This window comes from Cupriavidus sp. FW216-B1, assembly GCF_058789195.1.
This window is the reverse complement of record NZ_JBYTEL010000007.1, coordinates 1-55,874: the sequence shown is the minus strand read 5'-3', so window position 1 is coordinate 55,874 and position 55,874 is coordinate 1. Positions and strand designations below refer to the sequence as shown.

Annotated in this window: 49 protein-coding genes (1 of these 49 running past the window's edge); 15 read left to right on the top strand and 34 right to left on the bottom strand. The window is 69.9% G+C overall.

The features are described 5' to 3' along the window. The 4 genes from AC3WXD_RS16790 to AC3WXD_RS16775 form a co-directional block, all read right to left on the bottom strand. Positions 1 to 1,815, bottom strand: the 5' portion of a protein-coding gene (locus AC3WXD_RS16790; RefSeq protein WP_492324217.1) for an FAD-binding and (Fe-S)-binding domain-containing protein. The gene continues 1,215 nt to the left of window position 1, outside the view; the window shows 1,815 of its 3,030 coding nt (coding positions 1-1,815); it begins with the start codon at positions 1,813 to 1,815; the stop codon falls past the left edge of the window. A 38-nt stretch (positions 1,816 to 1,853) separates the two neighbouring features. Next, positions 1,854 to 2,642: a 2-keto-4-pentenoate hydratase gene (locus tag AC3WXD_RS16785; RefSeq protein ID WP_492324216.1), complete on the bottom strand. Its 789-nt coding sequence runs from the start codon at positions 2,640 to 2,642 to the stop codon at positions 1,854 to 1,856. Between the two features lie 10 nt (positions 2,643 to 2,652). Continuing rightward, complete coding sequence (locus AC3WXD_RS16780) at positions 2,653 to 3,927, bottom strand: MFS transporter (RefSeq protein ID WP_059412330.1); 1,275 nt, start codon at positions 3,925 to 3,927, stop codon at positions 2,653 to 2,655. A 292-nt stretch (positions 3,928 to 4,219) separates the two neighbouring features. Continuing rightward, entirely contained in the window at positions 4,220 to 5,440 is a 1,221-nt protein-coding gene (locus AC3WXD_RS16775; RefSeq protein ID WP_020203952.1) for a pyridoxal-phosphate-dependent aminotransferase family protein, read from the bottom strand. A gap of 171 nt (positions 5,441 to 5,611) precedes the next feature. On the opposite strand from AC3WXD_RS16775, the gene AC3WXD_RS16770 reads away from it, so the two are divergent. Continuing rightward, positions 5,612 to 6,346, top strand: coding sequence for a GntR family transcriptional regulator (locus AC3WXD_RS16770; protein WP_029043811.1), 735 nt, complete (start codon positions 5,612 to 5,614; stop codon positions 6,344 to 6,346). 43 nt (positions 6,347 to 6,389) lie between these two features. Here the strand turns inward: AC3WXD_RS16770 and AC3WXD_RS16765 are convergent, their stop codons facing one another. Continuing rightward, on the bottom strand, positions 6,390 to 7,262 hold the full coding sequence (locus tag AC3WXD_RS16765) for a LysR substrate-binding domain-containing protein (RefSeq protein WP_492324215.1): 873 nt from the start codon (positions 7,260 to 7,262) through the stop codon (positions 6,390 to 6,392). A 128-nt stretch (positions 7,263 to 7,390) separates the two neighbouring features. Between AC3WXD_RS16765 and nfsB the strand changes: the two genes are divergently transcribed. From nfsB to AC3WXD_RS16750, 3 genes are all read left to right on the top strand, one after another. Continuing rightward, positions 7,391 to 8,044 (top strand): oxygen-insensitive NAD(P)H nitroreductase, encoded by a 654-nt coding sequence (gene nfsB, locus AC3WXD_RS16760; protein WP_020203955.1) that lies wholly within the window; start codon positions 7,391 to 7,393, stop codon positions 8,042 to 8,044. Between the two features lie 666 nt (positions 8,045 to 8,710). Next, positions 8,711 to 9,670: a glycosyl hydrolase gene (locus AC3WXD_RS16755; RefSeq protein WP_492324214.1), complete on the top strand. Its 960-nt coding sequence runs from the start codon at positions 8,711 to 8,713 to the stop codon at positions 9,668 to 9,670. Between the two features lie 302 nt (positions 9,671 to 9,972). Beyond that, positions 9,973 to 11,880: a di-heme oxidoreductase family protein gene (locus tag AC3WXD_RS16750; protein WP_492324213.1), complete on the top strand. Its 1,908-nt coding sequence runs from the start codon at positions 9,973 to 9,975 to the stop codon at positions 11,878 to 11,880. Between the two features lie 14 nt (positions 11,881 to 11,894). On the opposite strand, the gene AC3WXD_RS16745 is transcribed toward AC3WXD_RS16750, so the two are convergent. Then, positions 11,895 to 12,170, bottom strand: coding sequence for a DUF3562 domain-containing protein (locus tag AC3WXD_RS16745; RefSeq protein WP_155888135.1), 276 nt, complete (start codon positions 12,168 to 12,170; stop codon positions 11,895 to 11,897). 225 nt (positions 12,171 to 12,395) lie between these two features. Between AC3WXD_RS16745 and AC3WXD_RS16740 the strand changes: the two genes are divergently transcribed. Next, complete coding sequence (locus tag AC3WXD_RS16740; RefSeq protein ID WP_492324212.1) at positions 12,396 to 14,432, top strand: phosphate transport regulator; 2,037 nt, start codon at positions 12,396 to 12,398, stop codon at positions 14,430 to 14,432. Between the two features lie 20 nt (positions 14,433 to 14,452). Further along, positions 14,453 to 16,132 carry a PEP/pyruvate-binding domain-containing protein gene (locus AC3WXD_RS16735; RefSeq protein ID WP_492324211.1) on the top strand — a complete coding sequence of 560 codons (1,680 nt, stop codon included), beginning with the start codon at positions 14,453 to 14,455 and terminating at the stop codon, positions 16,130 to 16,132. A gap of 27 nt (positions 16,133 to 16,159) precedes the next feature. Here AC3WXD_RS16735 and AC3WXD_RS16730 read toward each other — a convergent pair whose 3' ends face one another. Next, positions 16,160 to 16,576: an organic hydroperoxide resistance protein gene (locus tag AC3WXD_RS16730; RefSeq protein WP_492324210.1), complete on the bottom strand. Its 417-nt coding sequence runs from the start codon at positions 16,574 to 16,576 to the stop codon at positions 16,160 to 16,162. 279 nt (positions 16,577 to 16,855) lie between these two features. Here AC3WXD_RS16730 and AC3WXD_RS16725 point away from each other — a divergent pair, with 279 nt between their 5' ends. Further along, the gene (locus AC3WXD_RS16725) at positions 16,856 to 17,599 is read left to right on the top strand and encodes a response regulator (RefSeq protein ID WP_020203962.1); all 744 of its coding nucleotides are present in this window, start codon (positions 16,856 to 16,858) and stop codon (positions 17,597 to 17,599) included. After that, the gene (locus AC3WXD_RS16720; protein WP_492324209.1) at positions 17,596 to 18,909 is read left to right on the top strand and encodes a sensor histidine kinase; all 1,314 of its coding nucleotides are present in this window, start codon (positions 17,596 to 17,598) and stop codon (positions 18,907 to 18,909) included. Before AC3WXD_RS16725 ends, AC3WXD_RS16720 begins: the two co-directional genes overlap by 4 nt. A gap of 11 nt (positions 18,910 to 18,920) precedes the next feature. On the opposite strand, the gene AC3WXD_RS16715 is transcribed toward AC3WXD_RS16720, so the two are convergent. From AC3WXD_RS16715 to AC3WXD_RS16695, 5 genes are all read right to left on the bottom strand, one after another. Then, positions 18,921 to 19,946, bottom strand: coding sequence for an alpha/beta fold hydrolase (locus tag AC3WXD_RS16715; RefSeq protein WP_492324208.1), 1,026 nt, complete (start codon positions 19,944 to 19,946; stop codon positions 18,921 to 18,923). Positions 19,947 to 20,153: 207 nt separating this feature from the next. Then, the gene (locus AC3WXD_RS16710) at positions 20,154 to 20,696 is read right to left on the bottom strand and encodes an aconitase X swivel domain-containing protein (RefSeq protein ID WP_492324207.1); all 543 of its coding nucleotides are present in this window, start codon (positions 20,694 to 20,696) and stop codon (positions 20,154 to 20,156) included. Continuing rightward, entirely contained in the window at positions 20,693 to 21,922 is a 1,230-nt protein-coding gene (locus AC3WXD_RS16705; RefSeq protein WP_492324206.1) for an aconitase X, read from the bottom strand. The genes AC3WXD_RS16710 and AC3WXD_RS16705 overlap by 4 nt, the downstream gene beginning before the upstream one ends. A 59-nt stretch (positions 21,923 to 21,981) precedes the next feature. After that, positions 21,982 to 22,737, bottom strand: coding sequence for a GntR family transcriptional regulator (locus AC3WXD_RS16700; RefSeq protein WP_492324205.1), 756 nt, complete (start codon positions 22,735 to 22,737; stop codon positions 21,982 to 21,984). Continuing rightward, positions 22,730 to 23,722: a tripartite tricarboxylate transporter substrate binding protein gene (locus AC3WXD_RS16695; RefSeq protein ID WP_492324204.1), complete on the bottom strand. Its 993-nt coding sequence runs from the start codon at positions 23,720 to 23,722 to the stop codon at positions 22,730 to 22,732. Before AC3WXD_RS16695 ends, AC3WXD_RS16700 begins: the two co-directional genes overlap by 8 nt. A 285-nt stretch (positions 23,723 to 24,007) precedes the next feature. Between AC3WXD_RS16695 and AC3WXD_RS16690 the strand changes: the two genes are divergently transcribed. Then, entirely contained in the window at positions 24,008 to 25,708 is a 1,701-nt protein-coding gene (locus tag AC3WXD_RS16690) for a carboxylesterase/lipase family protein (RefSeq protein WP_492324203.1), read from the top strand. Positions 25,709 to 25,784: 76 nt separating this feature from the next. Here the strand turns inward: AC3WXD_RS16690 and AC3WXD_RS16685 are convergent, their stop codons facing one another. From AC3WXD_RS16685 to tauA, 3 genes are read right to left on the bottom strand one after another with little or no spacing between them, the layout of a single operon-like run. Continuing rightward, positions 25,785 to 26,681: an ABC transporter permease subunit gene (locus AC3WXD_RS16685; RefSeq protein ID WP_492324202.1), complete on the bottom strand. Its 897-nt coding sequence runs from the start codon at positions 26,679 to 26,681 to the stop codon at positions 25,785 to 25,787. Continuing rightward, on the bottom strand, positions 26,678 to 27,499 hold the full coding sequence (locus AC3WXD_RS16680) for a taurine ABC transporter ATP-binding protein (RefSeq protein ID WP_492324333.1): 822 nt from the start codon (positions 27,497 to 27,499) through the stop codon (positions 26,678 to 26,680). The genes AC3WXD_RS16685 and AC3WXD_RS16680 overlap by 4 nt, the downstream gene beginning before the upstream one ends. A 5-nt stretch (positions 27,500 to 27,504) precedes the next feature. Continuing rightward, on the bottom strand, positions 27,505 to 28,500 hold the full coding sequence (gene tauA / locus AC3WXD_RS16675; protein WP_059412315.1) for a taurine ABC transporter substrate-binding protein: 996 nt from the start codon (positions 28,498 to 28,500) through the stop codon (positions 27,505 to 27,507). Between the two features lie 205 nt (positions 28,501 to 28,705). Here tauA and ssuD point away from each other — a divergent pair, with 205 nt between their 5' ends. Continuing rightward, positions 28,706 to 29,821 (top strand): FMNH2-dependent alkanesulfonate monooxygenase, encoded by a 1,116-nt coding sequence (ssuD, locus tag AC3WXD_RS16670; RefSeq protein WP_492324201.1) that lies wholly within the window; start codon positions 28,706 to 28,708, stop codon positions 29,819 to 29,821. Between the two features lie 104 nt (positions 29,822 to 29,925). Here the strand turns inward: ssuD and AC3WXD_RS16665 are convergent, their stop codons facing one another. Beyond that, positions 29,926 to 31,440 (bottom strand): CoA-acylating methylmalonate-semialdehyde dehydrogenase, encoded by a 1,515-nt coding sequence (locus tag AC3WXD_RS16665; RefSeq protein ID WP_492324200.1) that lies wholly within the window; start codon positions 31,438 to 31,440, stop codon positions 29,926 to 29,928. A gap of 197 nt (positions 31,441 to 31,637) precedes the next feature. On the opposite strand from AC3WXD_RS16665, the gene AC3WXD_RS16660 reads away from it, so the two are divergent. Further along, positions 31,638 to 32,600 carry a LysR family transcriptional regulator gene (locus AC3WXD_RS16660; protein WP_029043815.1) on the top strand — a complete coding sequence of 321 codons (963 nt, stop codon included), beginning with the start codon at positions 31,638 to 31,640 and terminating at the stop codon, positions 32,598 to 32,600. A 57-nt stretch (positions 32,601 to 32,657) separates the two neighbouring features. Here AC3WXD_RS16660 and araD read toward each other — a convergent pair whose 3' ends face one another. The 3 genes from araD to AC3WXD_RS16645 form a co-directional block, all read right to left on the bottom strand. Then, positions 32,658 to 34,385: an L-arabinonate dehydratase gene (gene araD, locus AC3WXD_RS16655; RefSeq protein WP_492324199.1), complete on the bottom strand. Its 1,728-nt coding sequence runs from the start codon at positions 34,383 to 34,385 to the stop codon at positions 32,658 to 32,660. 76 nt (positions 34,386 to 34,461) lie between these two features. After that, entirely contained in the window at positions 34,462 to 35,292 is an 831-nt protein-coding gene (locus tag AC3WXD_RS16650) for an HpcH/HpaI aldolase family protein (protein WP_454733793.1), read from the bottom strand. A gap of 8 nt (positions 35,293 to 35,300) precedes the next feature. After that, positions 35,301 to 36,293 (bottom strand): Bug family tripartite tricarboxylate transporter substrate binding protein, encoded by a 993-nt coding sequence (locus AC3WXD_RS16645; RefSeq protein ID WP_020203978.1) that lies wholly within the window; start codon positions 36,291 to 36,293, stop codon positions 35,301 to 35,303. Positions 36,294 to 36,435: 142 nt separating this feature from the next. Between AC3WXD_RS16645 and AC3WXD_RS16640 the strand changes: the two genes are divergently transcribed. Beyond that, on the top strand, positions 36,436 to 37,467 hold the full coding sequence (locus tag AC3WXD_RS16640) for a LacI family DNA-binding transcriptional regulator (protein ID WP_492324198.1): 1,032 nt from the start codon (positions 36,436 to 36,438) through the stop codon (positions 37,465 to 37,467). A 180-nt stretch (positions 37,468 to 37,647) separates the two neighbouring features. Here the strand turns inward: AC3WXD_RS16640 and flgL are convergent, their stop codons facing one another. The 11 genes from flgL to flgB form a co-directional block, all read right to left on the bottom strand. Then, a complete protein-coding gene (gene flgL, locus AC3WXD_RS16635) occupies positions 37,648 to 38,877 on the bottom strand; it encodes a flagellar hook-associated protein FlgL (RefSeq protein WP_492324197.1) in 1,230 nt (409 codons plus the stop codon). 64 nt (positions 38,878 to 38,941) lie between these two features. Continuing rightward, on the bottom strand, positions 38,942 to 40,861 hold the full coding sequence (flgK, locus tag AC3WXD_RS16630) for a flagellar hook-associated protein FlgK (RefSeq protein ID WP_020203981.1): 1,920 nt from the start codon (positions 40,859 to 40,861) through the stop codon (positions 38,942 to 38,944). A gap of 191 nt (positions 40,862 to 41,052) precedes the next feature. Then, positions 41,053 to 42,105: a flagellar assembly peptidoglycan hydrolase FlgJ gene (flgJ, locus tag AC3WXD_RS16625; RefSeq protein WP_020203982.1), complete on the bottom strand. Its 1,053-nt coding sequence runs from the start codon at positions 42,103 to 42,105 to the stop codon at positions 41,053 to 41,055. A 1-nt stretch (position 42,106) separates the two neighbouring features. Then, complete coding sequence (locus tag AC3WXD_RS16620) at positions 42,107 to 43,255, bottom strand: flagellar basal body P-ring protein FlgI (RefSeq protein WP_059412309.1); 1,149 nt, start codon at positions 43,253 to 43,255, stop codon at positions 42,107 to 42,109. Further along, entirely contained in the window at positions 43,255 to 43,938 is a 684-nt protein-coding gene (flgH, locus tag AC3WXD_RS16615) for a flagellar basal body L-ring protein FlgH (protein ID WP_020203984.1), read from the bottom strand. The genes AC3WXD_RS16620 and flgH overlap by 1 nt, the downstream gene beginning before the upstream one ends. Next, positions 43,935 to 44,720 (bottom strand): flagellar basal-body rod protein FlgG, encoded by a 786-nt coding sequence (gene flgG / locus AC3WXD_RS16610; RefSeq protein WP_020203985.1) that lies wholly within the window; start codon positions 44,718 to 44,720, stop codon positions 43,935 to 43,937. Before flgG ends, flgH begins: the two co-directional genes overlap by 4 nt. 52 nt (positions 44,721 to 44,772) lie before the next feature. After that, the gene (gene flgF / locus AC3WXD_RS16605; RefSeq protein WP_020203986.1) at positions 44,773 to 45,516 is read right to left on the bottom strand and encodes a flagellar basal-body rod protein FlgF; all 744 of its coding nucleotides are present in this window, start codon (positions 45,514 to 45,516) and stop codon (positions 44,773 to 44,775) included. 52 nt (positions 45,517 to 45,568) lie between these two features. Further along, positions 45,569 to 46,834 carry a flagellar hook protein FlgE gene (gene flgE, locus AC3WXD_RS16600; protein WP_020203987.1) on the bottom strand — a complete coding sequence of 422 codons (1,266 nt, stop codon included), beginning with the start codon at positions 46,832 to 46,834 and terminating at the stop codon, positions 45,569 to 45,571. Positions 46,835 to 46,878: 44 nt separating this feature from the next. After that, the gene (gene flgD / locus AC3WXD_RS16595) at positions 46,879 to 47,538 is read right to left on the bottom strand and encodes a flagellar hook assembly protein FlgD (protein WP_020203988.1); all 660 of its coding nucleotides are present in this window, start codon (positions 47,536 to 47,538) and stop codon (positions 46,879 to 46,881) included. Between the two features lie 22 nt (positions 47,539 to 47,560). After that, a complete protein-coding gene (gene flgC / locus AC3WXD_RS16590; protein WP_029043818.1) occupies positions 47,561 to 47,968 on the bottom strand; it encodes a flagellar basal body rod protein FlgC in 408 nt (135 codons plus the stop codon). A gap of 7 nt (positions 47,969 to 47,975) precedes the next feature. After that, entirely contained in the window at positions 47,976 to 48,383 is a 408-nt protein-coding gene (gene flgB / locus AC3WXD_RS16585; RefSeq protein ID WP_020203990.1) for a flagellar basal body rod protein FlgB, read from the bottom strand. Between the two features lie 220 nt (positions 48,384 to 48,603). Here flgB and flgA point away from each other — a divergent pair, with 220 nt between their 5' ends. The 3 genes from flgA (at position 48,604) to AC3WXD_RS16570 (ending at position 50,366) form a co-directional block, all read left to right on the top strand. Then, positions 48,604 to 49,356: a flagellar basal body P-ring formation chaperone FlgA gene (gene flgA, locus AC3WXD_RS16580; protein ID WP_082079556.1), complete on the top strand. Its 753-nt coding sequence runs from the start codon at positions 48,604 to 48,606 to the stop codon at positions 49,354 to 49,356. A 192-nt stretch (positions 49,357 to 49,548) separates the two neighbouring features. After that, positions 49,549 to 49,854, top strand: coding sequence for a flagellar biosynthesis anti-sigma factor FlgM (gene flgM, locus AC3WXD_RS16575; RefSeq protein WP_454733799.1), 306 nt, complete (start codon positions 49,549 to 49,551; stop codon positions 49,852 to 49,854). 50 nt (positions 49,855 to 49,904) lie between these two features. Further along, positions 49,905 to 50,366, top strand: coding sequence for a flagella synthesis protein FlgN (locus AC3WXD_RS16570; RefSeq protein WP_059412307.1), 462 nt, complete (start codon positions 49,905 to 49,907; stop codon positions 50,364 to 50,366). 104 nt (positions 50,367 to 50,470) lie between these two features. On the opposite strand, the gene tssJ is transcribed toward AC3WXD_RS16570, so the two are convergent. From tssJ to tssA, 4 genes are all read right to left on the bottom strand, one after another. After that, complete coding sequence (gene tssJ / locus AC3WXD_RS16565) at positions 50,471 to 51,136, bottom strand: type VI secretion system lipoprotein TssJ (protein WP_492324196.1); 666 nt, start codon at positions 51,134 to 51,136, stop codon at positions 50,471 to 50,473. Between the two features lie 76 nt (positions 51,137 to 51,212). Then, on the bottom strand, positions 51,213 to 52,199 hold the full coding sequence (gene tssG / locus AC3WXD_RS16560) for a type VI secretion system baseplate subunit TssG (protein WP_454734053.1): 987 nt from the start codon (positions 52,197 to 52,199) through the stop codon (positions 51,213 to 51,215). Between the two features lie 74 nt (positions 52,200 to 52,273). Next, positions 52,274 to 54,097 (bottom strand): type VI secretion system baseplate subunit TssF, encoded by a 1,824-nt coding sequence (gene tssF, locus AC3WXD_RS16555; protein WP_492324195.1) that lies wholly within the window; start codon positions 54,095 to 54,097, stop codon positions 52,274 to 52,276. Positions 54,098 to 54,120: 23 nt separating this feature from the next. Then, positions 54,121 to 55,701: a type VI secretion system protein TssA gene (tssA, locus tag AC3WXD_RS16550; protein ID WP_492324194.1), complete on the bottom strand. Its 1,581-nt coding sequence runs from the start codon at positions 55,699 to 55,701 to the stop codon at positions 54,121 to 54,123. Positions 55,702 to 55,874: the final 173 nt, after the last annotated feature.

The following is a 55,874-nucleotide window of genomic DNA, read 5'->3' as shown; positions in this document are numbered from 1 at the left end:
GCGGCAATGGCCGTTGTTGTTGCACATCTCCACCGCGGCCGCCAGCCCGCCGGCGCGGTCGGTGCCGGTGCCGGGCGCGCTCTCGGCGCCGGTGAGCGGGTCGCGCGTGACGTTCCATGCCGACCAGTCGAGCGCGGGCGTGAGCGGCAGCGCCGCGTAGCCGGGCGCGAAGCGGAAGTTCTCGCGCGCGTCCATGCGCGGCGGGCGCACGATCTTGTCCGGGTTGAAGCGGTTGTCCGGGTCGAATAGCGCCTTGATCTCGCCGAACGCGGCGTTGATGCGCGGGCCGTACTGCCACGCCACCCATTCGCCGCGGCACAGGCCGTCGCCGTGCTCGCCGGAGTACGCGCCCTTGTACTCGCGCACCAGCGCCGCGGCTTCCTCGGCGATCTCGCGCATGCGCACCGCGCCGTCGCGGCGCATGTCCAGGATGGGCCGCACGTGCAGCGTGCCCACGCTGGCGTGGGCATACCAGGTGCCTTCGGTCTCGTGCTTGTGGAACACCTCGGTGAGCCGGCGGGTGTATTCGGCCAGGTGTTCCAGCGGCACCGCGCAGTCCTCGATGAAGGAGACCGGCTTGCCGTCGCCCTTCATGCTCATCATGATGTTCAGGCCCGCCTTGCGCACGTCCCACAGCGCCTTCTGCGCGCCCGCTTCCGGCATCTTCACCACCGCGCCGGGCAAACCCAGGTCGCCCATCAGCTCGGCCAGCGCGTCGAGCCGGGCCAGCAGCGCGGCGTGTTCCTCGCCGGCGAACTCGACCAGCAGGATGGCCTGCGGGTCGCCGCTCAGCGCCCGCTCGATGACGGGGCGGAAGGCGGGATTCTCCATCGACAGGTCGATCATGGTGCGGTCGACCAGTTCCACCGCCACCGGCCCGAGCTTGACGATGTGCCGGGTCATGTCCATCGCCTGGTAGAACGTGGGGAAGTTCACCACGCCCAGCACCTTGTGCGCCGGCAGCGGCGCCAGCTTGAGCGTCAACTGGCGGCTGTAGGCCAGCGTGCCCTCGGAGCCGACCAGGATGTGCGACAGGTTGGCGTGGCCGTCGTCGGTGTAGGCGCGCGGGTTCTGGCAATCGAACAGGTCGATGTTGTAGCCCGCCACGCGGCGCAGCACCTTGGGCATGCGCTCGGCGATCTCGCCGCGCTCGCGCGTGGCGATGCGGCGCAGGTCCGCCAGGATGCCCGCCACGCGGCCGCCTTCGGCCGCATGCGCGAGCGAGCCGAAATGGCACTGGCTGCCGTCGGCCAGGATGGCGTCGATGGCCAGCACGTTGTGGACCATGTTGCCGTACTCGATCGAGCGCGAGCCGCACGAGTTGTTGCCAGCCATGCCGCCGATGGTGCACTGCGCCCCGGTGGAGACGTCCACCGGAAACCACAGTCCGTGCGGCTTGAGCCACGCATTGAGGTGGTCCAGCACGATGCCCGGCTCCACCGTGACGGTGCGCGCCGCGGCGTCGAAGTCCACCACGTTGTTGAGCCACTTGCTGTTGTCGATCACCAGCGCCTCGCCCACGGTCTGGCCGCACTGGCTGGTGCCGGCGCCGCGCGCCAGCACCGGCAGTTGTTCCTCGCGCGCGATCTCCAGCGCCGCCAGCAGGTCGGCCTGGTCGCGCGGCACCACCACGCCGAGCGGCGTGATCTGGTAGATCGAGGCATCGGTGGCGTAGCGGCCGCGGCTGGCGCGGTCGAACAGCACGTCGCCGCGCAGCGCCTTGCGCAGCCGCGCCGACAACGGCGAGGCCGCGCCGCGTTGCGGCGGCACGAGGTGGACCGGCTTGACCAGCAGGGAGGAAGGCGTGGGGTTCATGGCGTTTCTTGTCGAGGCTTGTGGAATCCGGCGCCCGGCTAGCCGAGCGTGAGTGCGACCGGCGGCAGCCCGGCGATGGTGCCCAGCGCCACGCCGGCCTGCGCCGGGAAATGCATGCCGGTGTAGGAGCCGGTCGTGACCAGCGTGCCGTGGCCGAGCGTGATGCCGCGCGCGGTGCAGTGGTTCACCAGCCACGGCAGCAGGCGGCGCGGATCGCCGGCGGGATTGGCCGGCGCGCCCGCGACCACGTCCACCCCGGCGCCGCCGAAGGTGAAGGACAGCGCGGGATGCAGGAACGGGTAGCCGGGCTGGTAGCGCACGCAGTCGCCGACCACCAGCGCGCCGTGGTTCTGCAGGTCGGCCAGCTGCGCGAGCTTGTCCACCGCGGGCCACTCGCGGTAGCGGCTGGCCACCACTTCGATGGCGGCGGCCATGTATTCGATGCCGTCCAGCACTTCCTCGTCGGCATAGGGCGCGGCGCGGGGCGCGAAGACCCGCCCGAAGCGGAACGCGATCTCCAGCTCCAGGCCGGGCCGGCGGAAGTTGCCCAACTTCAACGCGGCGGGGCTGGCATGCACGCAGTCGGCCGGCAGCGGCGCGCCCTGGACCGGCCCGGTGGCGGACTTCGCGCCGACCTTCCAGCCGCCGATGCCGGCGCCGCGCTGCCGCAGCACTTCGGCCTGCACGGCGTAGGCCGCGTCGGCGTCCCGCGGCAGCAGCGCGGCCGGCAGATCGGCGAAGTGAAGACCGTCGCCGCCGGCGCGCGCGAGCAGGCGGGCCAGTTCCTGCTGCGGTTGGGGATGAAGTTGTGGATCGGAATGACGCATGGCGGGATGCTCAGGCATGCAGGTGCGTGGGACTGGCCGCGCCGGCGGCATCGGCTTCGAACTTGCTCTCGGGCTGCATGCGGAAGGCCAGCACCACGCCGACGCCCATCAGCAGCATGCTGCCGATGAAGGGCAGTTCCCAGCTGCCGAAGCGGTCGATCAGGTAGCCCGACAGCACCGGCGAGATGATCGCCGCCAGCGCCGAGCCGGTGTTCATCATGCCGCTGGCGGTGCCGGAGTATTCCGGCGCGATGTCCATCGGGATCGCCCACATCGGGCCGATGGTCATCTCGGCGAAGAAGAAGCCGGCGGACAGGCAGGCCATCGAGACATAGAGCTGGTGCGTGAACAGCATGGGCAGCAGCGAGATCATGGTCAGCAGCATGCAGACCGCCACCATCCAGCTGCGCGCGCGCTTCAGGCTGCCGGTGCGCTCGTAGAGCTTGTCGGTCACCACCCCGCCAAGCGTGTCGCCGAGCACGCCGGCGAAGAACACCGCGGAGGCGAACACCGCCGACTTCTTCAGGTCGAGGTCGTAGCTATGCAGGAAGTACTGCGGAATCCAGCTCAGGAACAGCCACAGCGTCCAGCCGTAGCAGAAGTAGACGACCGTCACCGGCGCCATGCGCCGGAACAGGCGGCGCCACGGCACGTTGGGCGACTTGCTGCGCGCCGCCGGCAGGGTCTCGAGCTCGGCCGGCGTGATGCGCGGATGGTCCTTGGGCTGCTCGGTGAAGGTCAGCGCCCACAGCGCCACCCAGACCAGGCTGATCGCGCCGCAGAGGTAGAACGATTCGCGCCAGCCGTAGACCGCCATGATGGCGACCACCGCCGCCGGCGCCACCGCGTTGCCGACGCGCGCGCAGGCATGGGTGATGCCCTGGGCAAAGCCGCGCTTGTCCTTGGGCACCCAGCGCGCCATCGCGGCGGTGGCGGCGGGAAAGGTCGCGCCTTCGCCGAGGCCCAGCAGCAGGCGCGCGGCCAGCAGCGAGACCAGCCCGCCGGCCATGCCGGTGAGCAGCGTGGCGATGGCCCACAGCACGCCGCAGGCGATCAGCGTGCGGCGCGCGCCGAAGCGGTCGCTGACCCAGCCGCCGATGATCTGGAACACGAGGTAGGGATAGGCGAAGGCGGAGAACACCAGGCCGATCTCGGTCTTGTTGAGATGGAACTCCTGGCCGAAGCCGGCCGCGGCGGTGCTGACGTTGACGCGGTCCAGGTAGGTGATGAAATACATGATGCACAACATCACCAGCACGATGCTGGTGGCACGAAAGCGCTTCATTGCTTGTCTCCGGTCTTTTTTTGCCTGCCCGGCGCCCGCCTGGGCCTCGGCTTTGCATCTCTTGTGCGTTTCCTGTGCCGGGCCCGCTCTGTGGCGGGCTTGCGCGCGCGCGGCAGGCGGCGGGGCTGCGATCGGCAACACCGCTCCCTGGCCTCGCCCGCGCGGGTGAAGCCATGCCTGTGCGTACTGCTGTCCGGCTGTTTGCTGCTATGCGCCGCTATTTGCCGCTATTTGCCGCCGAGCGCCGCCACTGCGCGGGAAGGCCGCGGCGGCGCGGCCTTCCCTGTGAAACTCAGGCCGCCGCCTTGAGCGCCGGCTTGTCCTCCAGCGAAACCAAGTAGTCCATCGCCGCGGCCACGCCGCTGGCGGCCACCGGCACGCCCGAGAGCTTCAGCCCCATCTCGCAGCCGGCCAGCGTGGCCATCAGGGTCAGGTCGTTGCAGTCGCCGAGATGGCCGATGCGGAACATCCTGCCGCGCATCTTGCCCAGCGCCTGGCCCAGCGACATGTCGAAGCGTTCGTAGATGCGCTTGCGCACGGCGTCGGCGTCGACGCCCTCGGGCATCATCACGCCGGTCAGCACCGGGCTGTAGACCGCCGGATCGGCGCACTGGATCTCCAGGCCCCAGGCCCGCACCGCGCGGCGGGTGGCCTCGGCCAGCCGCTGGTGGCGCGCGAACACGTGGTCCAGGCCTTCTTCCAGGATCATGTCGAGCGCCTCGGACAGGCCGTAGAGCAGGTTGGTGTTGGGGGTGTACGGCCAGTAGCCGTTCTTGTTGGCCTCGAGGATCTCGTCCCAGCCCCAGAACGCGCGCGGCAGCCGGGCCTGCCTGCCGGCCGCGATGGCCTTGGCCGAGAGCGCGTTGAAGCTGATGCCGGGCGGCAGCATCAGGCCCTTCTGCGAGCCCGACACGGTCACGTCCACGCCCCATTCGTCATGGCGGTAGTCCGCCGAGGCCAGGCCGGAGATGGTGTCCACCAGCAGCAGCGCCGGATGGCCGGCCGCGTCGATGGCGCGGCGCACCGCGGCGATGTCCGAAGTCACGCCGGTGGAGGTCTCGTTGTGCACCACGCACACCGCCTTGATGGCATGGCCGCCGTCGGCGCGCAGGCGCGCCTCGATCATGTCGGCGCGCACCCCGTGGCGCCAGCCCTCGATGCCGGGCAGGCCGATGAATTCCGGCTTCAGGCCGAGCGCCTCGGCCATCTTCTTCCACAGCGTGGCGAAGTGGCCGGTCTCGAACATCAGCACGGCGTCGCCGGGGCTCAGCGTGTTGGTCAGCGCGGCTTCCCAGGCGCCGGTGCCGGAAGCCGGATAGATGATGACCGGCTGCTCCGTCTTGAAGATCTTCTTGATGTCGGCCAGCACCTTGCGGCCCAGCGCGCCGAACTCGGGCCCGCGGTGATCGATGGTCGGGTAGCTCATCGCGCGCAGGATGCGGTCCGGCACCGGGCTCGGCCCCGGGATCTGCAGGAAGTGGCGGCCGGCGGGGTGGAAATCGAGCTTGATCATGGGCAGTGCCTCCTTTGTTTGAATCATGAATTTTGAATTCAAAATACTTTAGCAACGAAACGGCCCCGATCCAAGGACGGAATCGCCGCTGCGGCTCGGTGTTTACCCGCGAGGCGCTTGCGGCCAATGAGATGCAGTAAAATGCGGAAAACGCAAAGGGAAGGACTTTGTATGCAAAATCCACAAAATCCGGGCGACAGCGGCGTGCCCCGTCCCGCCCCGATCCTGCCCAGGGTGGAACGGCAGCGGCTGCACGAGATGGTGGTCGAGCACCTGCGCAAGTTCATCGTGGAAGGCGTGCTGTCGCCGGGCATGAAGCTCAACGAGCGCGAGCTGTGCGAAACCCTGGGCATCTCGCGCACGCCGCTGCGCGAGGCCTTCAAGGTGCTGGCCGCCGAGGGCCTGATCGAGATCTCGCCGCACCGCGGCGCCAGCGTCTCGCGCATGACCGAGGCGGAGATGTGGGAGACCTTCGAGCTGATGAGCGGCCTGGAAGCGTTCTCGGGCGAGCTGGCCTGCGAGCGCATCACGCCGGCGGAGCTGGCCGAGATCAAGGCGCTGCACTACGCGATGCTGGCCTGCCGCGTGCAGAACGACCTGCCCGGCTACTACAGCCGCAACCAGGAGATCCACGACCGCATCAACGAGGCAGCCCGCAATTCGGCGCTGCGGCAGACCTACCAGTCGGTCAACCGCCGCCTGAAGGCACTGCGCTTCCGCTCCAACCACCAGACCGACAAGTGGGACCGCGCCGTGCACGACCACGAGGACATGATCAAGGCGCTGGAAGCGCGCGACGGCAAGCTGCTCGGCGCCATCCTGCGGCGCCACCTGCTGGAAAAGCGCGACGCCGTGATGCAGATCCACCCCGACCCGGTCGGCGACGTGGTGACGCACAACGACTGAAGCCGGGCCTGCCGGCGCGGCGGGCCCCGCGTTCCCGCGCGCGCTACGCCGCGGCGCCCATCGCCCCGGACAGGCTGTCCGTCAGGAACGACATCAGCGGCCGCACCAGCTCGGCCGGCGCGGACTCCTCGCCGAGAATGACGATCTCCGTCATCGGCAGCGTCGGCCAGGCATCGCCCGACGGCAGGATCTGCAGGCCGGGCTGCGCGAACGAACGCCCCAGCACCGTCACGCCGAGACCGCCCGCGACCGCGGCCTGGATGCCCATCAGGCTGGCCGAGGTGCACGAGGAATACCACTCGCGGCGGATCGCGTCGAGCGAGCGGATCATCACCTCGCGGTAAGTGCACGGCGGCAGCAGCAGCACCAGCGGCACCGGCTTGTCCGGGTCCGGCGGGCTGTCCTTGCCGCTCATCCACACCAGCGGCTCGCGCCAGATCACGCGGCCGCGCTGGGCGCTGCCGTCCTTCTTGGCGATCACCACGTCGAGCCGGCCGTCGTCGTAGGCGGCCAGCAGGTCGCAGCTCAGGCCGGTGCGCAGCTCCAGGTGCATGTCCGGGTAGAGCCGCCGGAAACGCGCCAGCAGCGCGGGAAGCTGCATCGGCACGAAATCCTCGGCAATGCCCAGGCGCAGGTTGCCGGCGGCCGGCGGATCGGTCAGCGCGCGCACCGCCACGTCGTTGAGCTCCAGGATGCGGCGCGCCATCACCAGCAGTTGCTCGCCCTCGCGCGTCAGGCTCAGCGCGCGGCTGGTGCGCTGGAACAGCTTGCGCCCGAGCAGCTCCTCCAGGCGCAGGATCTTCTGGCTGACGGCCGACTGCGAGCGGCGCACCACCTCGGCGGCGGCGGTGAAGCCGCCCGTCTCCGCCACCGCGACGAAGGCGCGCAGCAGGTCTATGTCCAGGTCAGGGCGCATGGCATCGAGTCGATTCAGTCGAATTTCAGATTGTTGGGATTAAAAGTATTCGATTGCCTGATGAAAGGCAAGCGCATACCATCCTCGCCGATGCTCCCGAACCACCCTCGAAAACCAGCAAGCACCAGATGAAACTCTCGACCATCGCCCGCACCCGCTACACCACCAAGGCCTTCGACCCGGAGCGCCGCGTCCCGCAGGAAACCATCGACGACCTGCTCACGATGCTGCGCCACAGCCCGTCCTCCGTGAACTCGCAGCCGTGGCACTTCGTGGTGGCCGGCACGCCCGAAGGCAAGGCGCGCGTCGCCAAGGGCCTGCATGGCGGCTTTGCCTACAACGAGCGCAAGGCGCTCGACGCCTCGCACGTGATCGTGCTGTGCGCGCGCACCGGCATCCCCGACGCGCACCTGGAAAACATCCTCGAGCAGGAAGAGCGCGACGGCCGCTTCCCGCTGCCCGACGCCAAGGCCGGCCAGCGCAAGGGCCGGCTCGGCTACGTCAACCTGCACCGCTACGACCAGAAGGACCTGCAGCACTGGATGGAAAAGCAGACCTACCTCGCGCTGGGCACGCTGCTGTTCGGCGCCGCCACGCTGGGCGTGGACGCCACGCCGATGGAAGGCTTCGATTTCCGCCTGCTCGACGAAGAGCTCGGCCTGCGCGAGAAGGGCTTCACCAGCGTCGTGCTGGTCGCGCTCGGCTACCGCAGCGACAAGGACTTCAACGCCAAGCTGCCGAAGTCGCGGCTGCCCGCGCAGACCGTGCTGTCGTTCATCTGAGCGCCGCGTACCCCGATCGAACGACGCCGTGCCGCCGCGCGCCTGCGTTGCGGCCGGCGCTGCGCCGGCATGCGGGCGGCGGCATCCGCTTACGCCATGCCTTATATCAGTCTTTAATTATTTTTTGATTCGTTCGGCGAAATTCCCGCCAGCCTTTCCCCTGCAGAAATAGCCTCATTGAAAAGGCGCCTCTTTAATTCGCGCCGCCGCTTTTCCCGCCGCCGCTGCTTTGTCTTGCTTTGTATTGATTGTTAATACAGGTGCATTGCAATACCACCACCGCCGCGGACCGCGGCAATCCGCCGAAAACCAGACCGGACGCGCTTTCCGGCGCTTTGGCATCCAGCGCATGCCCGCTGCCACCGGGCCGGAATGCGGCATTGCCGCGTGGACCGGCGTCGCATGGAAACGACGCCAAGCGGAAATTCACCGCCGATCGATGCCATGCGGTTCAATTTTTCCGCACATTGCGACGATAATCCCCCTGCCGAATTTCCCTGATCATGGCCCGTCTTTCCCAATGCGGGAATGACCGGTTCTTTACCGCTTGCGCATCGCCCGGCATTCCGGATTTCCGGAATCCGTCTTTCCGGGTTTCCGGAAACCGCAATCCATCAAGACACAAGGCCGGCGCGCGTGCGCCGGCATGCAACCCACGGTGACGACATGACCTTGCCGAAAGGCCTGTTTCTCGCGCTGGCGCTTTCCGCTGCCCTGCTGGGGTGCGGCGGCGGCGGCGAAGACGCGCCCGCCGCAGCTCCAGCCGCCGGCGTGCCCGCCGCGCCCGGATCGCCCGCCCCCAACGCGCCCACCGCTCCCGCCACGCCGGACCCGTCCGCGCCGGCCGTGCCGAAGAGCGCGAAGCGCGGCATTGCCTACGACCTCGCGTCGCCGGCCGATCTCGCCGCGCTGTCGCCCGGCGTGAGCTGGTGGTACAACTGGAGCCCGCGGCGCAATGCCGGCGTGCCGGCGGACTATCGCGCGCGCTACGCGATGGACTTCCTGCCGATGATGTGGAACGGCACCGAGGACACCGCCGAGGTGGAGGCCTTCCTCGCGGCCAATCCCGGCGTGCGCTACCTGCTGGTGATGAACGAGCCCAACCTCGCCGACCAGTCCAATCTCACGCCGCTGCAGGCGGCGCAGCGCTGGCCGGTGTTCGAGGGCATCGCCGCGCGCACCGGCGTGCAGATCGTCGGCCCCGCCATGAACTGGGGCACGATGCCCGGTTATGCCGACCCGGTCGCGTGGCTCGACGCGTTCTACGATGCCTACCGCGCCGCCAACGGCGGCCGCGACCCGCGCATCGACTACCTGGCCTTCCACTGGTACGACTACGGCCTCGCCGGCCAGCTCGACCGGCTCGCGAAATACGGCAAGGCGTTCTGGGTCACGGAGTTCGCCAACTGGCACAGCCAGGCCGACGGCGCGCAGATCGATTCGGTGGCCAAACAGAAGGCGCAGATGGCGGACATGGTGGCCATCTGCGAAGACCGCGCCGACGTGTTCCGCTATGCGTGGTTCACCGGCCGCGAGGACAACGACACCCACTTCACCAGCCTGCTCGGCGCCGATGGCCAGCTCTCCGAGCTCGGCTCGTTCTACGTATCGCTGCCGTTCCACTGACCGCGCCGGCGCATGCCGCCGCACCACCGAGCCACCGAGCCAGACAACCATGCCAATCCACGCCCCCTCCCGCCGGTCCGGCCACGCCGGCACCGGCCTCGCGCCGCGCGCGGCGGCACCGTTCGCCGCCGTGCTGGCACTGGCCGCGCTGGCCGCCTGCGGCGGGGGGGGGGGGGGCGGGGGGCGCGCCGGCCGCCGCCGCGCCCGCCGACACCGCCGCCTACGCGCCGCTGTTCGCGCCCGGCACGCCGGTCAACGAGCAGATCCAGTACCGCGAGGCGGACGGCACGCTGGTCACGCTGATGGGCTCGCGCCCGACCGAGCGCCACGCGCGCGAGCGCGGCGAGGCCTGGGACGCGCCCGACGCCGGCCCCGGCCGCTACCTCACCTTCCCCACCTTCTATTTCCAGAACCGCACCTTCGGCCTGGAGATCCGCGACGGCGTGCCCGCCGGCCGCCAGCGCATCGAGATCTACCTGCACGTCAACCAGGGCGTCTTCGACGGCACCACCTTCAGCCTGTTCCGCAACGTGCTCGACCCGACCGTGCGCGACTACGGCTGGGCGCTCAACTACGGCTTCAACAACCCGAAGGAAGGCGGCCAGCCCATCTGCCGCGAGGGCCAGCCGCGCGAAGACTGCATGATCGTGGTGGACTCCAACTGGCGCACCGACCCGCACAGCGCGCTGAAGATCGGCGACCCGATCGAGCTGGCGCCGGCGCCGCGGCTCAAGCGCGACCCGGTGGTGGATGGCGGCGGCAGCCGCTACTACTCGTTCGAGCAGCTCTACGTGGTCGGCGTGGGCATGCGGCCGTGGTACGGCATCGCGCCCAATCTCGACTCCGCGCCGCTGCCGGCCGAGACGCTGCTCGGCGGCGACGCCAGCATCTCGTACAACTACTCCGAGGAGCCGATGCGGGTGTTCCAGCAGATGGCCAACAATATCGGCATCGTCAACACCCAGCGCTTCGTCGAGGGGCGCCGGCTGTTCCACACCTCGTTCGCCGACGGCAAGCACTCCGAGCACGACGCCGACAACCCGGTGTTTGCCGAGCACATCGGCCAGCTCGGCCCGCGCTACAACCAGCCGCGCTGCATCGAGTGCCACACGCAGAACGGCCGCAGCCTGGCGCCGGCCATCGGCGCGCGGCTGGACACCATGTCGATGCTCGTCGCCGCCGGCGGCAAGGCCGACCCGACCTACGGCCTGAACGTGCAGCAGCACGCGCAGGACCCGGGCGCGCCCGACTACGGCGTCAGCGTGGCATCCTACGAGACCACCGCGCGCACCCTGTCCGGCGGCGAGACGGTGGCGCTGGTCAAGCCGTCCTATGCGTTCAAGGGGCCGGTGCCGGCGCAGTTCTCGGCGCGCCAGGCGCCGCAGGTCATCGGCATGGGGCTGCTCGAGGCGGTGGCGGAGCCCACCATCCTGGCGCTGGCCGACCCGGACGACAGGAACGGCGACGGCGTGCGCGGCATCCCCAACTGGGTCGCCGATCCCGAGACCGGCAAGACCCATCTCGGCCGCTTCGGCTGGAAGGCGACCAAGGCCAGCATACGGCAGCAGGTCGGCGACGCGCTGATCAAGGACATGGGCGTGACCTCGCCGGTGTTCCCCTCGCGCGGCTGCCAGCGCGAGGCCGCCGACTGCCGCGCCGCCGCGGCCACCTCGGTCTCCGAGACCGACCTGCAGCGCCTCACGCACTACCTCTCGCTGATCGGCGTGCCGGCCCAGCGCAGCCTGCGCAGCGGCTTCCCGGACGGCGTGCGGGTGTCGCCCGAGCACGACGTCGACCCGCCGCAGATCGCGCGCGGCGGCACGCTGTTCGTGCAGGCGCGCTGCGTGGCCTGCCACACGCCGACGCTGAAGACCGGCAACACGCACCCGTTCGCCGAGCTGCGCGACCAGACCATCCACCCGTACAGCGACCTGCTGCTGCACGACATGGGCCCGGGCCTGGCCGACACCCTGAGCGAAGGCCGCGCCACGCCGAACCTGTGGCGCACCGCGCCGCTGTGGGGCGTGGGCTCGCTGCGCTTCGTCCAGGGCGGCGAGCAGAACGTGCGGCTGCTGCACGACGGCCGCGCCCGCACGCTGACCGAGGCGATCCTGTGGCACGGCGGCGAGGCGGACGACAGCCGCGCCCGCTTCGAGGCGCTGCCGAAGGAAGACCGCGCCGCGGTAGTCGCCTTCCTGCAGTCGCTGTAGCGGCCTGGCCGCGCTCAGGCGCCGGCGCGGCGGTCCCGCCCGGCCGGCTGCGGCGCGCGACCGCCCTCGCGCAAGGCGGTCTTCTCGCCCGCCCGCCGGCGCAGGATCTTCTCCACGTTGCGGATGGCGAAGATGTGCAGGAACGACGTGATGTGCGCGTCCACCGCCAGCTCGGCGCGCTCATGTTCGTAGAGCTGCTCGACGTCATCCACCGGCATGTGGGCTTTCGCTGCCAGCAAGGCGACGAGGCCCTTCTGGTCGGGTTGTCTGAGTTTGTGAACGGACATCATCGCTCTCCGGCGGTCCAGCGGGAATGAAGCAAGTGACGGGAACCGGCGCCATGCGCGGACCCGTATCCATGTACAGCATATGACCGGCGCGCCAGCGCCGGCGGAAAGATTCGCGCCGGCCTTTGACTTGTCTCAAGCATTGGTGCCGGTCCTTTCCGTTTGTCGCAAAACGGTCATTTCCGCTGCCCAGACTCTGCCGCATCGACAATCGAGCCAGAGGCCCGCATGCAAAAATCCGATGCCGTCGCCGCTATGGGAAAGAGCACGCTGCTGCTCCCCGCGTGGATCCACGCCGCGCTTGCCGCGAATGACCGCCTCAAACTGTACCTGACGGTCCTGCAGGCCGCCGCCGCCCACGCGGAGCAGCCCGCCACCGAGCCGCCGGACTTCGGCCGGGAAGCGGCGGCGGCCGGCATCGAGGGCCGCTGGCTGCGCGAGCTGCCGGCGGCCGCGTCGCGGGTCGAAGGCGCGCTCCTGATGCCCGGGCTGCAGCGCCTGGCGCGGCACCTGGCGGAGGACCTCGGCGTGATGGCGCGGCCGCTGCTCGAAGTGCCCGACACCGGCGACGACCTGCGCGAACGGGTCAGGCACTGGAGCGGCTGGCTCGGCACGCTCGGCGCGCCCGCGGCGGAGCAGCCGGGCGGCGAGACGCTGCGCAACGGCCAACTGCGCGCGCTGACCAGCGGCAAGCGCGCGGACAAGCACAGGCATGACGGCGCGCCCGGCGAGGACGACGACAGCCTGCACCTGCTGGTGATGGATCTGCACAAGCAGCTCAACCACCTCGCCGGCACCTTGTCCGGCGAGGTGGTCGACGGTGCCCACGTGTGGCAACTGCTGCCGGCGGACCGCGCGCGGGTGACGGCGTTCATGCGCGGCCTGAACCGCACCGCGCCGCTGAAGTTCGACCATCCCGGGCTCGACACGGCCGCCACGCGCGACGGCGCGCGGCTGCTGCTGCAGAACGACATCGGCACCAACGACGCCCACGTGCTGGTGCTGCAGGTCGAGGGCACCACGATCACGCTGCACTACTCGGACCTGCACCGCGCCCGCTTCGCCTTCTTCCAGGCGCTGCTGGCCCCGTTCGGCGCGCAGTGGACCGAGACGCAGTCGAAGGCCGATGCCGCGCTCAACGAAGGGCGGGCCTACACCTTCGGCACCGCGCGCTTCGAATGCGCGGGCACGGCGGCGCTCGACGATGCGCTCGAAGGCATCGGCTCGCGCATCGTGTTCCTGATCGACTGGAACCGCGCGCGCAAGCGCCTGCTGCCCTTCGTCGGCAAGGCGGAGGCGATCGACATCCTGCGCGAGGTGGCGCGCTGCGACGCCGGCCACATGGCGTGGCTCAAGGCCGGCGGCGAACAGATCGTGTTCGCCGCCATGCAGGCCGCGGGCGAAGATGCGTTCCGCATCGGCGACCGCCTCGACGCCGTGCTCGGCCCGCCCGACGCCCGCGCCTTCCTGGTCGAGGTGCTGTGCCAGGCCAGCCGGGCGCTGCTGGCCGGCCAGCCGCTGGCGCTGGTCGCCGACGAAACCCGCATGCTGCTGGCCCGGCGCATGCGCCAGCACGGCAGCGAGTTCGACCTCATCGAAGAACACGCGGCCTATTGCCAGGCGCTGGCGCAGGCCGTCAGCGACGGGCTGGCGCACGACGTGGTCGCGCCGTCCGGCAAGGCGGAGCGCGAGGCCGCCGGCGAGGCCGGTAAAGCCGCCCATAGCCTGGCGGCGCGCGCCAAAGTGTGGGAGCGCCAGGCCGACCACCTCGTGATGCGCGCGCGGGACCACGCCCGGCGCCAGCGCCGCTGGCAGCCCGCGGCGCGCCTGCTGGAACTGTCCGACGACATCGCCGATGCGCTCGAGGAAGCCGCGTTCCTGATGAGCCTGATCGCCGAGGACCACCACCAGGGCTGGAACGCCGACATCCGCCACCTGCTCGGCAAGCTGGCGCAGACCGTGCTCTCGGCGACGCAGGAACACGTCAAGGCGCTGGCCATCGCGCGGCAACTGGGCGCCGGCAGCGATGCCGCCGACGGCGACGCCTTCCTCGCCGCGTCATGGAACGTGCTGCGCGCCGAACGCGAGTGCGACGAGCTGCTGCGTGCCGCCCGCCGCGCGATCCTGGCCGCGATCCGCGACGCCGGCGCGCTGATGCTGGCCAACGACCTGGCCATCGCGCTGGAACTGGCGTCCGACCGCCTGCTGGTGGCCGGCTATGCGCTGCGCGACGTGGCCTTCGGCCAGGCCGGAGCCCAGGGATGAGCCCGGACATGAACGCAAACATGAACGCACCCGACCCCGCCGCGGCTCCGGACTGGCCCGACGCCCTCTACCTGATCGGCTGCGCCGCGCCGGTCGGCACCGCCCGCCTTGCGCATCCGGCGCACGAGCCCTCCGCGCGGACGATGGGCTTCAAGGCCTTCAACCTGCTGCGCATGGCCGCGCTGGGACTGCCGGTGCCGCCCGCGTTCGCGCTCGGCACGGTCTATTGCGCAAGCGCCGCCACCAGCCCGGCGGCCACCGCGCCCGCGCTCTGGCGGCCCGGGCTGCAGGCCCTGGAACACGCCACCGGCCTGCGCTTCGGCGACGCCAGGCTGCCCCTGCTGCTGTCGGTGCGCTCGGGCGCGCCGGTGTCGATGCCGGGCATGATGGAGACGCTGCTCAACATCGGCCTGTGCGACGCCACGCTGCCCGGCTTTCTGCGCCAGACCGGCAACCCGCGCCTGGCGTGGGACACCTACCGCCGGCTCGTGGCGAGCTACGGCGAAGTGGTGGCCGGCGTGCCGGCGGCGGTGTTCGATGCCGAGAGCGCGGCGCTGGCCGGCACGCGCGACGAGCGCGACCTCGACTTCGCCGAACTGCGCATGCTCACGCGCCGCTACCTGGAAGCCTACGCGCGCGCCGCGGGCACGCCGTTTCCGCAAGACCCGCAGGCCCAGCTGAGCGGCGCGATCGGCGCCGTGTTCGCCAGCTGGCGCTCGCCCAAGGCATGCGAATACCGCCGCCAGCGCGACATCCCCGACACCATCGGCACCGCGGTGACGGTGCAGACGATGGTGTACGGCAATGCCGGCGGGCGCTCGGGCTCGGGCGTCGGCTTCACGCGCGACCCGGTCAGCGGCGAGCCGGCGCTGTGGATCGACTTCCTGTTCAACGCCCAGGGCGAGGACGTGGTCTCGGGGCGGCGCAACGCCTACGGCCACGACGAGCTGGCCGCCGTGATGCCGGCGGTGTGGCAGGACCTGGCCGACGTTGCCGCCACGCTTGAGCGCGCGTTCGGCGACATGCAGGACTTCGAGTTCACGGTGCAGGACGGGCGCCTGTACCTGCTGCAGACCCGCAACGGCAAATGCTCCGCGCAGGCCCTGGCGCGCATCGCGCTCGACCTGTGCGACGCCGGCATCATCCCGGCCGCGGTGGCGCGCGAACGCACCGCCGCGCTGAAGCCGGAGGAACTGGTGGCCACGCACACCGTGTCGCCGGACGGCACGCCGCCGACGCCGCTGGCGCAGGCGGCCAGCGCGGCCAACGGCATCGCCGTCGGCGCGATCGCCTTCGACGAAGCGGCGGCGCGCGCGCGCCAGGCGGCCGGCACGCCGGTGGTGCTGGTGCGGCGCGACGCCGAGACCAGCGACATCGCCGCGCTCGAACTGGCGGCGGGCCTGCTGACCCAGCACGGCGCGCGGACCTCGCACGCCGCCGTGGTCGCGCGCCAGCTCGGCAAAGTGTGCCTGGTCGGCTGCGCCGCGCTGCAGCTCGACGAGACCGCGCGCACGCTGCGCGTCGGCGAGACCACCCTGCATGAAGGCGACCTGCTGACCCTGGACGGCAACCTCGGCCTCGTCTATGCCGGCGCGGTGCGCACCGTGACCGAGCCGCTGGCCGACCTGCAGGCCCGCCTCCGGCGGCTGCGCGGCGCCGATGGCGAAGCCACGGCAGGCATGCGGCCGGCCGCCGGGTAGAAGCGCGCCGCGCTGCGCCGGGGCCGCTCAGACCACGTTGATGACGACGTCGATATTGCCGCGCGTGAGCCTGGAATACGGGCAGGTCTGGTGCGCGGTGTCGGCCAGCGCCCGCGCGACCTCGCGCTCCAGCCCCGGCAGGCTGATGTTCAAGCGCGCCTGCAGGAAATAGGCCTCGCCCGACTTGACGAGATCGACCTCGGCATCCACCGCGAGGTCCGCCGGCAGCGCGACCTTCATCTTGCCCGCGGCCAGTCCCAGCGCGCCGATGAAGCAGGCCGACCAGCCCGCCGCGAACAGCTGTTCCGGGTTGGTGCCGCCGCCCGCGGTGCCGGGGGACGACAACTGGATGTCGAGGCGGCCGTCGCTGCTGCGCGACTTGCCGTCGCGGCCGCCGGTGGTGTGGGTCTTGCCGGTGTAGAGCACTTGCTGCGTCTGGGTCATGATGAACTCCTGGTGGTGAAATCGGGGCGGGCACGGCCGTGCCGCCCGGGGTCAACTCGCCGGCGGCGCGAGCGCGGCCGGCCATGACCGCATGAGACACGGCCGGCATGTCCGCTGTGTATCGGCATCGGCCGCAAGCGTAAGGCAGTGTCAGCGGCGCGCGCGCGGATACACTGCGATACAAAGAGGGCGGCCGGCATGGCCCCCGGCGCGGCCGTCTTCCGGTATTTTCGGTGCCGTTGCCACGCCGTCTTCCGATCCACGCCGAAGGTGCTCCCGATGGAACCTCATATCGATCACATCCTGATCGTCGACGACGACCGGGAAATCCGCGAACTGGTCTCGGCCTACCTGACCAGGAACGGCCTGCGCGTGACCGTCGCGCCGGACGGGCGGCATATGCGCGCCTTCCTCGAAGCCAGTGCCGTCGACCTGATCGTGCTGGACCTGATGCTGCCCGGCGACGACGGCCTGGTCCTGTGCCGCGAGCTGCGCGCCGGCCGCCACAAGGCCACGCCGGTGCTGATGCTGACCGCGCGCAGCGACGAGACCGACCGCATCGTCGGCCTGGAGATGGGCGCCGACGACTACCTGGCCAAGCCATTCGCCGCGCGCGAGCTGCTCGCGCGCATCAAGGCGGTGCTGCGCCGCACGCGCATGCTGCCGCCCAACCTGCAGGTGACGGAAGCCGGCCGGCTGCTGCGCTTCGGCGCGTGGCAGCTCGACACCACCGGCCGCCACCTGATCGACCGCGACGGCACCGCGGTGGCGCTCAGCGGCGCCGAGTACCGCCTGCTGCGCGTGTTCGTCGACCACCCGCAGCGCGTGCTCAACCGCGACCAGCTGCTCAACCTCACGCAGGGGCGCGAGGCCGAGCTGTTCGAGCGCTCCATCGACCTGCTGGTCAGCCGGCTGCGCCAGCGCCTGGCCGACGACGCGCGCGAGCCGGCCTACATCAAGACCGTGCGCAGCGAAGGCTACGTATTCGCCATGCCGGTCGAGATCGCCGAGCCCCGCCAATGAGCGCCGCCGCCGCGCGCCTGCTGCCGCTGCCGCGCACGCTCGGCTCGCGGCTGTTCCTGATCCTGCTCGCCGGGCTGACCATCGCGTACGGGCTGGCCTTCGGCGTGGTCTTCGCCGAGCGTTACCTCACCGCCCGGGCGGTCATGCTGGGCACGCTGGAAAGCGACGTGGCGACCTCCATCGCCATCCTCGACCGCCTTCCCGCCGACGAGCGCGCGCAATGGGTGCCGCGCCTGGACCGCGGCACCTACCGCTTCGTGCTCGGCCCCGGCCTGCCCGGCGTGCCCGACCTCAGCGCGCGCGGCGCCGACATCGCCGCGCGCATCCAGGAAGCGGGCGGCCGGCGCCATCCCGTCAAGATCGAATCCATCCCCGGCGACGGCAAGCGCCTGCAGGCCCACCTGACGCTGAGCGACGGCCGCCCGCTGACCATCGACGTGCATCCCGCGCCGCTGCCGCTGGCGCAGTGGCTGCCTTACGTGCTGGCGATCCAGCTCGTCCTGCTGCTGCTGTGCTGCTGGTTCGCCGTGCGGCTGGCCATCCGCCCGCTGGCCGACCTGGCGCGCGCCGCCGACGCGCTGGACCCGGACAAGCCGGCGCCGCGCCTGAGCGAGGCGGGGCCAGCCGAGGTGGCCCACGCGGCGATGGCGTTCAACGCCATGCGCGACCGCATCGCGCACCACGTGGAGGAGCGGGTGCGGATCCTCGCGGCGATTTCCCACGACCTGCAGACGCCGATCACGCGCATGACGCTGCGCGCCGAGATGGCCGAGGATTCCGCCGGCAAGGACAAGCTCGTGCAGGACCTCGCCGAGATCCAGCGCCTGGTGCGGGAAGGCCTGGCCTATGCGCGCAGCACCCACGGCGACGCGGAGGCCGCCGCGCGCATCGACATCGCCTCGTTCATCGAGAGCCTCGCCTACGACTACCAGGACACCGGCAAGGCCGTGACGACGGCCGGCCGCATCGACGGCGCCATCGTCACGCGCCCCCACGCGCTGCGCCGCATCCTGACCAACCTGATCGACAACGCGCTGAAGTTCGGCGGCGCCGCCGAGCTGTCGGTGCGCAGGGACGCCGGCGGCGCGGTGGTCATCGCGGTGCTGGACCGCGGCCCGGGCATTCCGGAGGACCAGCTGGAAGCGGTGATGCAGCCGTTCTTCCGGCTCGAGCAGTCGCGCAGCCGCGAGACCGGCGGCACCGGGCTGGGGCTGGCCATCGCGCAGCAGCTCGCGCTGGCCATCGGCGGCACGCTCGCGCTGCGCAACCGCGACGGCGGCGGGCTGTGCGCGGAAGTCACCCTGCGCTGAGCCGCCGCTCCTCAGTACTTGTCCACGTCGAGCACCGCCTGCGCGAAGGCCCGCGGGGCCTCCTGCGGCAGGTTGTGGCCGACGCCCCTGATGATGCGGTGCGTGCGCCTGCCCGAGAACATGCCGGCGTAGGCGGTGCCGTCGGTGGCCGGGGCGACGCCGTCGGAATCGCCGTCCAGCGTGATGGTCGGCACGGCGATGACGGGGCCGGCGGCGAGCCGCTTTTCCAGCGCGTCGTGCTTCGGATCGCCGGCGGCCAGGCTCAGCCGCCAGCGGTAGTTGTGGATCACGATGCTGATGTAGTCCGGATTGTCGAAGGACGCCGCGGTGCGCTCGAAGGTGGCGTCGTCGAACTGCCACTGCGGCGAGTTGACCTTCCAGATCAGGTTGGCGAACGCCTTGCGGTTCGCCTCGTAGCCGGCCCGGCCGCGCTCGGTGGCGAAGTAGAACTGATACCACCAGCCCCACTCCGCCTTGGGCGGCAGCGGCAGCTTGTTGCGCTCGAGGTTGTTGATCAGGTAGCCGTTCACCGACACCATCGCCTTGCAGCGCTCGGGCCAGAGCGCGGCGATGATGTTGGCGGTGCGGGCGCCCCAGTCGTAGCCGGCGAGGATGGCGGTCCTGATCCCGAGCGCGTCCATCAGCGCGACGATGTCGAGCGCCACCACCGCCTGCTGCGCGTTGCGGAAGGTCTGCGCGGACAGGAAGCGCGTGGTGCCGTGGCCGCGCAGGTGCGGCACGATCACCCGGTAGCCCGCCGCCGCCAGCATGGGCGCGACGTCGACGAAGCTGTGGATGTCGTAGGGCCAGCCGTGCAGCAGGATCACCACCGGCCCGCCGGCGGGCCCGGCCTCGGCATAGCCGACGTTGAGCTCGCCGGCATCGACCTGCCTGAGCGGGCCGAACGAGGCCAGCGCGCCCGGCGGCGGGCTGGCCTGCGCGTGCGCGAAACGGATCGCGCCGAACGGGGCGGCGGCGAGGGTCATGGCCGCGGCGCCGAACAGGCGGCGGCGCGGCTGGTTGATCTGGTCGGGCATGGTGCTCTCTCCGGGTGATGGCGGGTCATGCACAGCATGCGGGCCGCGTGTATCCCCCGTGTATCGCCGCGCGCCGGACTTGCATGCCCATGTAGCATAGGCGCGGGCGGATACATGGCGATACAAGGCCGGCGCGGCGGAAGCCGCGGGGGCCGGAGAGAGAGAACGCCGGGCGGCATGCGGGCGCCGCCCGGCGCACGCGCCGGCTCAGCGCCGCGCGCGCGAGGCCGGCCCGTGCACCTTGCTCACGCCGCCCTCGCCGCCGCCATGCACGGGCAGCAGCGGCGAGGTGGACGAACTGGACAAGGTGGACGAGGTGGACAAGGTGGACGAGGCGGGCGGCTGCACCACGCGCAGCGTGCGCGTGGCCGGGTCGATGTCCACCCAGGCGCCGTGCGCGATCTGCGCCGTGATGTCGACATCGAAGCCCGCCAGCAGCGTCACGTCGCCGAGCGCCGCGCCCTGGGCCAGGATGGTGTTGACCGAGTTGAGGACGATGGCCAGCGGCGCCATGTGGCGCGACTGCATCTCGTGCAGCATCCAGGCCGTCGCCACGCCGCCCTTGGCGGTGTCGAGGATCAGGATGCGGTCGAGGTACGACTGCCCGGCCAGCTTGTGCCCGGGCCGCGAGAACACCCCTTGCAGGCGGTCGAGGTCGTAGCGCGCAGAGAAGCCGTCGGCGGCGACCAGCGCCTGGCCCGCTACCGGGCGGCCCATCGCGTGGCGGGCGGTGAAGATCGTGTCGCTCATGCGAGTTCTCCGGTTTCTGCCGCGTCGACGCATTGCTCCATCGACGCCAGCATGGGTACGTAGCCGTAGCCGCCCAGGATGTTGACCATCTTGGCGCTGTTGGTGGCCAGCCGCGTCCAGCCCTTGGCCTCGCGGATCTCGCGCGCGTAGGACTGGTAGAAGCACATGCCGGACATCACCGTGCCGCCGGCGCGCTCGATGGCGGCCGTGTAGCCGAAGCGGTCGCAGTCCGGCTTGACCTGCGGGCTCGTGATCGCCAGCAGCGGGCGCTTGAACTGCCGCCCCTCGCACAGCCCCGCCAGCTGGCGCAGCTCAAACAGGCTCAGTTGCGGCGCCGAGAACACCACCACGTCGATCTCCTTTTCCACCGCGTAGCTCTGCTGCAGGCCGCGCACCTCGGCCTGGCCGATGCGGTGCGCCACCGGCAGCGCATCGCCGCCCACGTCGGACAGGCGCGCCGCCTCGGGCGTGATGCCGACCAGGTGGAACAGCGCGACCGAGCCGAAGCTGGCCATCGCCGCGCCGAAATGCTTGAGCTGGTCGGAGGTCGGCGCGGCTTCGAGGCCCTCGATGACCGGCACCTGCCAGTAGTTGCCCGCCAGCCGCCCGATCACGCCGCCCAGCGCGCCCCAGTCGTTGAGGCTCCGCGGCGTCCAGTCCACGCGCAGCCGCAGCGTGGCCCGGCGCTGCGCGTCGAGGTGAAAGCCGTAGCGCGGCGTGCGCCCGGTCAGGCCCGCCGCCAGCGCCGACGGCCCGCCCTCGAAGTTCGAGCGCGCGCCGCTGACCGAATTCGAATAGATGACCACGCCGGTGTCGCCGAACGCCACGTGCTCGCCGCGCGTGGCGGCCAGCACGGTCTGGTAGTTGATGCAGGTGTCGGTCATGCTCACGCCCAGGCGCGTGAAGGCGTCGATGGCGCGGCGCTCCAGCTCCAGCATCCACTCGGCCTGGCCGAGCAGCGAAGCCTTCTCGAAATCGGTGCCGCGCGGGTCGGTGATGGTGGGGATGCGCACGCGCCCGTCGCCGGCGTCGGCCAGCCGCTCCAGCCACATCACGCCGGCCTGCCCCAGGCTCTCGGTATCGGCCATGATGTGGGCCTGCGACACCGGCACGAAATCCTGCGCGCCAAAAAAGTCGCCTACCTTGATCTGGTGTTCGATGACAGTGCGCGCCACGGTGCCGGCCTCGCCGGCCAGCATGGCTGCCTCTTCGTCGTTGAGTCTCATGTCGTTCTCTGTCGTTGTCTCTGGTGGGGGTTCCGGATAGCGGGTGGCCGGCGCCGGGGTCAACCCGGCGGCCGCGCGCGCGTCTGCACGCCGGCCAGCGGGCCTTGCGCGGTGACGACGAACTCGTACCGGTCGGGGCGCACGTGGAAGGCCGAGATCTCGCACAGCGCGTCCTGCTCGTCGAACGAGCGGCGCAGCAGCACCAGCGCGAAGCCGCCGGGCCCCAGCGCCAGCGACGCCGCCACCGGCGCGCTGGCCTGCTCGGCGCTGATGGTGGTTTCCACGCGCGCGACGCGGTGGCCGAGGCCCTGCTCGACGATGCCGTAGATGGTGCGCTCGGCCGCGACTTGCTCGCCCAGCGCCAGCGCCGCGTCGGGCAGCCACGATGCCACCACCGCCAGCGGCTCGCCGTCGACCAGGTAGCGCCGCTCCAGGTAGGTCGACAGGCCGGGCGCGCGCGGCGCGCGCGCGCCGAACGCGGTCAGCGTGGTTTCGGGGATCACGCCCTGGCACAGCAGTTCGTCGTAGAAGCCGCGCGGCGTGTCGAGCTGATGCCGCACGCGCCCGCGCGAGACGAAGGTGCCCTTGCCCTGGCGGGTCTCGATCAGCCCTTCGTCGACCAGCTTGCGCAGCGCCTGGCGCGCGGTCACGCGGCTGATGCCGAAGCGGCGCTGCAGCGCCGCCTCCGAGGGCAGCAGCGTGCCGCGCCCGGCGTCGATGCCGTCCCGCAGGATGCGGCAGACCTGCTCGTACAGCGGCGTGGCGGCGTGGCGGTCCAGCACCGCGTCGGCGCGGATCTCCAGCGTCTCAGTCAACCGTCGCTCCCGAACTCTTCACCGCGCGCGCCCACTTGGGGACTTCGGTCTCCACCAGCGCGCGCAGCTCCGCGGCGCTGCTGCCGACCGGCTCGATGCCCAGCTTGCCCAGCTGCTCGCGCATCTCGGCGCTGCGCATGACCCGGGCGGTTTCCGCCTGCAGCTTCTGCTGCACGGCGGCCGGCAGGCCCGCCGGCGCGAACAGCGCCCACCAGGCCTCGGCCTCGTAGCCGGGCACGCCGGCCTCCGCCATCGTCGGCACGTCGGGCAGCACCGGGCTGCGGCGCGTGCCGGAGACCGCCAGCGCGCGCAGCTTGCCGGCGCGGATGTTGGCCAGCGGCGACTGCACCGGGTCGAACATGGCGGGAATCTGCCCGCTCAGCAGGTCCGAGATGGCCGGCGCGCTGCCCTTGTAGGGCACGTGCAGCAGCTCGGCGTGCACCGCGTCGGCGAACAGCGCGCCCGCGAGGTGCCCCGGCGAGCCGCTGCCGGCCGAGCCGTAGGCGATCGACTTCGGCTTGCTGCGCGCCAGCGCGATGAACTCGGCCAGCGTGTGGGCGGGCACCGAGGGGTTGACCGCCAGCACCACCGGCGCCGACGCCAGCAGCGAGATCGGCGTGAAGTCGGTCGACGGCTGGTACGGCAGCTTGCGGTACAGGCTCTGGTTGATGGCGTTGGTGCCCACCGTGCCGAGCAGCAGCGTGTAGCCGTCGGCCGGCGACTTGGCGACGAGGTCGGCGCCGATGATGCCGCCGGCGCCGCCGCGGTTGTCCACCACCACCTGCTGCCCGAGCTGGTGCGACAGCGCCTGCGCCAGCGGGCGCGCCACGATGTCGGTGGGCCCGCCGGGCGGGAATGGCACCACCAGGCGGATGGCCTGCTTCGGGTAGGCCTCGGCGGCGGATGCGGCGAGTGTGGCGAACGGCAGGACGGAGAACAGGCTGAAGGCGGCGGCGCAGGCCGCCGCGAAAACGCGGGTGGACACGGTGATTCCTCAAGCGGGCGCCGGACAGGTCCGGGCGAAGACTTGTATTGAAACGTATTAATACGAGTTTTCTAACGAAGGCTTTCGCACATGCATATGCGAACCCTGCGGCCACAACGCGTACCGCTGCCGCGCGCCGCTGCCGCCGGACGCCGCGCCAGCCGGCAAATACGCATATGAACGAAGCTTCGTTTGCCGGTCGCGAGCGCCGGGCTAGCATCATGGCCTGTTGCCGCGCGGCGTCCGGCCTGGCCGGACGCGCCGCGGCGCCCACCGGAAACCAACTTGACTCCAGCCATCCCGACCGTGCCCGGCACCTCCGGCCGCACTTCCAGCAGCACCTCCCGCCGCACCTTCCTGCTCGGCACCGCCCGCGCCGGCGCCAGCCTGGCCGCCCTGGGCGCGCTGTCGGCATGCGCCACCACCGCCGCCACCGCCGAGCCGGTCGCCGAGACCACCTCGGGCCGCCTGCGCGGCACGCGCGCGCAAGGCGCGTTCGCGTTCCGCGGCGTGCCCTATGCCGCCACCACCGCCGGCGACAACCGCTTCCGCCCGCCGCTCGAGCGCCAGCCGTGGGCGGGCGTGCGCGACGCCCTGCAAGGCGGCGCCTCGGCCCCGCAGCCGCAGGTCGGCAGCCCGGCCGAGTTCGCCTGGTACTGGTCGGCCATCCCCGCGAGCGAGGACTGCCTGTCGCTGTCGGTATTCACGCCGGCGCTGCGCGACCACCGGCGCCGCCCCGTGCTGGTGTGGCTGCACGGCGGCGCGTTCGCCATCGGCGCCGGCACCTCGGCGGGCTTCGACGGCAGCCACCTGGCGGTGTCGCAGGACGTGGTGGTGGTGTCCGTCAACCATCGCCTCAACGTGCTGGGCGGGCTGTTCACCGGCGAGCATCCCGAGCAGTTGTCCGCCGAGTCGGGCAACCTCGGCACGCTCGACCAGCTCGCCGCGCTGAAATGGATCAAGGCCAATGCCGAGTCGTTCGGCGGCGACCCGGCCAACATCACGGTGTTCGGCCAGTCGGGCGGCGCGGCCAAGGTCACGGCGCTGCTGGGCCTGCCCGCCGCGCGCGGCTACATCCAGCGCGCCATCGTGCAGAGCGGCTCGGGCGCGTGGAAGCTGGCCGGGCCCGAGGCGGCGGCGCGCGCCGCGCATGCGTTCCTGCGCGAGTTCGGCCTGAACGCCGCCAGCGCGGGCCGCCTGCGCGAGGTGCCGGTGGCGCAGCTGGTGGCCGCGTTCGCCAAGGTGTCGGGCGCCGCCGGCGGCGTCAGCGAGTTCCGCCCGACGCTGGACGGCCGGGTGTTCGCCGACGAGCCGTTCGACCCGGTGGCCTCGCCGCTGGCGGCGGACGTGCCGGTGCTGATCGGCAACGCCGCCGACGAAGCCACCTTCTTCCTCGCCGCCGACCCGCGCAACTTCTCGCTGGGCGCCGCCCAGGCGCGCCAGCGCATCCAGCGCTTCCTGCGGCTCGACGGCGCCGCCACCGACCGGCTGATCGAGGCCTACCGCGAGCGCGACGGCAAGGCCACGCCGAGCGAGCTGCTGATCCGCATCGCCGGCGACTACAACTACCGGCTGCCGACGCTGGCCGTGGCCGAGCGCAAGGCCGCGCAGCAAGGCGCGCCGGTCTATGCCTACGAGTTCGACTGGAAATCGCCCGCGCGCGGCGGCGCGCTGGGCTCGCCGCACACAGCGGAGGTGCCGTTCATCTTCGGCACGCTCGACGCGGCGCGGCCGCTGGTGCAGGACAGCCCTGACCAGCTCCAGGTGCGCGATCGCATGGGCGCGATCTGGGCGCAGTTCGCGCGCACCGGCCGGCCAGGCGACACGGTGTCGGGCTGGACGCCCTACGACGGCGCGGCGCGCACCACCGCGCTGCTGGGCAAGTCATGGGAGGCGCGGCGCGATCCCGCCGCGCACGCGCGCGCGGCGTTCGCGGGCATCCCGCTGTACGAGTACAGCTTCCCGGTGTCGTTCACCCGCGACTGACGCGGCTGACGCCGGCCGCTGCTGGCCGCTGCCGGCCGCGCGCCCGGCGCCATGCCGGCGCGCGGCGGCTTCGCGCTCAGCGGTGCGCCTGCCACGGCGTCAGCGCGCGCGACAGCCGCCGCATGGCGAGGTCGAACAGGTAGGCGATCAGGCCGATCAGCACGATGCCCATGACCACCACGTCGGTGCGCAGGAAGTTCGACGCATTGAGCACCAGCTGGCCGAGCCCGGCCGTGGCCGCCACCATCTCCGCCGCGACCAGCGTGGTCCAGCCGAAGCCGATGGCGATGCGCAGCCCGGTCAGGATGTCCGGCAGCGCCGACGGCAGGATGACGTGGCGCACGAGCTGCGCGCGCGTGGCGCCCATCGACAAGGCCGCATGCAGCTGCTCGGCCTGCACGCCGGCCACCCCGGCGCGCGTGGCCAGCGCGATCGGCGCGAAGCAGGCCAGATAGATCAGCAGCAGCTTGGCGGTCTCGTCGATGCCGAACCAGATCACGATCAGCGGCAGGTAGGCCAGCGGCGGCAGCGGGCGGTAGAACTCCAGCACCGGGTCGAGGATGCCGCGCGCCACGCGGCTGGTCCCCATCAGCAGCCCCACCGGCACCGCGCTCAGCGCCGCCAGCGCGAACGCGCCGAACACGCGCCACAGGCTCCAGCCGATGTGCTGCCACAGCGGCAGGCCGCCCTGCACGTTGCCGTCCCACGCCTGCACCGCGGCGCGCCAGACCGCCGCCGGCGGCGGCAGGAACAGCGGCGCGATCCAGCCCGCCGCGGTCACGCCCCACCAGCCGGCCAGCAGCGCCACGACCGTCGCCACGGTGATGGCCGCGGTCCCGCCGCTGCCCAGCCGCGGAAACGGCCGCGCCGCGGGCAGCGGCCCGGCTGATGCGGCTGAGGCAGCCGCCCCGGCCGGCACCTCGCCGGGCGCCGCCGCGATGGCGGGACGGATGAGGTCGTCGGCCTCGCTCATGCGCCTTGTCCGTGAACGAGTTGCAGCAGGCGCTCGCGCCAGTCGATGAACTCGGGCAACGATTTCACCGCCCTAGCGTCGCCGCCGTCGATATAGCGCCGCAGGAACGGCACCTGGAAATCGTGGGTGATGCGGCCCGGCCCCGCCGACATGACGATCACGCGGGTGCCCAGGAACAGCGCTTCCTCCACGCTGTGCGTGATGAAGAAGACGGTCTTGCCGGTGGCCGCCCAGACCCGCGCCAGCACTTCCTGGACCGACTCGCGCGAGAGCGCGTCGAGCGCGCCCATCGGCTCGTCCATCAGGAGCACGCGCGGATCGTTGGCCAGCGCGCGCGCAATGCCCACGCGCTGCTGCATGCCGCCGGACAACTGGTAGATTGGCGTGGCGCCGTGGCGCTCCAGGCCGACCAGCGCGAGCTTCTCCCGCGCCACCGCGAGGCGCGCGGCGCGCGGCACGCCGCGAAAGCGCAGGCCCAGCGCGACGTTGTCCTGCACGTTGAGCCACGGCATCAGCGCATGCTTCTGGAACACCACGCCCAGCCCGGGGCCGGGACCAGACACCGCCTCGCCGTCGAGCAGCACCTTGCCGGCGGACGGCCGGATGAATCCCGCGAGGCAGTTCAGCAAGGTGGTCTTGCCGCAGCCCGACGGCCCCAGCGCGACCACGAACTCGGCCGGCGCGATGGACAGGTCCACGCCGGCAAGCGCGAGCGGCGCCTGCGCGCCGGACGGCGCGAAGCGCACCGACAGGCGGCGCGCCTCGATCCGGCCGCCGGCCTTCGGGCTGCCGGCATGGCCGGGCGCGTGGCCGGGCATGTGACTTACTGCGCTGCCTTGCGTACCCATGTCGCGTTCACGCCGGACGCATAGTCAGGCAGCACGTTCTGGATGGTGCCCTGCTCTTTCAGGAAGGCCGCGGTGGCCGCCAGCGACCTGGCCGCGCCGCCGCCGAGCCAGGCCGCCGAGGCCTGCTGCTGCAAGGTCGGGAATTCGTACAGCGCGAGGCTGGCCGGCACCTCGGCCGGCTCGGCGCCGGACCATTTCGCCACCGCCTTGACCTGGGCCGAATCGGCGCTCCAGGCGGACTTGTTGTTGCGGTACGCCGCGTCGGTGTCGGCCAGTATCTTGACGAACTCCGTCAGGAAGGCGTCGTTGTCGCGCGCGAACGCCTTGCTCACCACGATGCCGTCGAACGTGGCCTTGCCGGTCTGCGCGGCGATCTTGCCCGAGGTGGTCAGCACCTGCCCGCTCTTCTTGGCCTTGGCGAGAACCGGGTCCCAGATGAAGGTGGCGTCGATGTCGCCGCGCTCCCACGCGGCGGCGATTTCCGGCGGACGCATGTTGACGATCCTGACGCCGCGCGGATCGACCTTGGCGGCCTCCAGCGCCAGCAGCGTGTGGAAGTGCGAGGTGGACACGAACGGCACCGCCAGGCGCTTGCCCTTGAGGTCCGCCAGCGACCTGACGTTGCTGCCGTTGCGCACCACCAGCGCCTCGGCATCGTTGATGTTGTCGAGAATCCAGAACAACTCGATGTCGAGGCCCTGCGACAGCCCCGAGGCGATCGGCGCCGAGCCGGCCTCGCCGATCTGCACCGAGCCCGAGGCCAGCGCGCGGATCACGTCGGCGCCGCTGGCCAGCTTGCGGAAGCTGACCTTGTAGCCGGTTTTCTTCTCGACCGCCTGCGCGTCCTGCGCATAGCGCCAGGGCACGACCATGTCCTGGTAGGCGATCACCACCTCCCGGGATTGCGCCGCGGCGCCGCCCGCCAGCAGCAGCGTCGCGCAGACCATCATCGTGTTCAGAAAGCGCTTCATGTGTGTGTCGTCCCGGATCGAAAGGAACCAGTATAAGAAGCGGCATTTTTCGCCCGAACGAAGATTTCCTCCCATGCTTATCCACATTCGGCCCACGCCGCATATGCGGCCAATGCCCAAGCTATCTCGCAAATATTCTTACGCGCGGACGGCGGCGGCGCTCAAATGATGCCCTGCACATTCACCGCCTCAGGCATCCAACGGCATGGCTCTCGACATCTTCTGGTTCCTCCCCACTTCCGGCGACACGCGCTACCTGGGCAAGTCCGACTTCGGCCGCGCGCCGACCATCCCCTACCTGCGCCAGATCGCCGTCACCGCGGAGAACCTCGGTTACGACGGCCTGCTGATCCCGACCGGCGCCTCGTGCCTGGATCCGTGGGTGGTCGCCTCCAGCCTGGTGCCGGTCACGCAGCGCATCAAGCTGCTGGTGGCGCTGCGCACGTCGCTCGGCGGCCCGGGCCCGTCGGCGCGGCAGGCCGCCACGCTCGACCAGGCGCTGAACGGCCGGCTGCTGCTCAACGTGGTGCCGGGCGGCGACGCCACCGAACTGGAGGCCGATGGCGTGTTCCTCGCCCACGACGAGCGCTACCAGGCCGCCGACGAGTACCTGCAGATCTGGACCCGCCTGCTGCGCGGGGAGACCGTCGATTTCGACGGCAAGCACTACAGCATCCGCAAGGGGCAGGTGTTCCACGCGCCGGCGCAGAAGCCCTATCCGCCGCTGTATTTCGGCGGCTCCTCCGACGCGGCGCACGACCTCGCCGCCAAACACGTGGATGCCTACCTGACCTGGGGCGAGCCGCCCGCGCAGGTGGCGCAAAAGATCGCCGACGTGCGTGCCCGCGCAGCCAAGCTGGGGCGCACGGTGCGCTTCGGCGTGCGCCTGCACGTGATCGTGCGCGAAACCGGCGAGGAAGCGTGGGCGGCCGCCGAGCGGCTGATCAGCAAGCTGACCGACGACGACATCGCGCGCGCGCAGCAGAACTACGCGCGCATGGATTCGGTGGGGCAGCAGCGCATGGCCGCGCTGCACGGCGGGCGGCGCGACCGGCTGGAGATCGCCCCCAACCTGTGGGCCGGCGTGGGGCTGGTGCGCGGCGGCGCCGGCACGTCGCTGGTGGGCGACGCCGAGACCGTGGCCGCGCGGCTGGCCGAGTACGCGGCGCTGGGCGTGGACTCGTTCGTGCTGTCCGGCTATCCGCATCTGGAGGAAGCGATCCGCTTCGCCGAGCTGGTGTTCCCGCTGCTGGGCAAGGAAGCGGTGACGCTGCGCGACCAGGCGCAGACCGGCGGCGCGTTCGACATTCGCGCCCGCTGAGGGCGGGCGCGAATGTCGAACATAAAGGCGAACGTAAAGGCGAACCGGGCCGGCGGCAATCCGCGCGGGGATCGCGGTGCCGGCCGGCCCGAAGGCGACGGCGCTTACTTGGCCGTCGGCATGGCGAACTCGGCGCCGCGGGTGGTGTCGTCCGGCCAGCGCTGCATGACGCTCTTCTGCTTCGTGTAGAAGCGCACGCCCTCTTCGCCATAGGCGTGCATGTCGCCGAACAGCGAGCGCTTCCAGCCGCCGAAGCCGTGCCATGCCATCGGCACCGGAATGGGCACGTTGATGCCGACCATGCCGACTTCGATGCGGCGGGCGAATTCGCGCGCGATCTGGCCGTCGCGGGTGTAGCAGGCCACGCCGTTGCCGAATTCGTGCTCGTTGACCAGCCTGACCGCGTGGGCGAAGTCGTCGGCGCGCACGCACGCCAGCACCGGACCGAAGATCTCTTCCTTGTAGATGCGCATCTCCGGGGTCACGTTGTCGAACAGCGTGCCGCCCGTGAAGAAGCCCTGCTCGTGGCCCGGCACCTTGTAGTTGCGGCCATCCACGAGCAGCTTCGCGCCCTCTTCCACGCCGAGCGCGATGTAGCCTTCGATGCGTTCCAGCGCCTGCCGCGTGACGACCGGCCCCATTTCGGCATCGGGCTCCATGCCGTTGCGGATGACCAGTTCGCGCGCGCGCGCTTCCAGCTTGGGCATGATCTTGTCGGCGACGTCGCCGACCAGCACCGCCACCGAGATGGCCATGCAGCGCTCGCCGGCCGAGCCGTAGGCCGCGCCGATCAGGCCGTCCACGGCCTGGTCGATGTCGGCGTCGGGCATCACCACCATGTGGTTCTTGGCGCCGCCCAGCGCCTGCACGCGCTTGCCCAGCCTGGCGCCGGTTTCATAGATGTAGTTGGCGATCGGGGTCGAGCCGACGAAGCTGACGGCCTTGACGTCCGCGTGCTGCAGCAGCGCGTCGACCACGGTCTTGTCGCCCTGGACCACGTTGAACACGCCGTCGGGCAGACCCGCCTGCTTGAGCAGGCCGGCGATGAACAGCGACGCGGACGGATCGCGCTCGCTCGGCTTGAGGATGAACGCATTGCCGGCGGCAATGGCCACCGGGAACATCCAGCACGGCACCATGCACGGGAAGTTGAACGGCGTGATGCCGGCGACCACGCCCAGCGGCTGGCGCAGCGTCCAGTTGTCCATGCCGGTGGAAACCTGGTCGGTGAAGTCGCCCTTGAGCAACTGCGGAATGCCGCAGGCGAACTCGATGATGTCGATGCCGCGGCTGACCTCGCCGGCCGCGTCGCTCAGCACCTTGCCGTGCTCGGCGGTGATGATGGCGGCCAGTTCGTCCTTGTGCCGGTTCATCAGCTCGAGGAACTTCAGCATGACGCGCGCGCGGCGGATCGGCGGCGTGTCGGCCCATGCCGGAAACGCGGCCTTCGCGCTCGCCACGGCCGCGTCCACGTCTTCCACCGAGCCCAGGCGGACCTGCCGCGCGACGGCGCCGGTGGCCGGATTGAACACGTCCTGGGTGCGCGTGCCGGTGCCGACGTACGGCTTGCCGGAAACGTGGTGGATGACTTCGGCGGAACTGGTGTAAGGCGCGGTCACGGGTATCTCCTGTCGATTGTGCGTCCATGCGGTCGACGCAGTATATGAATGGCGCGGGCAACCGGGTAGACGTCCTTTGCCAAACATATTGTTCAGGATTTTGACCTGCTACCATGCCATGCATGCGAATGATCGGCATCGCGGAGATGTAGTGCGCGGTAGTGCACGGTAGTGCGCGGCGGGAGGCGGCGACAAGAATGCGGCAAGGAAACGTGGAATATCTCTGGGAGCACCTGCACTGGCTCGTGGTGCTCGACCAGCAGGGCAGCTTCAGCAAGGCGGCCGCCCGGCTGGGGGTCAGCAAGGCGTCGATGAGCCAGCACATCGCCGACCTGGAGAAGGCGGCCGGCATCATGCTCGTGCAGCGCACGACGAGAAGCGCCACGCTCACGGCGGCGGGGCGCGAGCTGGTCGAGTCGACGCGCGGCGCGTTCGATCGGATTGCGACGAGCTTCGCCAATGTCCGCGATCTGGCCGGCGCCCCGCGCGGCCTGCTGCGCGTGACCGCGCCGGTGGCGTTTTCCCGCCAGCAGCTGGTCCCGACGTTGCCGGCCTTCCTGCGGCGCTACCCGGACATACAGATCGAGCTGGACATGTCCGACCGCATCCGCCCGCTGGCCCAGGAAGGCTTCGACCTGGCCGTGCGCCATACCGCCGCCCCGCCGGAGACGCACGTGGCGTGGGCCCTGGCGCCGACGCGGACGGTGCTCGCGGCCAGCCGCGCCTACCTGCGCGCGCGCGGCATGCCGGCCTCCCCGGCCGCGCTCGCCGGGCACGTCTGCCTGCACTACCCGCGCACGCATGGCACGCCCACGTGGACCTTCGTGTCGGCCGATGCCGGGCAGCCGGACCCCGTCACGGTGCCGGTCTCGGGCCAGCTGGCCGTCAACAACAGCGAGGCCTTGCGGGACGCCGCGATGTCGGGCCTCGGCATCGCCCTGCTGCCCGATTTCAGCGCCCAGTCCGCGCTGCAGAGCGGCCGGCTGGTCGAGGTCCTGCCCGGCTGGCGCTCCACCGGCGTCTTCGGCGAATGGCTGTACGCGATCCGGCCCTACTCGGCCCATGCGTCCAGGGTCTCGCAGGTATTCGTCGAGTACCTGCGCGAGGCCTACGCGCAGGGCTTCGCGCCGCGCCAGCCAAAACGCCTTCACCGGACTTGAGCGGCCCGGTGAAGGCGTGGGACCGGCCTGGCCGACACAGTGTCGGGCCGGACGGGATCAATAGATCGCGGGTTCTCCGGGCGAGCGTCCGAACGACGTTTCGAGGTAGTCGAAGTCGCAGCCCTTGTCCGCCTGCAGGATGTGCTGGGCGAACATCCAGCCGTATCCGCGCTCGAAATTCCGCTCCGGCGGCGTCCATTCCTCGCGCCGGCGCTCGAGTTCCCCGGGGCTGACCAGCAGTTCCAGCTTGCGCGCCATCACGTCGATCTCGACGAGGTCGCCGGTGCGGACCAGCGCAAGCGCGCCGCCGACGAAGGCTTCCGGCGAGACGTGCAGGATGCAGGCGCCATAGCTGGTGCCGCTCATCCTGGCGTCCGAGATCCGCAGCATGTCCCGCACGCCCTGCTTGACGAGCTTGCCCGGGATCGGGAGCATGCCCCACTCCGGCATGCCGGGGCCGCCCTGCGGGCCGGCGTTGCGCAGCACCAGCACGTCGTCCGCGCTGACATCGAAATCGTCGCGGTCGATGACCTCCTTCAGCGAGGGGTAGTCGTCGAACACGATGGCCTTGCCGGTATGCTTCATCAGCCGCTGCTCCATCGCGCACGGCTTGATCACGCAGCCCTCGGTGGCGAGGTTGCCCTTCAGCACGGCCAGCGCGCCCTCGGGGTAGATCGGCTGGTCGATGTCCCGGATCACGTCGTCGTTGTGGCAGGCGGCATCGCGCACGTTCTCCGCGATGGTGCGGCCGTTGACGGTGAGCTCGCCGGGCGAGAGGAAGCCCAGCAGCTTGCGCATCAGCGCGGGCAGGCCGCCGGCGTAGTAGAAATCCTCCATCAGGTACTTGTCGCCGCTCGGCCGCACGTTGGCGATGACCGGCACCACCCGGCTCGCGCGGTCGAAGTCGTCCAGCGTCACGTCGTGGCCGGCGCGGCGCGCCATGGCGATCATGTGGATCACGGCATTGGTCGAGCACCCCATCGCCATCGCCACGGCGATGGCGTTGTCGAACGCGCCGCGGCTGAGGATGCGGCCCGGCACCAGGTCTTCCCACACCATCTCGACGATGCGGCGCCCGGAGGCCGCGCACATGCGCACGTGATTCGCGTCGGGCGCCGGGATCGACGACGCGCCCGGCAAGGTCATGCCCAGCGCTTCCGCCACGCCGGTCATGGTCGACGCGGTGCCCATCGTCATGCAGTGGCCGTGGCTGCGCGCGATGCCGCCCTCGATGTCCTGCCAGTCCTGGTCGTTGATGACGCCGGCGCGCCGCTCGTCCCAGAACTTCCAGGCATCCGAGCCCGAGCCCAGTATCTTGCCGTGCCAGTTCCCGCGCAGCATCGGGCCGGCGGGCACGTAGATCGCGGGCAGCCCCGCGCTGATGGCGCCGAGCAGCAGCCCCGGCGTGGTCTTGTCGCAACCGCCCATCAGCACCACGCCGTCGACCGGATGCGAGCGGATGAGCTCCTCCGCCTCCATCGCCAGCATGTTCCGGTACAGCATGGTGGTCGGCTTGACGAAGTTCTCCGACAGCGACAGCGCCGGCAGTTCCAGCGGGAAGCCGCCGGCCTGCAGCACGCCGCGCTTGACGTCCTCCACGCGCGTCTTGAAGTGGGCGTGGCACGGATTGATGTCCGACCACGTGTTGATGATGGCGATGACCGGCTTGCCCGCCCAGTCGGCCGGGGCATAGCCCATCTGCATGATGCGCGAGCGGTGGCCGAATCCTCGGAGGTTGTCCGGCGCGAACCACCGGGCGCTGCGCAGCTCTTCTGCTTTCTTCATGGTCACTGTGGAATCTGGGTCGGGTATGGGTTCGGACGCGCCTCAGATGCGCGTCTGACGCCGTGCCTGCGCTCGCTCAGTAGCCGCCGGGCGCGGGGGCGGCGCTCGCCTGGCCCGGGTTGCGAAAGCGCGCCGCGGCGGCGTCGAGCCCGTTTCTCAGCATGACGGTATCGAGCGCCACCGCGACGAACTGCGCGCCAAGCGCCAGGCATTCGCGCGCGCGCGCCTCGTCCACCATGAGGATGCCGGGCGCCTTGCCGCAGGCGCGGATCCGGCGGATGGCGTCGTCGATGGCGCCGCTGACGGCGGGATGGCCGGCGTTGCCCGGATAGCCCAGGCTCGCGGACAGGTCGGCGGGACCGATGAAGATGCCGTCGATGCCATCGACCGCGGCGATCGCCTCGATCTGGTCGAGCGCCTCGGCCGTCTCCACCTGCACCAGCACGCACAGTTCCTCGGCCGCGCGCGCCACGTAGTCCGCCGTGCGGCCGAAGTTCGCGGCGCGCGTGGAGCCGCCCATGCCGCGGATGCCGGGAATGCCGGCGCTCGGGTAGCGCGTCGCCAGCACGGCGGCGCGCGCTTCCTCGGCATTCTGGACGAAGGGCAGCAGCAGGGTCTGCGCGCCGATGTCGAGGTAGCGCTTGATCAGGACGGGATCGTTCCACGCCGGCCGCACCACCGCGTGCGCGGGCAGCATGCCCTCGGGCGGCTGCGCCGCGGCGGTGGCCTGCAACTGGCTCAGCATGAGCGGCACATCCGTGGGCGTATGTTCCGTGTCCAGCAGCACCCAGTCATAACCGGCACCCGCGATGAGCTCGGACACGTATGGCGACGGAATGGTCGACCACACGCCGATCTGCGCGCGCCCGCTCTGCAGCGCGCGCTTGAAATGATTGATAGGCAGCATGTCTGTACTTAATTCGTCCGGATGTTGGCGCTCTTGACGACGGGTACCCAGCGGGCGACTTCGGCCGAGATGAAGCTCGCGGCCTGCTCCGGCGTGCCCGGCGTCGAGACGCTGTTGATCTTGGCGAGCTGGGCGACGACGTCCGGCTGCTTCAGGATTTCCTGGCAGGCCTTGTTCAGCCGCTGCACGATTTCCGGCGGCATCCCGGCGGGGCCCTCCAGGCTCGTCCAGGAGTAATTGACGATGCGCGGCTGGCCGGCCTCCGGCATGGTCGGCGTGTTCGGCAACGCTTCCAGCCGCTGCGAGCCGGCCACGGCCAGCGCCTTGAGCTTGCCGCCCTGCACGAACGTCACCGCCGACGTCGCCGGCACGAACAGCAGGTCCAGCTGCCCGCCGATCAGGTCCGTCATGGCGGGCACGTCGCCCTTGTAGGGCACCGAGTTCAGCGAGATCCCGACGGTCTGCTTGAACAGCTCCGTCGTCACGTGGCTGGAAGAGCCGATCCCGGTCAAGGCGACATTCAGCGAATTCGGGTGCGCCTTGGCCAGCGCGATCAGCTCCGCCACGGTGTTGGCCTTGAGCTGGGGCGCCGCCACCAGCAGCATGGGCGCGCGGCTCAGCATCGCGATATGCGTGAAGTCCTTGCGCGCGTCGTAGCGCACGTTCGCGTTCACCAGCTGGTTGATCGCATGCGTGCCGGGCCCGCCGATCACCAGCGTGTAGCCGTCCGGCGCGGCGCGGGCCACCATGTCCGAGCCGAGCGAACCGTTCACGCCCGGCCGGTTTTCCACCACGAACGCCTGGCCGAGCACACGGCCCAGCTGGTTGGCGATCAGCCGGCCGACCACGTCGGTCTGGCCGCCCGGCGGGAACGGCACCACCACCGATACCGGCCGGGAAGGATAGGTGTCCGCGAAGGCGCTGCCCAGCGGGGCGAGCAGGCCGGCCAGCAGACAGAACAGAACAGTGCGGCGATTGGCCGCGCGCGAGCGATGATCCATCGTTTGTCTCCTCTTATGATTGCGCAATCATATCCCCTGGAGCCGAGGAAGAATCAGGCGAAACAAGGGATGACCGCTGATATTTTGTGTTGCCATCATGATTGCCGTAACATTGCAATCATTTGACGTCGACAAGGCACAGATGGCTTCCCGTCCCGCGAGCGTGGCGCCCACGCTGAAAGACCTCGCCCGCCTCGCGGGCGTGTCCCCCATGACCGCCTCGCGCGCGCTGCACCGCCCCGACCTCGTCGCCGAGACGACGCGCCTGCGCGTGGAAGCCGCCGTCGAACAGACCGGCTACGTGCCCAACTCGCTTGCCGGCGGGCTGACCTCGCGGCAGACGCGCCTGGTGGCGGCCATCGTGCCGTCCATCGGCCACTCGCTGTTCTCCGACATGCTCGACGAACTCGTGGGCACGCTCGAAGCCGAGCGCTACGAGACCACGCTGGGCATTTCCCGCTACGATCCCGTGCGCGAGGAAAACTGGCTCGCGACCATGCTGAGCCGGCGCCCCGACGGCGTCGTGCTGACCGGCATCGAGCACACCGCGCGGACGAGGCGGCTCCTGCTCAACGCCGGCATCCCCATCGTCGAACTATGGGACTACACCCCGCACCCGCTCGACGTGGTGGTCGGGTTCTCGCAGGAAGACGCCGGCCGGGCGGCCTATCGCCACCTGACCGCCTGCGGCTACCGGCGCGCCGCGCTGCTGCGCTCCGACGACAGCCGGGCCGCGCGCCGGGCACTCGGCTTCAGGCGCGCCGCCCTCGAAGCCGGCGCCCCCGAACCCGTAGAGATCGTGTTCCCCGAATCCAACCCCCAGGCCGGCCGCGGCCGCGAAGTGCTGAAGGAACTGCTGCAGCGCGCCCCCGAGACCGACGCCGTCTTCTGCAGCTCCGACGCCCTGGCGCTGGGCGTGCTCGCGCACGCGCATGCCGTCGGCATCCGGGTCCCGGATCAGCTGGGCGTGATGGGCTTCGGCAACCAGGCCCTGGCGATCGACGCCGTCCCAGCGCTGTCGACGCTGTGGGTCGACGGCACGCGCATCGGCAACCGCGCCGCGCGCGCGCTGCTGGCGCGGATGCGGGGGGAGGAAGCGTCGCTGGCGGTGGATGTGGGGTTCGAGACGATTGCGCGGGAGAGTACGGACAAGACGCTGTCCTCATCCGCGTGACAGACGGCGCTCATTTCGGCGACTGCGCCTGTGCCGGTTCGCCCGGTTCGGCGGCGAGCTGGAAAGTCGAGAAGCCCGCATGGGAAGCCAGTTTCCTGGCGGCTTCCCATGCGGGCTTCTCGAGCTTCAATGTGCGAGCCGCGCAAGTTCCGATTCACTCGCGCAACACGCACCCATCCCTTACATATACTTGAACAGATTCATCCCCTGAATCTGCATGAACGACTGCTGCGCCGCCTGCAGCGCCGTCTGGCGCTGGTAATACTCGGTGATCGCCGAGTAGTAATCCAGGTCCTGCAGGCCAGACAGCGTCTGCTTGTAGTTCAGCGAGCGGTTGGAGCCGATGGTGTCGAGCGAGTCGAGTTCCTGCATGCGCGAGCCGACCGAGGACTGCACCGTGCTGACGTTGTCGAGCGAGTTGGCCATCTTGCGGTTGGTGGTGGCCAGCACGTTGCTCAGCGCGGCGCGGTCGGCGTCGGTGACGATGGGCTTGTTGAGCGCGGTGATGACGTCCTGCAGGTTGGCGAAGATGTCGGTGCCGGCCTGCTGCGCGGGCTGCAGGTTGACCACGTCGCCGTCCTTGGGCGCGCCCGTGACCGACAGGGACAGGCCGCCGACCTGGATGCCGGCGCCGTCGGTGTAGTCGACCGGGGTGCCGATGGCCACGGGCGCCGCGCCGCTGTTGTCCATCAACTGGTACTGCATCTTGCCGCTGACGGGGTCGGTGGCGAAGTTGATCGACAGCTTCTTGCCGTAGTCGGCGTTGGTCGGGTCGGTGACGGAGACCGCGCTGAACGTGGCCGTGCCGGTGTTGCCGGCGGGTGCGGAGGCCACGTAGGTCGCGGTGTTCTGCACGCTCATGAAGATGGAGTAGCCGTTGTCGTTGGTCGGCATCTGGCGCGCCACGTCGACCTGCAGCAGTTGCTGGCCGGTGTCGCCGCCGTACTGCACGGCGCCGCTGGCCTTCTTGGAAAACGGCGGCGTGGCGGACTGGTAGCCGGCGAACAGGAACTGGCCGTTGCCGTCGTCGGCGTTGGCCAGGCCCACCAGCTGGTTGTACGCATCCTGCAGCGACGATGCCATCGAGGCGCGGTCGGCGTCGCTCATGGTGCCGTTGCCGGCCTGCACCACCAGGGTCTGGATGTTCTGGATGACCGTGGTCACGCTGTTGAGGGAGTTCAGCTCCATCGACAGGTTGGTGTTGGCCTGCTTGCGCGAGGTGGCGTACTGGTTGTTGATGGCGCTGGACTGCGAGACGATCAGCGCGCGCGTGGCGCCGACCGGATCGTCCGACGGCGTGAGGATGCGGCTGCCGGTGCCGAGCTGCTGCTGCACATGCATCAGGGCGCTCTGCTGGCTGTTCATCGAGGCCAGGCCGAGCTGATAGAGCGTGGAGCTTGCGATGCGCATGTCTGTTCCTTTCTGTGTCCGGGTCGTCGGTGCGATTGGCGGGCGATCTCGATCGGGCGGGCGATCAGCGGCCGATACCGATGATGGTATCGAACAGGTTGGTGGCGGTCTGGATGACCTTGGCGTTGGCCTGATAGAGCTGCTGGAAGCGCAGCATCGAGACCGTTTCCTCATCCATGTTCACGCCGGACACGCTCTGCTGCGCGTTGTTGACCTGGGTGGTCACGCTGTCCTGCGAGGTCGAGGCGATCTGCACCGACTTGGCGCGGCTGCCGACGTCGTTGACGAGCTGGGCGAAGGCGTCGTTGTAGCTGGACACGCCGCCGATGGTCTTGGTGCTCTGCAGCTTGGCCAGCGCCAGCGCGTTGCCGTTGTCGGACACGCCGCTGAGGTTGGGCGCCAGCGTGAAGGTGTCGCCGGCCTTGGGCGCGCCGTCGAAGCTGACGGTGATGCCGTTGAACGAGAACTCGGTGGCGGTGCCGTTGGTCGTCGGGCCGGTGGTCGGCGTGACCGGGTTGCCGGCGGCGTCGGTGAAGACGTAGCCGGTGCCGTTGTAGGTGGCCGTGATGGTGCTGGCCGGCAGGGCGAAGCCCTGGGCGACGCTGCCGACCTTGACGGTGCCGGTGCCGGTGTTGGTGGTGCCGTTGCTGGTGCGCAGCGGGCCCCCGGCGGCGATCTTGGCCGGGTCGGTGATGGCCATGTCCATGGCCGCGGCGGCGTTGCGGGTCGGCTGGATCTGGAACGAGTCGTTGGTGCCCATCGAGGTGGCGGCCGGGATGGTCACGTCCACGCCGTCGGCCGACAGCGTCAGCGGATAGGTGGCGGTAGCGCCGGCCTGGGTGGCCACGACCTTGCTGTCGGAGGCGCGCACCAGGTTGTAGTTGGTGCCGTCGAAGCGCAGCGTGTAGTCGCTGGTGGTGAGCTGGGACGTATCGCTGATCGCCGCCGTGATGCCCGAGGTGCCGGTGTTGGTGCTCTTGGCGATGACCCCGGGCGTGCCCAGCTTGAACAGGTCGCCGCCGATCTGGCCGGTCAGGTCCACGCCCAGCTTGTGCTGGTCGTTGAAGGTCTGCGCCAGCGTGACCGACAGGCGGCCGATGGCGTTCTGCGCCGGGTCCAGGGTCTCGCTGCGGAATTGCAGCAGGCCGCCGAGCGAGCCGCCCTTGAGCGCGCTTTCGTCCATCTGGTACACGTTGCCGTTGGACTGGGTGAACGCGACGGTGGTGCGCGAGGGGTCGTCCGACGACTGCACGGCCTTGAGGTCGTACGAGGTGGAGCCCATCACCAGCGGCTGGCCGTTGCCGACGTAGACGTTGAACACGCCGTCCTGCGGCACCACCTTGACGCCGACGATCTGGGTCAGTTGCTGGACCAGCTGGTCGCGCTGGTCGAGCAGGTCGTTGGGCGGCTGGCCGGCGCCGGCGGCGGTGGCCTGCGTGATCTGGGTGTTGAGCTTGGCGATCTGCTGCGAGTAGGCGTTGACCTGCGTCACCTGGCTCTGGATCTGGGTGTTGACGCCGTCGCGCAGCTGCTGGAAGTAGGCGTTGGAGGCGCGCATCTGGCCCACCAGCGACTGCCCGGCGTTGAGCATGTTCTGGCGCGCGGCGGGGTCGGCCGGCGTGTCGGACACGCCCTGCACGGCGGCGAAGAAGTTCTGCATCAGCGGCGCCAGGCCGCCCTTCTGGTCGGCCAGCAGGTTGTCGATCTGGCTGATCTGGTCGGAGTAGGTCGAGAGCTGGGCGCTCGAGCTCAGGGCGCCGCGCAGCTGGTTGGTCAGGAACTCGTCATAGACGCGCACCACCGAGGTGGTGTTGGAGCCCTGGCCGAAGAAGCCGGCGCTGGTGTACTGGCCGCCGGCCGAGGCGATGATGGTGTTCTGGCGCGTGTAGCCGGGCGTGGCGGCGTTGCTGAGGTTGTGGCCAACCGTGGTCAGCGCGTTCTGCGCCGTGTTCAGGCCCGAAAGTCCGATGTTGAAGAGAGACATGCTCTAGCTCCGCGTCTGGTGGCTGCCGCGCGCCTGACGGGACGATCCGCGCACCGTGGCCGCCAGGGCGCTTCGGTGCCGGTTCGCCGCTGCCTGGATCCACGGCGGTGAATGGTGTAGGTAACGGCAGAAGTACGAAAAGACTTTAGGGGCGGCGGCGGATTTTCCTGCCGGCAGACCGGCAGGCCGCCTCAGACCGGCACCTTGCGCATGATCCGCACGAGTTTCTCCCCGTAGGCGGGATCGGTGGCGTAGCCGGCCCGCTGCAGGCCGCGCGCGGCCTCGTCGGCGCTGCCCGCGGCCAGCACCTCGGCATAGCGCGGGTTGTTGCTCAGCAGGCGGCCGTAGTCGGCGAACGCTTCGTCGTAGGAGCCGTAGGCGCGGAAGCGCGCGCGCACCTTCTGCGGCTGGCCGTCGACGTATTCGGTGGTGGTGATCTCCGCGACCGGCCCCTTCCAGCCGGCGCCGGCCTTGACGCCGAACACGTTGAAGGTGGTGCTGCCGTCCGGGTGGGCGATCTCGCGCCGGCCCCAGCCGGATTCGAGCGCGGCCTGGCCGAGGATCAGCTTGGCGGGCACGCCGGTGGCGCGCGCGGCCGACATCGCCGGCCCCGCCATGCGCGAGACGAAGGCGCTGATGTGGGCCGGCGTGTCTTCCGGCAGCGCCGCGCCGTTGCCCTGCCAGGCGCCGGCGTCCTGGGCCTGGCCCTGGTACTGGCGCAGGCCGGCGGTGGGGTTCCAGTTCGCGCCGGGCACCACGCTGCCCAGGCGCGGCGTATTTCCGTCGCCGCCGCCGTCGCCGTTACGCATGTCGAGCGCGCCGGCCAGGCCGGGCGCGGCGTCGTCCATGCCGGACTGCATCAGGGCCTGCTTCGCGGCCGAGGCGCCGGCGGTGCCGGCCAGTTCCGGCGGCACCGCGGCGCCGCTGGCGCGCGCGAGCTGGCGCACCATGACGTCGGCCAGGCCGATGCCGCGCGTGGACATCTGCTGCGAGAGCTGCTGGTCCATCATCGACATGTAGAGCTTGGTCTGCTCGTTGTCGAACAGGCCATCCTGCGGCGTGGCGTCGCGCATGCTCTTGAGCACCATCTGCGTAAACACCGCCTCGAACTGGCGCGCCGCGGTGCGCAGCGTCTCGGGGGTGGCGCCGGTGCGGGCGCTTTGCTTGAGGCCTTCGAAGCCCTGGGTGTCCAGGGCGAAGCGCTGCGAGAGTTCGGCCTGCGCGGCCATGCGGCTGGCGGACATGTCAGATGATCTCGAGGTCGGCGCGCAGCGCGCCGGCGGCGCGCATGGCTTCCAGGATGGTCTGCAGGTCGGCCGGCGTGGCGCCCAGCGCGTTGAGGCCCTTGACCACCGCGGACAGCGAGGCGCCGGCCCGCACCATCTGCAGCGAGCCGCCCTGCTGCTTCATGTCGATCTGCGAGACCGGCGCGACCACGGTCTGGCCGCCGCTGAACGGCGCCGGCTGGCTGATCACCGGCTGGGTGTTGATCACCACCGAGAGATTGCCGTGCGCGACGGCGCAGTCGTCCACGGTGACGGCCTGGTTCATCACGATCGAGCCGGTGCGGGCGTTGAGGATGACCTTGGCCGCGGCCTTGGCGCGCGTGACCTCGATGTTCTCGATGCGAGCCATGAAGCCCACCCGCGCCGACGGCGCCTGCGGCGTGCGCACCTGCACCACGCGCCCGTCCAGCGCGCTGGCCACGCCGCCGCCCATGTTGCGGTTGATGGCGTCGACCACGCGCTCGGCGGTGCCGTAGTCGGTCTCGCGCAGCTCCAGGTTGAGCAGGCCGCCTTCGGGCTGGAAGGCCGGCACGGCGCGCTCGACGATGCCGCCGTTGGCGATGCGGCCCACCGCGAGCTGGTTGACCTGCACCCGGCTGCCGTTGGCCGACGCGCCCGCGCCGCCCACCAGCATGTTGCCCTGGGCGATGGCGTAGACCTGGCCGTCGGCGCCCTTGAGGGGCGTCATCAGCAGCGTGCCGCCGCGCAGGCTCTTGGCATTGCCCATCGACGACACCACCACGTCGAGCTGGGTGCCGGGCTGCGCGAACGGCGGCAGCGTGGCGGTCACCATCACCGCGGCCACGTTCTTGAGCTGCATGTTCTTGCCGGCCGGCAGCGTGATGCCGAGCTGCGAGAGCATGTTGGTCAGGCTCTGCGTGGTGAACGGCGTCTGCGTGGTCTGGTCGCCGGTGTTGTCCAGGCCGACCACCAGGCCGTAGCCCACCAGCGGGTTGTCCCGCACGCCCTGAAAGGTGGCGAGGTTCTTGAGCCGCTCCGCCTGCGCCGCGCCTGCCAGCAGGCCCAGCGTCAGCGCGAGGAAAAGAGCGCGGACGAAGCGGCGGCGCAAGACGGGGAACGAAGACGGGAACATGATGCGGTCAGCCATCAGTACGGTGAGACGTTGAGGAAGAAACGCTGCAGCCAGCCCATGTTCTGCGTTTCGTCGATGTAGCCCTTGGCGGTGTACTCGATGCGCGCGTCCGCCACCTGGGTGGACGGCACCGCGTTGTCGCCGGTGATCGTGCGCGGATTGACCACGCCGGAGAAGCGGATGAACTCCGCGCCCTGGTTGATGGCCATCTGCTTCTCGCCGGACACCACCAGGTTGCCGTTGGGCAGCACTTCCAGCACGGTCACGGTGATGGTGCCGTTGAAGGTGTTGGCGGCGGTGGCGCCGCCGCTGGCCTTCAGGCCGTTGGCGCCGCTCATGCTGGCGTTCTGGCTGCTGCTGAACAGGCCGCCGAGCGCCTTGGGCACGGCGTCGAACGTCAGCGCGCTGTTGGAGGTGCGCGTGGCGTTGGTGCCCGAGTTCTTGCTGGCGTTGACGTTCTCGCTGATCACGATGGTGAGGATGTCGCCCACGTTGCGCGGCCGGCGATCCTCGAACAACGGATTGCCCGCATACGAGCCCTGGAAGATCGATCCGCTCGACGGCCCCACCGAGCGCGGTTCGGCGCGCGCGGTGGTGGGAAGCTGGACCAGCGGCTCGCGCGGCATCATCGCGCAGCCGGTCGCGAGGCAGCACAGGGCGAGCGCGCCCAGGCGGATCAGCGAGGCCATCATGTTCATCCGAGCTGGGTAAGGCGCTGCAGCATCTGGTCGGAGGTCTGCACCGCCTTGCTGTTGATCTCGTAGGCGCGCTGGGTCTGGATCATGCTGACCAGTTCCTCGACCACGTTCACGTTGGACGCTTCCACGTAGTTCTGCTGCAGCGTGCCGGCGCCGTTCAGGCCGGGCACGGTGGCGTTGGGCGCGCCCGAGGCGTCGGTCTGCACGTACAGGTTCTCGCCCAGGCTTTCGAGGCCGGCCGGGTTGGGGAAGGTCGCGAGCTGGATCTGGCCGACCTGCACGTTGGCGCTCGAGCCCGGCTGCGTGACCGAGACGGTGCCGTCGCGCCCCACGGTCAGCGAGGTGTAGTTGGGCGGCAGCGTGATGGCGGGCTGGATGACGAAGCCGCTGGAGGTCACGAGCTGGCCGTTCTGGTCGGTCTGGAACGAGCCGTCGCGCGTGTAGGCGGTGGTGCCGTCGGGCATCGTGACCTGGAAGAAGCCCTGGCCGATGATGGCCACGTCCTTGCTGTTGCCGGTCTGCTGCGGATTGCCCTGGGTGTGGATGCGCTCGGTGGCCACGGGGCGCACGCCGGTGCCCAACTGCAGGCCCGAGGGCAGGTTGGTCTGGTCCGACGACAGCGCGCCCGGCTGGCGCACGGTCTGGTACATCAGTTCCTCGAACACCGCGCGGCTGCGCTTGAAGCCGTTGGTCGACACGTTGGCCAGGTTGTTCGAGATCACGTCCATCTGCGTCTGCTGCGCATCGAGGCCGGTCTTGGCAATCCAGAGTGAGCGGATCATGTTTGTCCTTGCATGGCCGCCGCTGGGCGCGGCGGCGCGTCAGATCGTGAAATCAGTTGGTCGAGAGCAGCTGGTTGGCGCGCTGGTCGTTGGTGTCCGCGCCCTGGATCATCTTCATCTGCATCTCGAAGCGGCGCGCGTTGGCGATCATGTCGACCATCGCTTCCACCGGGTTGACGTTGCTGCCTTCCAGCGCGCCGGTCAGCACGCGCACGTTGCCGTCCTGCTGCAGCGGCTGCGCGCCGGGGCGCAGGCGGAACAGGCCGTCGTCGCCGCGCGCGATCGAGTCCGGCGGCGGGTTGACCAGCCGCAGCCGGCCGATCTGCGCCAGGCCCTGGGCGGTGTCGCCGGGGCCGCGCACGGTGATGGTGCCGTCGCTGCCGATCGTGACCTCGGCCGAGGGCGGCACCGCGATCGGGCCGCCGTCGCCCATCACCGGCAGGCCGGTGCTGGTCTGCAACTGGCCGTCGGGCGACACCTGCAGCGAGCCCGCGCGGGTGTAGGCCTCGCTGCCGTCCGGCGCCTGCACGGTCAGCCAGCCGTTGCCCTGCAGCGCCACGTCCAGCGGACGCTCGGTGTAGGTCAGCGGGCCGGCCTTCATGTCGGCGCCCGGCGTCGAGGCCAGCGTGAACGCGCGGGTCGGCGAGGCGTTGCTCACCACCGGCACCGCGCGGAACATGTTGACCTGCGCGCGGAAGCCCGGCGTCGAGGCGTTGGCCAGGTTGTTGGACACCGCGGCCTGCTGGTCGAGCGTCTGCTTGGCCCCCGACAGGGCGGTGTAGATCATGCGGTCCATGGCGTTTCCTCAGCGCCGGCCTGCGCGGCCGGCGACATGCTCTGCTGCTCGGTTACAGGTTCACCAGGGTCTGCATGACCGTGTCCTGCGCCTTGATGGTCTGCGCGTTGGCCTGGTAGTTGCGCTGCGCCACGATCAGGTTCACGAGCTGGCCCGACAGGTCCACGTTGGAGTCTTCCACCGCGTTGGACTTGAGCGTGCCCGAGGCGCCGCCGGCGGCGGCGACCACGGCCGGGCCCGACGAGCCGGTTTCCGACCACACGTTGTTGCCTTCCGGCTTGAGGCCCTGCGTGTTGGCGAAGTTGGCCAGCACGACCTGGCCCAGGGCCTGGGTCTTCTGGTTCGAGTAGCTGCCGAGGATGGTGCCGTCCGGCTGCACGGCGAAGCCCAGCAGGCTGCCCGCGGCGTAGCCGTCCTGCACCGGCGGCTTGGTGTCGTTGTCGCCGGCGAACTGCGTGGTGCCGGTCAGGTTCATCGCCACCGTCATCGCGGCGGCGCCGTTGGAGGCGGGCAGCGCGATATTGGTGGTGGCGCCGGCCGCCGGCACCACCAGGTTGCCGTTCGGGCCGAACTGCAGCGTGCTCGTGCTGACGATGTTGCCCGCCGCGTCGGTCAGGTTCATGGTCCAGTCGGTGCCGCCGGCATTCGGCGCGGGCAGCGCGCCGGCGCCCGGGGTGCCGGTCGAGAAGTAGGCGGTCAGCTGGCGGGCGTTGCCCAGCGAGTCATAGACCGTCACGCCGGTGCTGTAGTTGAACATGTCGCTGGTCGGCAGCGCCGCCGGCACCGGGGGCGGTCCCGGCAGCGGGCCGGTGCTGGCGAACGGCGTGACGGGAACCTTGCTGCCGGAGTCGAGGTTGAACGACATGGCCAGCGACGTGGTCGCGCGCGCGGCCATCGTGGTGTTCGGGATCACCAGCGGCTGCGGCTGCACGGCGCCGCCGCCGGTCGTGCCGGCCGGGTAGCCGGTCAGCGCCAGGCCTTGCGCGTTGGTGATGCTGCCGTCCGGCTGGCGCTGGAACTGGCCGTTGCGCGAGTAGAACACCGACCCCGTGGAGTCGGTCATGCGAAAGAAGCCGTTGCCGTTGGTGATGGCCACGTCGAGCGCGCTGCCGCTAGATTCGATATTGCCCTGGTTGAACGACTGCACCACCGAATTCACCGTCACGCCCAGGCCGATCTTGGTGCCGGCGTACACGTCGGCGAACTGCGCGGTCGACTGCTTGTAGCCGACCGTGTTGGCGTTGGCGATGTTGTTGCCGATGACGTCCAGGTTGGATGCGGCGGCGTTGATGCCGCTTACCCCTTGACCGAAACCCATGATGTTCCCCTAATGAACTGGTTAGCTGACGAATCGCAGATAAATCAAAGAATGCGGCGCACGTCGTCGACCGACGCCGTGCGGCCATTGCCGATGTCCACCAGCACGCCGGTGGAGTCACCGCTGATGCTGCCCACCTTGCCGTAGACCAGCGCGACCGGCGAGACGTCCTTGCCATCGGCGGTGGCCGCGACCTTGAAGGTGTAGTCACCGTCCGGCACCGCCACGCCGGCATCGTTCTTGCCGTCCCAGGTGATGTCATGCACGCCCGCGACCTGGCCCTTCATGTCGATGGTGCGCACGATGTTGCCGTCCTTGTCGAGCACGTTGACCGTGACCGCGTCGGCCGTGGCCGGCAGGTCCACGCCGATCTGCGTCGGCACGCCGCCCGCCACCGTGGCGGTGTTGCCCGGCACCATCACCGTGTGGCCGATCAGCGACGCCGAATCCATCGCGCGGCTGGCCGCGACCTGCGACAGCAGCGCCTGCAGCGTGTTGTTCATGGTCTGCATGCCGCTCACCTGGCTGATCTGCGCGAGCTGCGAGGTGAGCTGCGAGTTGTCCATCGGGTTGAGCGGGTCCTGATTGTTCATCTGCGTGACCAGCATGGTCAGGAAGTTGTTCTGCAGGTCGGCGGCGCTGGCGCTGCTGCCTTGCAGGGCATTGTTGATGCCCTGGGTGCTGGTGTCGACGGTGGTAGTCATTGCGGGTCCTGGTTTCTGGGCGTCACTGACCGAGGGTCAGCGTCTTGAGCATCATGGTCTTGGCGGTGTTCAGCACTTCGACGTTGGCCTGGTAGGAACGCGAGGCCGAGATCATGTTGACCATCTCCTCCACCGGGTTGACGTTGGGCATCGTGACGTAGCCGTCGGCATTGGCCAGCGGGTGCGTCGGGTTGTGAACCATGCGCGGCGGCGACGGGTCCTCCATCACGCCCTCGACCTGCACGCCGCCCACGTCGCTCTGGCCCGGGGTCGGCGCCAGGCCGAAGATGACCTGCTTGGCGCGGTAGGGCTGCCCGTTGGGGCTGACCGCGCTGTCCGCGTTGGCCAGGTTGGAGGCGGTCACGTTCATGCGCTGCGACTGCGCGGCCATCGCCGAGCCGGCGACGTCGAAGATGTTCATTGCTGGCATGGCGTGCTCACTGCTGGATGGCCGACAGCATGGTCTTGATCTTGGCGCTCATCACGGTGAGGCCGGACTCGAAGTGCACGGCGTTGTCGGCGAAGGCCACGCGCTCGGTGTCCATTTCGACGGTATTGCCGTCGATGCTCGACTGCAGCGGGATGCGGTACTGGAGGTCCATGTCGTCGGCCACCGGCGCCTGGCCGGGCAGGTGCCGCGCCGAGGTGGTGGACAGCGACACGCCCTCGGCGCGCTTGCCGCGCTCGACGGTCTGCGCCAGCGTGCTGGAAAAGTCGAAGTCGCGCGCCTTGTAGCCGGGCGTGTCGGCATGCGCGATATTGGAGGCAATCACCGATTGCCGCTGGGTCCGCAAGCTCAGCGCTTCCTGCTGGAAGCGCAGCGCCGCATCGAGTCTGTCAATCATGTCTGTGTCTCGCTGGAGGGAGAGAGCGACGAAGGTCGACCTTCTTCAGGTGTGCCATCTTAGGTTCGGCCCTGTCATCCCAATCGCGCGAATAGGGCAAAAAAACCCGCGTATTTCGCCACGAGCCCGAAGGCGCGGCTGCCTACAATGGGTCCTGTTCCGCGGCCCGGCCCGCGCGCCCGCCGCGCGCCGCCGGCCCGCAGCCTTGCCGGATGTACACATGAATCCTCGCTTCTGCGTCACTTTGTGCGCCACTTTCCGCGCCGCCCTGCGCACCGCCACGCGCGCGCTGCCCTGCGCGCTGGCCGCCGCCGGCGCGCTGTGCGGCGGCGCGCTGGCGGCGCCGCCCTCGCCTTTCACCGAGGATCCGGTGCGCGCCGCCGTGGAACAGTTCCTCGAGCGCCAGACCGCCGGTCTGCCCGGCAAGGCCAGCATCCAGGTGGTGCCGCCGTCGGGCGGCCGCGCGCCGGACTGCCCGCTGCCCGAGCCCTTCCTGCCGCCGGGCGCGTCGCCCTGGGGCCGCATCTCGGTCGGCGTGCGCTGCGGCGGCGAGCGGCCCTGGACCCGCTACGTGCAGGCGCGCGTCTCGGTGGTGGCCGACTATTACGTGGCGGCCCGCAACCTCACGCCCGGAGAGCCGCTGGACCCGTCCGACCTGGAACTGCGCCAGGGCGACCTGTCCGGCCTGCCGCGCGCGGTGGTCACCGACCTCGCCCAGGTGGCGGGCGCGGTGGTCGCCAACCGCGTCGCGGCGGGCTCGCCGATGCGCATGGACCTGCTGAAGAAGGCCATTGCCGTGCGGCAGGGCCAGAACGTGACGGTGGTGGTGGAAGGCGAGTCGTTCCAGCTCAGCAGCGAAGGCAAGGTGATGGCCGACGCCGCCGCCGGCAACAACGTGCAGGTCCGGCTCAAGAACGGCCAGGTGGTCAACGCGCTGGTGCGCAACGGCGATACGGTGGTGCTGCAACAATAGCGACAATAAGACAATAGGCCCGCGCGCCGGCCCGGCGCCGCCGCCGTGCATGAGACAATGGCGCGCCGCGCTGCGCTCGAAGTGCAGCCGGCATCCCAAGCCCGTGCCCGGACGGCCGCGATCCGCCCCGGGCGGCCCTAAAGTTCTGCCGCCGCCGTCCGATAAGCCAGAGGAACCCAGCAAGGAACCACCGTGAAGATCAATCAGACCACCTCCTCGAGGCCGGCCGACGCCAGCGACGGCACGCCGCGCAGCGTGGCGGGCGCCGCCGCAGGCCCCGCCGCCGCCCCGGAAACCGCCGGCGTGCGCGTCAGCCCGCTGGCCGCGCAGGTGCGCGAGATCGGCGCGCGCCTGGTGGAAGACCACGACGACGATATCGATACCGCCAAGGTGGACGAAATCCGCCAGGCGATCGCCGAAGGACGCATCAAGATCGACCCCAGCAAGATCGCCGACGGTCTGCTGGCGTCGCTGCGCGAACTCAACGGCGGCGCCTGACGCGCCACACACCGCGGCGGCCAAGCCAACCCACGTAACATAGGCAAGCCATGAGCCAGTCCCTGATCCAGAACCTCGCCCGGGAAACCGAGCTGTCCAAGGAATTCGCCGCCGTGCTGGGCGAAGAGCGCGCCATGATCAAGGCGGGCGACTACCAGGCGCTGGTCGGCCTGCTGGAGCGCAAGGTCGAACTGGCCGGCCTGCTGCAGACGCAGACGCGCGCGCGCGAGGCGCAGATGGGCGCGATGGGAATCCGGCTCGGCGCCGGCGGCCAGATCACCGGGCGCGACCTCTCCCCCGCCATCGAGACAGCCTGGCGCAACCTGCTGTTCGCCGCCCGCATGGCGCGCGACGCCAACACGCTCAACGCGGCCGTGGTGGACGCGCACCTGGAGTTCACCCAGGAAGCCATCCAGACGCTGCGCCAGCGCGGCGACACCGGCGGCACGCTGTACGGCAAGGACGGGCGCACCCAGCAAGGCCCGCAGGGCGTGAGCTTGGCGGCCGGCTGAGGCTGGTGGCGCGGGGAATCGATAAGAAAACCCGCAACTCAGTTACCGAAACACCCTTGGCAAAGCGCGAACATGCGGTACGCCAACGGTGGCCACACCGGATTTCAGGTCTCCGGCGAACCGGCCAATGCGTCTAGAATGCCACTTTTGTGAGATTCCTCCGCACATGGCGGAGGAATTTGCGAACTGGCAGCCGACTGCGCCATCGTCAGACGCGGGGTGATACCGCCATTCCCAATGCCGCGGCCATCGGCGGAAACACCCGCCAACTGCAGCGTGCTGCCCCGCAGTTCGATCTTCACCGGGTCGGTCTTCTTCCACTGCTTTTTCGGTACGACCACCTTCCAGACCGCTTCTTTGTCCGCTCTGCGGAAGAACGCCGCCACGCCGACATACCCGGCATCGGCGTGCATCGGCTCACTCAGGCTCACGCTCGCATCCGGGCGCAGGATGACGTCCCTGGTTGCCAGCAGATCGGGCTTGAGCGACTCGAGATCATTGGCCTGCAGTTGCGCGTAGCTCAGTTGCTCGAAGGCCTGCGGCGTCTTCAGTTGGTAAACCCGCACCACCGTCGACAACGATTGTCCGGCGCCGTCTGCATTTAGCGACAACCGACTGGTGAGGTCGAGGTTCATGGTCTTGACCTGCGTCGTGAAGACCCACTTCGCCGCCTCCACCGTGCTGTCCTTGATCCCTTGCCCAACGCCGCAGCCAGCCACAACAAGGGTGGCAACCAGCAGTCCGGCTCTGTCTTGAAGCTGTCGCCTCATCGTATTGATCCTCTTGGCGTATCAGGTTTTCGTGTTGCATTCGTCTTGCGCGCGGCCGGCACAGCTTTGCTGCCTGCTACGCTGCGCCAGCTCCGTTCCATGTCCCAAGTTGCACGCGCGTCATGCCCGGCATGGCGCCGTCGACGTCGTTGGCTTCCGCCACCGCCGGACATCGCAGTTGCGTGGTGTAACCCAGGCTCGCCTGGTCCGAATTCAGGGCTGGTGCCGGCATCAGCGCGGGTCTTACCCGCATCTCCAGATGGGCATGCGCTGCGTAGCCGAGATAAAAGCGCAGCAGCGCCATCACCTCCCCATGCATACGCCTGCCCGGCATCAGCTCCAGCACCGATTCCCGTGTCTGCGGCGTGATCGCCACGCGCACGGTGTTCGCGCGATCGTAGAAGCCGCGTCCCAGCACGCAGTTCTCTCCGAGCGGCATCCGTTCGTCGGCGTCGAGGCGCACCCACACGGGGTAGAACTCCTCGACCGCAATCCGGGCGTCCGGCACGGCGTGTTGCAATACGCCGGCCAGGCCTTCGGCCGTGCGCGTGCGCTGGCTGGCCAGCCCCAGCATCGACAGCAGTTTCTGCGTGCCAACGGTGTCCTCGATCCGGACCTGGCCGGCTTCCATCTCGCCGAAACCCAGCCCGAGCAGGCTCAACAGATAGCGCGACACGTCGTCCTGCCCGCCCGGACGGAAACCCACCGGATAGCGATACTTGCGTGCGACGCGGTAGAACTGCGTGACAATCCGGTGGTGGAACAGATCGAGAAAGGCTGCGAGCGGCTCGGCCCCGTCGCGACGCTGCGCAATTTCGTCCACGAAGTAGGACGGCATGCGCGCATCGACGCCATAGAGGCCAAGGAAGGTCGTGCGGACCACGGGCGGCCGATCGGGGTGGTCGCTGTCGTGCTCGATTGCCTGGATCTCCCGCCCCGGGAAACCCAGCCGCCCATGCGAGCGGAAACGCACAGGCTCGTTGGCCGGGGAATCGGTCGTACCCAGCGGCGGGTGCCGCGGCGCGGACAGCTCGATCAGTTCGCAGAGCCGGAAGACATTCATCCGTGGCGCATTGGCGAGCAGCGCCGGCAGCAAGGCGCCGGCCGGGGAGGACGTCGCAACCTGGTCTGTCATGCTCAAAACGGAGCCCCCTCCCCTTTGCTGTCGGGCCACGCCAGACGCTTGCCGGTGGGCTGGGACACGATCACCAGCCGGGTATACAAGTTCACGGTCGCGTACAGCGACAGGAACCGGTTGAGCATTTCACCGAACAGTTCCACGTCTCCCTCGCCGGCAAAACGGGGGCTGTCCAGTGTCACCACGATCTCCACGCCACGCAGCAGGCCTCCCTTGACGAGCTTCTGGAGCGGACGGTGCCGCACGTCGGAAATGGCATCGATGCGCCGGCGGTTCAGTTCCCCGTCCGTCCAGTCGTACAGCGCCAGGCTGCCGCGCAAGACTTCGGCATCGAGCAGCGACAGGTAGTTCGGCGCGAGGTGCGACAGCACCCGCCAGTGAAAGCGGTCGCCGGTGGGGGGATATACCGGCAGGGTCGGCGCGGTCAGGTTGCGCACCGTGCCGATATTGGTGAAGCCGCCACGCATGCGGGTGATGCCGGCCTCGCGCAAGCCCTTGCGCGGCAGCATGCCATTGGTGCCGGTCACCGATAGCGACAGGATTTCCTGCGGCATGGTTTGCTGCTGTTCCCAAGCATGGCCACCAAGGACGACCCAGGTGTCGAACCTGCCCGAGGGACCGCGACGCACGCGGGTGTGGAAGTAGCGCTCCGGCATCTCGTGGCGCAGCATGCCGCCCCGGTGGCGGAACGCCGCAAACGGCGCGTACTCGAAGCGCTGGCCGCTGCCGGCTTCGAATCCGCGTACGGTATCGACGGAATATGCCTCGACATGCTGCCCATGCTGCTCCATCGCCCGCACCCGGTACTCGGTCTCGAAGTGAGTGACGGAGATCGGGTTGGCTTCGAGCTCGAACAGATTGATGATGGGCGTGCAGAAGAGCCGCACGTTCTCGGCCGAGAAGCGCATGTCGTCCGGAAACGGCTTGTGGAGTACCACCTCCACGTCAAAATGCTCCGCATCTTGCGGGATGGCGTCCATGTCCAGCCCCACCAGGTCCACGAACATGAATTTCTCGGGGAAAGTGAAGTATTCCAGCAGCAACTGGTAGCCGCCAAAGGCGTTGTCAGGCTTGGGCCAGAGGCGCTCCTCGGCCGCAAATCCCGCCGGTTCCAGGCGCAAGCCCGCCATCGGCTGGGGTGCACCGGGCCGGTCGGCCGGGTAGCCCGGGACCCGTACCAGCACGGCCAGCGGCTCGGCGGTGAGCGCGGCATAGAGCGCCAGCGCCAATGGCCGGTCGGCATGGAGGTAGAGCCGCAGGCGCGGCACCGCCAGTTGCTCGCGGCGCCCCTGCATCTGGAGTGCGAGCCGCAGCCGGATCACCGAGCGGCCATCCTCGCGCGCGTGAGCACTGGCTTCAGTGAGCCGCAGTGGGTACAAATCGACCGGTTGCGTGGTCCGATAGATGCACTCGACGCTGTCGCCGCCGTTGGCGGCCTGGGTACTCAGCGCAATCGGGTCGGACGTGACTGCCAGCCCGGCCGGCAACGTCTCGTGGCGTTGCAACGCGCCGGCGGTCGGGGTCAGTTCGAGGATCGACAGCGAGGGAATCATGCGCAGGTAATGCGGCCATAGCATGCTGACCAGTCCCTCGGTCAGTTCCGGCAATTCGTCGTCGAGCTTATGGCGCAGCCGCCCCATCAGGAAGGCGAAGCCCTCGAACAGCCGTTCAACGTGGGGATCGCGCTCGCCGATGCGGTCGATGTTGAGCATCCGCGCGCGGTCCGGAAATGCCTGGGCGAACTCCTTCCCGGCCTCGCGCAGGTAGCGCATCTCCGCCTCGTAGTAGCGCAGGATCTCGTTGTCTTGGGTGGGATGGTTCATGAAATAGGTAATTGGTTCTGCAGCTAGGCGAGGGCCACCGCGCGGGCCGGGTCGATGGCGGTCAGGTCGCCCACCAGTGCGTCGATGCGCTGCGTCAGCGTGGGCTTGTCCGCGTCCTTGCGGGTCAGGCGGGCTTTGAGCAGCCGCAGCAGTTGCTGCTTGGCTTCGAATGCGAGCGACGGCTCCCAGGCGGACAGTTGGAAGCGCTGGGCAGCCAGATCGAGAGCGGACAGCAGGTGCAAGGCTGTGTCCGGCCGGCCAGCCCGTTCGGCCACGCGCGCCATGACCAGTTGCCGGACGAAGCGATCCCGTTCTCCATCGGGCACTGGCAGGCCCTGCAGCCAGGCGAAGGCGGCATCGAGGCTCTGCTGGGCGGCGAGGTCGGCCGCCTGGGCTTCCGTCTCCGCCCAGTCGGTGCTGGCGGATGCGACCGATACCGGTGCCACCGCTTCGCCGCGCTCCACATCGCGCACGGTGGCATGGCGTGCGATCCACTCCAGCGTGGCGTCGTCCGCGAACGGCGTGCCATCCGTAAAGGCCAGCCGATCGAGGCCGGGCAGGCGCTCGAGCATCAGCGCGCAATCGGTCGCCAGCAGGTCGCGCACGCGGGCATACTCGCCGCCCGCCTGGTCCTGGGCGGTGAAGGCGTAGTACTGCAAGTCCAGCCAGAAGTGGTTCGCCCCTTCGGCGAAAGCCTGTTCGACGCGGTCGAGCAGTTCCGGCCACTGCTTTTGCAGCAGCAGGCGCCTGAGCTGGGCCCGCAGTTCGGCGCGCGGCGCCAACAGGCGGGTCTTGCCGCTCGCCTCATGCGGCGGCACGTCGGTCAGCGTATCCCAGCGCACGCAGCGCATCAGGCGATACGCCGCGAGATAGCCCTGGGGCTGCTCGCGCAGGAAGAGCGCCATCTGGCGCGTCCGGTCGAGCAGGTCGCGCGTGGAGGCCACCTCGCCGGCGGCAGGCGGGAAGGTCGACGAGGTGGCGGATGGTCTTGATAGCTCACCGATGCCGGTACTCTCGGCGGCCAGTGGAGACTCGACGCGCTCTTCGAAGCGGCGGAATAGCCCGTCGAGCGCAGGGCGCGCCGACTCCGGCCACTGCGCGGTGCGCTCCAGGATCAGGGCCAGCGCGGAGAGCGTCCGCTCCAGGGGCGCGCCGGTCAAGCCCTGCACCCGGTCGAGGCGGTCGGTAAACGTGGCGCCAGCCAGCCATTCGAGCGCGGCCTTGCGGCTCTCGGCGCGGGTGGGCAGCATCTCGGCGCCAAAACGGTCGATCAGCGCCGACAGCAGTTCGAAGCCACAGGCTACCCCTTCCGCACCTTCGCGCCGCATACATCCGTAAGCATAGTATGCCGCCAGGCGCACATCCTTGGCGACATGCTTGAGCAATTCACCTGCGGATTCCATGATCAGCGCGTCGTCGATATCGGACAACTTGGCGACTTCCTCCTTGATAGCGAGGAAGCCGTCGTCGTAGCCGGGATCGTCGCCAACCGGGGCATCGGGGCGAATTGGTTGCAGCCACGGCTCCCAGCGGGCCTGGGCCGAGCGGGCAAGCGCGGCGGGCGCGCGGGCGCCAAACAGTGCGTTGAGGAGGTTGCTGAACATGATTTCCTTCTCAATTAGCGCGAACTGCGCGGGGCCGAGGTGGCACGCGGCACCACCTGCGGCTCCCGGCCCACGAAGATGCGCGACGGCAGCACAAAGCCCCGCAGTGCCAGCATCTCCAGCGGTCCCTGGCCGACTTCGGTGCGCATCTGGTAGCGGATCGGGTAGGCCAT

What these genes read in the sequence shown, in the direction of transcription:
- AC3WXD_RS16785 (WP_492324216.1), bottom strand. Translation starts at nt 2,642, where the DNA reads ATGCGTCATTCCGATCCACAACTTCATCCCCAACCGCAGCAGGAACTG.
- AC3WXD_RS16780 (WP_059412330.1), bottom strand. Translation starts at nt 3,927, where the DNA reads ATGAAGCGCTTTCGTGCCACCAGCATCGTGCTGGTGATGTTGTGCATC.
- AC3WXD_RS16775 (WP_020203952.1), bottom strand. Translation starts at nt 5,440, where the DNA reads ATGATCAAGCTCGATTTCCACCCCGCCGGCCGCCACTTCCTGCAGATC.
- AC3WXD_RS16770 (WP_029043811.1), top strand. Translation starts at nt 5,612, where the DNA reads ATGCAAAATCCACAAAATCCGGGCGACAGCGGCGTGCCCCGTCCCGCC.
- AC3WXD_RS16765 (WP_492324215.1), bottom strand. Translation starts at nt 7,262, where the DNA reads ATGCGCCCTGACCTGGACATAGACCTGCTGCGCGCCTTCGTCGCGGTG.
- nfsB (WP_020203955.1), top strand. Translation starts at nt 7,391, where the DNA reads ATGAAACTCTCGACCATCGCCCGCACCCGCTACACCACCAAGGCCTTC.
- AC3WXD_RS16755 (WP_492324214.1), top strand. Translation starts at nt 8,711, where the DNA reads ATGACCTTGCCGAAAGGCCTGTTTCTCGCGCTGGCGCTTTCCGCTGCC.
- AC3WXD_RS16750 (WP_492324213.1), top strand. Translation starts at nt 9,973, where the DNA reads ATGGGCTCGCGCCCGACCGAGCGCCACGCGCGCGAGCGCGGCGAGGCC.
- AC3WXD_RS16745 (WP_155888135.1), bottom strand. Translation starts at nt 12,170, where the DNA reads ATGATGTCCGTTCACAAACTCAGACAACCCGACCAGAAGGGCCTCGTC.
- AC3WXD_RS16740 (WP_492324212.1), top strand. Translation starts at nt 12,396, where the DNA reads ATGCAAAAATCCGATGCCGTCGCCGCTATGGGAAAGAGCACGCTGCTG.
- AC3WXD_RS16735 (WP_492324211.1), top strand. Translation starts at nt 14,453, where the DNA reads ATGAACGCACCCGACCCCGCCGCGGCTCCGGACTGGCCCGACGCCCTC.
- AC3WXD_RS16730 (WP_492324210.1), bottom strand. Translation starts at nt 16,576, where the DNA reads ATGACCCAGACGCAGCAAGTGCTCTACACCGGCAAGACCCACACCACC.
- AC3WXD_RS16725 (WP_020203962.1), top strand. Translation starts at nt 16,856, where the DNA reads ATGGAACCTCATATCGATCACATCCTGATCGTCGACGACGACCGGGAA.
- AC3WXD_RS16720 (WP_492324209.1), top strand. Translation starts at nt 17,596, where the DNA reads ATGAGCGCCGCCGCCGCGCGCCTGCTGCCGCTGCCGCGCACGCTCGGC.
- AC3WXD_RS16715 (WP_492324208.1), bottom strand. Translation starts at nt 19,946, where the DNA reads ATGCCCGACCAGATCAACCAGCCGCGCCGCCGCCTGTTCGGCGCCGCG.
- AC3WXD_RS16710 (WP_492324207.1), bottom strand. Translation starts at nt 20,696, where the DNA reads ATGAGCGACACGATCTTCACCGCCCGCCACGCGATGGGCCGCCCGGTA.
- AC3WXD_RS16705 (WP_492324206.1), bottom strand. Translation starts at nt 21,922, where the DNA reads ATGAGACTCAACGACGAAGAGGCAGCCATGCTGGCCGGCGAGGCCGGC.
- AC3WXD_RS16685 (WP_492324202.1), bottom strand. Translation starts at nt 26,681, where the DNA reads ATGAGCGAGGCCGACGACCTCATCCGTCCCGCCATCGCGGCGGCGCCC.
- AC3WXD_RS16680 (WP_492324333.1), bottom strand. Translation starts at nt 27,499, where the DNA reads ATGCCCGGCCACGCGCCCGGCCATGCCGGCAGCCCGAAGGCCGGCGGC.
- tauA (WP_059412315.1), bottom strand. Translation starts at nt 28,500, where the DNA reads ATGAAGCGCTTTCTGAACACGATGATGGTCTGCGCGACGCTGCTGCTG.
- ssuD (WP_492324201.1), top strand. Translation starts at nt 28,706, where the DNA reads ATGGCTCTCGACATCTTCTGGTTCCTCCCCACTTCCGGCGACACGCGC.
- AC3WXD_RS16660 (WP_029043815.1), top strand. Translation starts at nt 31,638, where the DNA reads ATGCGGCAAGGAAACGTGGAATATCTCTGGGAGCACCTGCACTGGCTC.
- araD (WP_492324199.1), bottom strand. Translation starts at nt 34,385, where the DNA reads ATGAAGAAAGCAGAAGAGCTGCGCAGCGCCCGGTGGTTCGCGCCGGAC.
- AC3WXD_RS16650 (WP_454733793.1), bottom strand. Translation starts at nt 35,292, where the DNA reads ATGCTGCCTATCAATCATTTCAAGCGCGCGCTGCAGAGCGGGCGCGCG.
- AC3WXD_RS16645 (WP_020203978.1), bottom strand. Translation starts at nt 36,293, where the DNA reads ATGGATCATCGCTCGCGCGCGGCCAATCGCCGCACTGTTCTGTTCTGT.
- AC3WXD_RS16640 (WP_492324198.1), top strand. Translation starts at nt 36,436, where the DNA reads ATGGCTTCCCGTCCCGCGAGCGTGGCGCCCACGCTGAAAGACCTCGCC.
- flgL (WP_492324197.1), bottom strand. Translation starts at nt 38,877, where the DNA reads ATGCGCATCGCAAGCTCCACGCTCTATCAGCTCGGCCTGGCCTCGATG.
- flgK (WP_020203981.1), bottom strand. Translation starts at nt 40,861, where the DNA reads ATGTCTCTCTTCAACATCGGACTTTCGGGCCTGAACACGGCGCAGAAC.
- flgJ (WP_020203982.1), bottom strand. Translation starts at nt 42,105, where the DNA reads ATGTCCGCCAGCCGCATGGCCGCGCAGGCCGAACTCTCGCAGCGCTTC.
- AC3WXD_RS16620 (WP_059412309.1), bottom strand. Translation starts at nt 43,255, where the DNA reads ATGGCTGACCGCATCATGTTCCCGTCTTCGTTCCCCGTCTTGCGCCGC.
- flgH (WP_020203984.1), bottom strand. Translation starts at nt 43,938, where the DNA reads ATGAACATGATGGCCTCGCTGATCCGCCTGGGCGCGCTCGCCCTGTGC.
- flgG (WP_020203985.1), bottom strand. Translation starts at nt 44,720, where the DNA reads ATGATCCGCTCACTCTGGATTGCCAAGACCGGCCTCGATGCGCAGCAG.
- flgF (WP_020203986.1), bottom strand. Translation starts at nt 45,516, where the DNA reads ATGGACCGCATGATCTACACCGCCCTGTCGGGGGCCAAGCAGACGCTC.
- flgE (WP_020203987.1), bottom strand. Translation starts at nt 46,834, where the DNA reads ATGGGTTTCGGTCAAGGGGTAAGCGGCATCAACGCCGCCGCATCCAAC.
- flgD (WP_020203988.1), bottom strand. Translation starts at nt 47,538, where the DNA reads ATGACTACCACCGTCGACACCAGCACCCAGGGCATCAACAATGCCCTG.
- flgC (WP_029043818.1), bottom strand. Translation starts at nt 47,968, where the DNA reads ATGCCAGCAATGAACATCTTCGACGTCGCCGGCTCGGCGATGGCCGCG.
- flgB (WP_020203990.1), bottom strand. Translation starts at nt 48,383, where the DNA reads ATGATTGACAGACTCGATGCGGCGCTGCGCTTCCAGCAGGAAGCGCTG.
- flgA (WP_082079556.1), top strand. Translation starts at nt 48,604, where the DNA reads ATGAATCCTCGCTTCTGCGTCACTTTGTGCGCCACTTTCCGCGCCGCC.
- AC3WXD_RS16570 (WP_059412307.1), top strand. Translation starts at nt 49,905, where the DNA reads ATGAGCCAGTCCCTGATCCAGAACCTCGCCCGGGAAACCGAGCTGTCC.
- tssJ (WP_492324196.1), bottom strand. Translation starts at nt 51,136, where the DNA reads ATGAGGCGACAGCTTCAAGACAGAGCCGGACTGCTGGTTGCCACCCTT.
- tssG (WP_454734053.1), bottom strand. Translation starts at nt 52,199, where the DNA reads ATGAATGTCTTCCGGCTCTGCGAACTGATCGAGCTGTCCGCGCCGCGG.
- tssF (WP_492324195.1), bottom strand. Translation starts at nt 54,097, where the DNA reads ATGAACCATCCCACCCAAGACAACGAGATCCTGCGCTACTACGAGGCG.
- tssA (WP_492324194.1), bottom strand. Translation starts at nt 55,701, where the DNA reads ATGTTCAGCAACCTCCTCAACGCACTGTTTGGCGCCCGCGCGCCCGCC.